Here is a 57,162-nt window from a genome sequence, read left to right as displayed (position 1 = left end):
CGCGAGTACCACGTTCGTCGGTGTTGCCTTCCAGAACAACGCGAGCGCCGTTAGCTTTCAGGTCTTTTGCGTGCACGTCCAGGGAGCGCATGGCTTCTGGCTTCAGGTCCGAACTGTCGTATTCGAAGTAGAAGGTAGTGATTGCGCGCAGAGCAGCTTCTTCGCTCAGGGAGCCGTCAACTGCACCAGTGTTGGCGCCGTAACCAGCGTTAGGGTCAACAGCACCGCCTGCACCGGCATTGTCGCCGCCTTTGGAAGAGCAACCTACAGCTACAGCCATGGCCAGAGCCAGCGCAGCAAATTTACCAAACTTCAGCATTTCCATCTTGAAACTCCTAATGAACCCCAGTGTGTTAAGCAAATCGTGTAGCGCCGCGTCAGTTCAGGTAAGGGGACCAGGAAGGTTCTCTGACTTCGCCTTGAGCGGTAGGAAGCGGGAGCCTTACGCGTCCATTAATGGACACGAGCATCAAGACTCCCCGGCCCTGCTGGCGGGTGGCGTAGATTACCATGGTGCCGTTGGGCGCAACAGTAGGCGACTCATCAAGGTTGCTATCTGTGAGAATTTTTACGCTACCGCGGGCCAAATCCTGCACTGCCACCTTGAAATTAGTGAAGCCGTCCTGCCGGTGAATCATTACCAGCGTCTTTTCATCCGCTGACAATTTCGGGTTGGCGTTGTAGTTACCCACGAACGTTACACGTTCGGCACCGCCGCCATTAATGTTTGTCTTGTAGATCTGTGGCTTGCCGCCACGGTCCGACGTGAAGTATAGCGTAGACCCGTCCTTTCCGAAGAAAGGTTCAGTATCAATCGAAGAATCATTGGTAACGCGGCTCAATTGGCGCGAAGCCAGATTGATTACGTAGATCTCCGGGTTACCGTCCTTGGACAGAACGAATGCCAGCTTGCTGCCATCCGGCGACCATGCAGGCGCGCCATTCAGGCCTTCAAAATTGGTGATCTGCTCACGGCGACCGGTATCGATGTGCTGAACAAAAATGCGCGGGCGCTTCTGTTCGAACGATACATAGGCAATACGCTTGCCGTCCGGCGCGAAACGTGGCGACAGGATTGGCTCACGCGATTGCAGCAGGGTTACTGCCCGAGCACCGTCGTAATCCGAACGCTGCAAGGTGTAACGCGTGTTGTTCTCGGAGAAACGCTCGGCCGTCACGTAAAGCATGCGGGTAGAAAACGCGCCCTTGATGCCGGTGAGCTTCTCGAACGACTGGTCGGCAATGTAATGCGCCATGTCCCGCAGCTGGTCATTGGTGCCTGACACGTTACCGGTCAAAACCTGCTGCTCGGTGGCTACGTTGAACAGCGCGTACTGGATCTGCAGACGTCCGCCGGCAGGCGTGATGTTGCCGACCATGACGTACTGGGCACCCAGCGCTTTCCAGTCACGGAAAATGACTTCGCTGGCCTGGGTCGGCAAGCTGATCATGTTCTGCTTCGGGATCGGCGCGTAGTAGCCGGAATTGCGCAGATCGTTGCTGACGATTTCCGCCATGTCTTCCGGCAGTACGTTACCGCCCTGCCATCCGAATGGCACAACAGCAATCGGTGCCGCACGGTCACTGCCGCTGGTGACCAGAATGTTCTTTTCTTCTGCCGACACCATTGCGGATGCGAAACAGAGAACGACCAGCAGTCCTCGAAAAAGGTTGATCACAAGGCTAGATCTCCAGGTGTGAATGTCATCTTGAATGAACGATAGGGAGCGAAGTCAGCCGGCTTCAGACCCTGCATTTCTGTCAAACGTCCAATGTTCTTCACCGCAGCAACCGCAGAGCTGTCGAACGGCCCGTCACCACTGGACTTGGCAATCGATACTGAAGCAATCGTACCGTCCGGCAACATGCCGATCTGCAACGTTACCGACATGTTGTTACGTGCCGATGGTGGACGACTCCAGCCTTCGGAAGCCCTGACACGAATCAGGTCATCGAAACTGCCAGCCGTTTCATCGCCCCGCTCGTCAGCCAAAGCCTGTTGCCGTTCCGGTTTATCGGACAGCAAATCGGCCAGTGCCTGCGCCTTCTTGTCTTCAGCGGATTTGCGAGCTGCTTCCTGCGCCTTCTTGGCGGAATCTGCAGCAGCTTTTTTCTTCGCGTCCTCGGCAGCCTTTTTCTTGGCGTCTTCTGCGGCCTTTTTCTTGGCCTCATCAGCAGCCTGTTTCTTGGCTTCCTCGGCAGCAGCTTTCTTGGCGTCTTCTTCGGCTTTTTTCTTCGCCTCTTCTTCGGCCTTTTTCTTGGCTATATCAGCCTGCTGCTTCTCTTCAAGCTTTTTGGCGTCGGCAACCTTCTTGGCTTCATCGGCTTTCTTGGCATCGTCAGCCTTTTTGGCCTCCTCTGCTTTCTGTTCGGCCTTTTTGGCTTCGTCGGCAGCTTTCTGCTCTTCGGCTTTTTGAGCAGCCTCTTCTTTCTTTTGTTCCGCAGCTTTTACAGCTTCCTGTTTGAGCTGCTCGATCTTTTTCTGCTCCAGCTGTTCGACTTCAGTTTGTCGCGCAGCGGTTTTCTTCGCCTCACCGGCAATCTTCTGGTTGGTCTGGGTAGTGGCCTGGCTCTTGGACTTGAGCTGATAGAGCGTTGCCTGAACGATAGGCTTGGCTTCGGGCAGATCCGGAGTCATGGCAAAGCTGACGAACAGCATGCCAAAGATCAGAATATGCAATGCCACAGCCCAGACACTGGGCCAGAAGTAGCTTTCCGAGGCGGACGGCTCTCGAATCGGCTGCATCAGGGTGCCTCGGTAATCAAGCCAACATTCCCGACCCCAGCCTTCTGCAGCCCGCCCATCGTGCCCATGACCGAGCCGTAATCGACGGTCTTGTCACCACGAATGAAAACCTGCGTCTGCTTGCCTGCGTCACGACCGGCAGCGACGATCTTGGTCACTGCGGCAGTCAGTTGCGGCAGGGTCATTGCCTTGTCCATCTGTTTGTCGGTATCGACTTCGCTGCCAAGGTTCCAGTAATAGGTCTTGTCAGCCTTGATCGAAATGGTCAGGACCTGATTGTTGTTGTCTTGCGGCAAAGCCTCGCTGGAGACCTTGGGCAAGTCGACTTTCACGCCCTGGTTGATCATGGGAGCCGTCACCATGAAAATCACGAGCAACACCAGCATCACGTCGATGTAGGGCACTACGTTCATTTCGGCGACCGGCTTGCGTTTTCTGCGACGATCTCGAGCGATTAAAGCCATGGGGAATTACCTGCTCACTCTTCGCTGGTGTGCACTTTACGGTGCAGGATGGCCTGGAACTCGTCAGCGAACGTGTAGTAACGGCTGATCAAGGTCTCACTGCGCGCGGCGAAACGGTTGTAGGCAATAACGGCCGGGATGGCTGCGAACAGACCGATGGCCGTTGCAATCAGTGCCTCGGCAATACCCGGTGCCACGGTGGCCAGCGTTGCCTGCTGGGCAGTCGCCAGACCGCGGAAGGAGTTCATGATCCCCCAGACAGTACCGAACAGACCGACATACGGGCTGGTGGAGCCCACGGTCGCCAGATACGGCAGACCTGCTTCGAGCTTTTCTTCCTCACGGGAAATAGCTACACGCATGGCGCGCGCCACACCTTCCATGACCGCATCGGGATCGACACCGGACTGCTGACGCAGGCGGGAGAATTCCTTGAAACCAGCACGAAAGATCTGCTCTACGCCAGAGTCCGGATCGGGATTGCTGCCCGCCTGACGGTACAGTTTGGACAGATCGATACCCGACCAGAAACGCTCTTCAAAGCTATCCAGTGCGCGCCGACCTGCGCGCAGCATATTGCTGCGCTGAAAAATCACGATCCACGAAGTGACCGAAGCAGCCACCAGAATCAGCATTACCAACTGAACAACAATGCTGGCATTGCTGACCAAACTCCACATGGAGGAATGGTCGACGACGTTAGCTTCCACGCTTTATCTCCTGCTCTGAATGTATGCCCGCGCCGCCCTGGTCGGCAAAGGCCGCTCGCAGAGCTTCGGGAATGGCCCGGGGTTTAAAACTATCGGCGCGTACACACGCCACCAGGAACTGCCCTTCACAGAGCAGCGTTGCATCCGACGCCCGCCTGATCTGCTGTTGAAAGCGCAGGCTGACACGGTTCAATTCGGTTACTTCTGCACTGACAAGCAACTCGTCATCCAGCCGCGCGGGCTTGTGATAACGCGCGTCACTGGAGTGCACGACAAATAAAAGGTTTTCCTGCGCCAGTTCGGATTGGGCAAAGCCCAATTCCCGCAGCCGCTCGGTACGAGCCCGCTCCATGAATTTCAGATAATTGACGTAGTAGACGATGCCGCCGGCATCGGTGTCCTCGTAATAAACGCGACAGCGATGTGCGAACGACTGAACCCCGTTTTGCGCGCGCATACTCTAGAGCTTACTCCTCAGGTTGCCAATCGGGTCAGGCAACTGTTTTTCAACGTTTTGCCACTTATTACCGGTATCGGCGGCAGGACTGGCAATGTGACCACGCCGACCGCAAATAAATTGCAAAGCATTGCTATAAATCCGCCGGATCATCGACCACATCGTCCGCCACTGGCATCTCCCCCATCCTCGAAGGGATATTCAGCCCGAAATGCAGATACGCATGACGGGTGACTACACGTCCACGCGGCGTGCGCATGATATAGCCTTGCTGGATCAAATAGGGCTCGAGCACATCCTCAATTGTGTGACGCTCCTCGCTGATGGCCGCCGCCAGGCTGTCGACACCGACAGGCCCGCCATCGAACTTCTCGATCATGGTCAGCAGCAGACGCCGGTCCTGATGATCGAAGCCATGCTCGTCGACGTCCAGCAGGTTGAGGGCCTTGTCGGCGGTCTGCCGGGTGATCTGCCCATTGCCGCGCACCTCGGCGAAATCCCGTACTCGACGCAACAAACGGTTGGCGATCCGTGGCGTACCACGGGCGCGCCTGGCGATCTCGAAAGCGCCTTGCGGCTCGATGACCAGCCCCAAAATACCCGCCGAGCGCGACACGATCGTCGACAGGTCGGCAATATTATAAAACTCAAGTCGCTGAACGATCCCGAAACGATCACGTAACGGATTGGTCAGCATGCCCGCGCGCGTAGTCGCACCGACCAGCGTGAACGGTGGCAGATCAAGTTTGATAGAGCGCGCGGCGGGACCTTCACCGATCATGATGTCTAGCTGGAAGTCTTCCATTGCCGGATACAGCACTTCTTCGACAATCGGCGACAAACGATGGATCTCATCGATGAACAACACATCGTTGGGCTCAAGGTTGGTCAGGATTGCGGCCAGATCACCGGGCCGCTCGAGCACCGGCCCGGAGGTACTCTTGATCGACACACCCATTTCCTGAGCGATGATATTGGCCAGCGTGGTCTTGCCCAGACCGGGCGGCCCAAAGATCAATGTGTGATCCAGCGCCTCATTGCGTCCACGGGCAGCCTGGATGAACAGTTCCATCTGCTCGCGTACGGTCGGCTGGCCGATGTAGTCCGCAAGACTCAGTGGCCGAATCGCACGGTCCATCTGTTCATCACGATCACGGCCGCCAGCGGCGGTTATCAGACGGTCGGCGTCTATCACTTAACCCATCCCCTTCAACGCACGGCGAATCAGATCCGCACTGCTCAAATCTTTTTCCTTGATGGCGGAGACAGCCTTGCTCGCCTCCTGCGGTTTGTAACCCAGTGAAATCAGCGCGCTGACTGCATCGGATTCGGCCGATGCCACAGGCTCGGCCTGATTCGGACCATTGGAAACCAGCGTAAAGGTGCCTGGCAAGGATTCCCAGGCCTTGAACCGATCCTTGAGTTCGACCAGCAGACGCTCGGCGGTTTTCTTGCCTACACCGGGAATACGAGTCAGCGCCGATGTGTCCTGCGCCTGAACGCAACGCACCAGCTCATCGACTTCCAGGCCGGACATCAACGCCAGCGCCAGCTTGGGGCCAACCCCGTTGAGTCGGATCAATTCACGGAACAGCTCGCGCTCGCGTTTTTCATAGAAGCCATACAACAGATGCGCGTCCTCGCGGACCACCAGATGGGTGTGCAATGTCACTGTTTCGCCGACATGCGGCAACCGATACAGCGTCGTCATCGGCACTTCCAGCTCATAGCCGACACCATTGACATCCAACACCAGATGCGGAGGCTGTTTTTCGGCGAGAGAGCCGCGTAAACGTCCAATCACGTTTCAGATCCTTTCGTGTTGCCTGTCGCTTGCGCGAAGAAGAAATTGAACACAGTCATCATAAAGACACAGGTGCTCATGATGCAGTCACAGGCGCAAACGGCCGCCGCGACTTCGCGCGGTACTCAACCCGTGAGGAATCAGGCTGGAGCGCGTGTGCGCATGACACAGCGCGATAGCCAGGGCATCGGACGCGTCAATCTGAGGCTTCTGGGTCAATTTGAGCAAATGCATGACCATCATCATCACCTGCTCTTTATTGGCACCGCCAGTCCCTGCTACTGCCTGCTTGACCTGAGTGGCAGTGTACTCGGCAATTTCCAGCGCCTCCTCGGCACCCGCCACGATGGCCGCGCCCCTGGCCTGCCCCAGCTTCAGGGCTGAATCGGCGTTGCGCGCCATGAAAACCTTTTCGATGCCCATCGTCACCGGCCCGTAGGTCTTTATGACCTCACGCACCCCGCGATAAACGATCTGCAAACGTTCGTGCAATTCACCACTGCCGGTACGAATGCACCCGGAAGCGACGTAGACACAACCGCGCCCGGTGTCACGTACCACGCCATAGCCGGTAATTCGCGAACCGGGGTCGATACCAAGAATAAGAGTCATAACGCCTGCAGCTTGAGAAGGTGACGCAAAACAATAGGTGCAGCATAAAGGCAGAAGCCGGAGGCCGATAGCTGCGTGATGCTCACAGCTTCGCTCCCCCGGCTTCTGACTCGGTGTTACCTGTCGGCGATCAGCCCAGTTGCTCCATGACGTCGTCCGGAATTTCCGCGTTTGAATAGACGTTCTGCACGTCATCCAGGTCTTCAAGCATGTCGATCAGCTTGAGGACCTTCTCGGCGGTCTCCAGATCAAGCACTGCACTGGTTGTCGGCAACATGACGATTTCTGCGTCGGAAGCCTTGAAACCTGCGGCCTCAAGAGCGTTACGCACGGCATAGAACCCGGAGAACGACGTAAACACATCGATCGAGCCATCGTCGTTGGTCACGACATCATCGGCGTCAGCTTCCATGGCAGCCTCGATCAGGGAATCCTCATCGACGCCGGCAGCAAAGGAAATCTGACCCTTGCGATCGAACAGGTAAGCCACAGAGCCATCAGTACCGAGGTTGCCGCCACACTTGGTGAACGCATGGCGAACGGCAGCGGCGGTACGATTACGGTTGTCAGTCATGGTTTCGACCATGATTGCCACACCGCCCGGGCCGTAGCCCTCGTAACCCAGTTCCTCGACATCGTCTCCGTCGGATGCGCCCACGCCTCGCGCGACCGCACGATCAATGGTGTCACGGGTCATGTTTGCACCAAGCGCCTTGTCCAGCGCCAGACGCAGACGCGGGTTGGAACCAGGATCGCCGCCACCCTGACGCGCAGCAACGGTCAGCTCACGAATCCACTTGGTGAAAATCTTGCCTTTCTTGGCATCCTGACGCTCTTTGCGGTGCTTGATGTTCGCCCACTTAGAATGACCTGCCATTTTTCGCTCCAGATTCTTTTTGAAACACCTTCACCTTTCGCCCTGAACAACCGGGCAAAAAGCTTCACTCAATAAGGGCAGATACAGGGCGTATCGACGATACGCCCTGCCCGGCATCACTCAGCCTTCGGCTGCTCGCGCAGACGGATATGCAGCTCACGCAACGCTTTGGCATCGACAACGCCAGGCGCCTGGGTCATGACGTCGGCGGCGCTCTGGGTTTTCGGGAACGCAATCACTTCACGAATCGATTGCGCGCCGGTCATCAGCATCACCAGACGGTCCAGACCAAACGCCAGACCACCGTGTGGCGGTGCGCCGTATTTCAAAGCATCGAGCAGGAAGCCGAACTTCTCCTGCTGCTCGTCTTCTGCGATACCCAGCAGACGGAAGACCGCCTGTTGCATTTCCTTGCGGTGAATACGAATCGAACCGCCGCCCAGCTCGGTACCGTTGAGCACCATGTCGTAGGCACGCGACAGCGCCGTCGCCGGGTTGGCTTCCAGCTCTTCGGGCGTGCACTTGGGTGCCGTGAAGGGGTGGTGCAACGCGGTGAAGCTGCCGTCGTCGTTTTCTTCGAACATCGGGAAGTCGACGACCCACATCGGTGCCCACTCGCACGTATGCAGCTTGAGGTCGTTACCGATCTTGATGCGCAGCGCACCAAGGGCTTCGCTGACGATCTTGAACTTGTCCGCACCAAAGAACACGATATCGCCGTCGACCGCACCCACGCGATCAAGGATGACGTTCAGGTTGTCTTCCGGGATGAACTTGACGATCGGCGACTGCAAGCCTTCCGGCCCCTTCGCGCGTTCGTTGACCTTGATGTAGGCAAGGCCTTTAGCACCATAGATGCTGACGAATTTTGTGTAGTCGTCGATCTGGCTGCGCGCCATGCTGGCAGCGCCCGGCACACGCAGTGCGGCAACACGCCCTTTGGGGTCGTTTGCCGGACCGCTGAACACCTTGAACTCGACACCGGTGAGCTGATCGGCAACATCCACCAGTTCCAGCGGGTTACGCAGGTCCGGCTTGTCGGAGCCGTAGCGGCGCATGGCCTCTTCGAAGGTCATGTGCGGGAAATCACCGAACTCCAGGTCCAGAACTTCCTTGAACAGCTGACGAACCATCTTCTCGGTCAGACCGATGATGTCCTCTTCATTGAGGAAACTGGTCTCGATGTCGATCTGGGTGAATTCCGGCTGACGGTCGGCACGCAGGTCTTCGTCGCGGAAGCACTTGGCGATCTGATAGTAGCGGTCAAAGCCAGCCACCATCAGCAATTGCTTGAACAACTGAGGCGATTGCGGCAGGGCGAAAAAGCTGCCCGGGTGTGTGCGACTTGGGACCAGATAGTCGCGAGCACCTTCCGGCGTGGCGCGGGTCAGGATCGGCGTCTCGACGTCGAGAAAGCCGTTGTCATCCAGATAGCGGCGGATGCTGGTGGTGATGCGCGAACGCAGACGCAGCTTCTCGGCCATTTCCGGACGGCGCAGGTCGATAAAGCGATAACGCAGGCGTGTTTCCTCGCCGACGTCGGAATATTCATTCAGTGGGAATGGCGGAGTCTCGGACTCGTTCAGCACTTCGAGTTCGTAACCCAGAACCTCGATGGCACCCGACGCCATATTCGCGTTCACGGCACCTGCCGGACGAGCACGAACCTTGCCCACGACCTTGACCACGTACTCGCTGCGCACGCGGTCAGCGGCGGCGAAGCTGTCGGCACGATCAGGGTCGAACACGACTTGAGCCATGCCTTCACGGTCGCGGATATCGAGGAAGATAACGCCTCCGTGGTCACGACGACGGTGGACCCATCCGCAAAGGGTAATTTCCTGGCCTTCCAGACTCTCGTTCAGTTGGCCGCAATAATGGCTGCGCATCATGATGGTGTTTTCACTTCTCGTAATTCGAATTCGGTGGCGCTTTCGCTCCTGGCTTGCGCTCAGTGGTACACGGCACCGGCACAAGACTAAAGCCAGCCCTGGCCCACGCAGAGTCACGCCCGCTAGCAAGACGGAGGATTATATAGAGTTAATTGGCACCGTGCAGCCGAACGAACCTATCACGGCCGGATAAGTTCGTGACCGCCCCCAGCTCGGTCGCGCTACGAGGGAAACGCAGGCACGCCGAAGCGGGCCTGCAGGAATGAGGGTGAAGACCACTCTAAACGTGGGTATTTTCCACGTGAGCATCCTTCAACAGATGCGCAACACAGACAACGCGAATCAGACCGCTGAAGTTTTTTACACCTCCATGACGTAAGTGAACCTCTCGATCAATGTAGGACAATACCGCATTAACAGAACACTCATTGGAACTTGCAATGCCTGACAGAATGTTCCAATACACGTTCTCCAGGCGCAGGCAGGTGGCCAGACCATTTAGCCGAACGGATTTGGAATGAGGCTGCGCCAGGGTCATGTTGAAATCTTCGACAAAGGGGTCATGGCGTATTTCCACCTCCCGATGTAAAAACTTAAGCTCTCGCTCAGCACTTCGTAACATCATAACGATCACCTTCGAATCATAAACTTTAAACATTAAAAGAAATATTCAAAAACAAATAAATACCCTGATGTATAAAACATGATTCGAGATTTTATATCCAGCCGCTCTGATACTTTATCACTGTAGGAGATGGCTACAGGAATCAGCGGAATATCGTTTAACCCTGAAGGCATAATGAAGAGGAGCAAGGAATATGGCTGGATGATATGCGTGACAACGAGCGACGACCAGGCCTTCATGTGCCTGAGCGCTCAAGCAGCGGAGGCCAAAAAGGCGAAGATCAGGCGCTGCCTGCAAGGCAACATATGAAGAACAGGCGAGTGGCGCTTAGCGCCACTCACCCCGGTCGTTATTTCGACTCAAGCATCGAGCGCAACATCCAGGCAGTTTTTTCATGAACCTGCATACGCTGCGTCAACAGATCAGCCGTCGGCTCGTCGCTGACCTTGTCGAGAAGAGGAAAGATACTACGCGCAGTACGGACAACGGCCTCTTGACCCTGAACCAGACTTTTGATCATATCTTCGGCACTTGGCACGCCCTCTTCTTCCTTGATGGAAGACAGGCGAGCATACGTCGAATAAGTGCCAGGAGCAGGGAAGCCCAACGCACGAATACGCTCAGCGATAGAGTCAACCGCCAGTGCCAGTTCGTTATATTGTTCTTCAAACATTAAATGCAGCGTGCGAAACATCGGCCCGCTGACATTCCAGTGAAAGTTGTGAGTCTTGAGGTAAAGCACATAAGTATCCGACAGCAGATGCGACAGACCGTCCACGATCGACTTGCGATCCTCTTCACTGATACCAATATCGATTGCCATGTTTCATGCCCTTTTAGTGAGGATTGAAAAGCAGTAAAGACCACTACTCTATCAAGAGAACCCGAATGGCGCAGCTTTCCGTTGGGTCGATGCCACAAGCCGGCAACGATTCATGGACATACCTGGGTGCTTTGTGACGCATCACAACAGGCGCCACGGACAGAAAATCCCTGCGCACCCTCAATGCTCATTAGCAAAACCAGCCTGAACGCTCTGCTTCAACCCCTGTAGCGGCACAGGCTATCCAGGCAGCGCAAGCAGGAGAGCCGTTATTGATTGCTGATTTGAGTAGCATCAGGCTTTGCTGTTAAATACACGTCGTGTCGCCAACGAGTTGCCATTCAGCGTTGGCGCATAGGCTGGCCCTGCGCCCGTGCATCACGCCTCATCTTGTTCAGAAGCGTACCGGGCGTTACCAGCTATTTCTTGTAATCCTTCTTGCATGTGAGCTTTTTAAAATGTTGAAAATCGTCCATCTGGTAACGGGAGCAGCAGCCCTGTTGCTCTCTTTCATACCTAGCCTGCGTAGTGAAGCGGTCTCTCTCTACCTGCAAAACCCTGACGCCATCTGCCTGGCATTCCTCGGGCTGCTTAACCTGATACTCGCTCCGGTAATCCCTTACTGGAATCGAGGCCCACGTCATAATCTGCAAAATCTGGTCAGTGCCCTGCTTGTCATTGCAGTAATCGTACAAACGCTGACCTTGCTTGTTCCTCTGCCCGGCATCGCAGGCCAACCGGCAATTCTGGTTAGCCTGAGCATTGCCATCGTGGCCGTCGCCTTGCACCTGGGCGTCAGCTTTTACAGGTCTTACACTCCATCCTCCGCACCTCAAAACCACGACATGGGAAATCGTGATACTGGCACCGTAAAGTGGTTCAACACCTCCAAGGGCTTCGGCTTTATCTCCCGGGATTCCGGCGACGATATTTTTGTGCATTTTCGTGCCATTCGCGGTGAAGGCCATCGCGTACTGGTCGAAGGCCAACGCGTCGAGTTTTCCGTGATGAACCGTGACAAAGGCCTGCAGGCAGAAGACGTCATTGCAGCCCTGCCCCGCCGCTGACTTTTTTCGGGCAATAAAAAACCGCGACCTCCCAACGGAAGTCGCGGTTTTTTTATGGCAACAGATCAATAGTGAGGTGGCGGCGCTTCTTCCTCGAAGGTATCGAACTGACTGCCCATCTCCTCCTGACGCTTGATCATTGCAGCCATCTGCTGCTGTAGATGATCAAACTCGCGCCGCTGCTTTACCAGCACATCATTGAGTGCCTGAATCGTATCGTCCTGAAAGGCCATACGGCTTTCCAGCTCCATGACTCGCTCTTCAAGGCTCATGACTGCTCCTCCTCAAATCGAAAATCATTCGTCAATACCGGCCTGAGCTGCCGGCAGATTGCCGAGAACTGCTCGTCGGTGTAAGCAACTGCAGCATGCTTGCCCCACACGGGCGCAGGCCAGGCCGCATCGTCACGATTGCGCACAATTACGTGCATGTGCAACTGACTGACCACATTGCCCAAGGCAGCAATGTTGATTTTATCCGCATCGAACAGCTCTTTCAGCACCTTGGCCAGAACACTGGTTTCCTGCCATAGCTGCAACTGATCTGCAGCGCTCAACTGAAACACCTCGGTGATATCAGCCCGACGCGGGACCAGAATGAACCACGGGTAATGACTGTCATTGGAGAGCAGCAACCGGCACAGCGGAAAGTCGCCAATGGGCAAGGTGTCTTGTTGAAGACGAGAATCCAGAACGAACACGATAAAAAGCTCCTGACTGCCAGGTGAATGTACCTGCCCTGTCGGTAACAGGGTGCTGCGAGGTCCGCAGGATACTAGGGTTCGCAAGACGCTTCACCTGCCCGCCGCCATGCGCACCAGAATGAGTCCGGCATAACTGTGACCGCACCGATTTGACGCTCGCTAATGCCACACAACCGCCAACCATGAATTCATGCATTGAAACGCCGCCTGACAATTGCCTGCTTCAGGTACATGAAAATGAAACAGCCCTGGCCTCACCATGGTGACCAACCAGAGCATTGCTCCAGGTTCAGGCGAACCGGGCACGCACTGCACCAAAATCACACACTGCTGTTGCGACAACAACACAACGCATTCGTTTTCTACTCAAAGGGAGCTGATTCGGGTAACGCTTTTGCGAGAAAGAACCGCCCCCAACCCTGACACGTAAAATCCATCGACATTTTTACAAAATTGAAATATTCATAAAAATCATATGGATAAATCAAAAAAGCGATGCTGATTCTGATTTTTCACAAAATTTTTTCATTTTCGGAAATTTTGTGCACGCTTGTTGCTTTATGACCCATATGATCACGCCACCCCCGGCGGAAAACGAGGGTGACAGCATCAAGGGAAACAAGGCTCGCGACCTTGGGGGACGTGTTTGGCAGACTGCGTATTGATCCATTCGATCAAGCACAGATGCCACTACGGGCTAGCCTGGCGCCATGTCGTAAAGAATCTGAAAGGATAGAGCTGTACCTATAGCAACCAGCGTCAGCGTGATATAGATTCCGCCGACCAAAAATAGAAAGAGCCGCCCAGATAAAAAAACAGGTGGACGGCAAAAATCTTCTAAAAACCAAAGGAGCAATCACGATGAGAGTGATGAAGTGGAGCGCAATCGCACTGGCCGTTACGGCAGCCAGCACCCAACTGGCAACAGCGGCACCTTTCGTCAGCGATCAGGCTGATGCCAAGGGCTTTGTGGAAGGCAGCACGCTTGACCTGAAGTTGCGCAATTACTATTACAACCGCGACAAGAAAGATCGCGCTCAGGATGATCGCGACTGGACCCAGGGTATTTGGGCCAACTTCAGCACCGGCTACACTCAAGGCACCATCGGCGTCGGCGTTGAGGCATTTGGCTACGCTGGCCTCAAGCTTTGGGGTCCGGATAAGTACTCAGGTTCCGGCAACCTTGCGACCAGCGCTGACGGGGCTGATCGAGACAACAAAGACACATTTGGCAAGATAGGCGGCGCTGTCAAATTCCGCATCTCCAAAACCGAGCTGAAAGTCGGTGACATGCAACCTACCAGCCCGGTATTTGCTGTAGGTGGTTCGCGTCTTCTGCCTCAAACTGCGAGCGGTCTGAGCCTGCAGAGCAGCGAAATTGCAGGCCTCGATCTGGAAGCAGGTCACTTTTACTCCGGCACAGCTCAAGACACTACAAGCCATGACGGCACGATCTGGGCGACTTATGCAAATAACTTTGACGGTTTGCCTGCAAAAAGTGCTGATTTCCTTGGTGGCAAGTATGCGATCACCGACGGACTGGGCGTAGCGTTTTACGCATCCAAGCTTGAAGACATCTGGGATCAGTACTACGGTAATGTGAACTACGCCCTGCCTTTGGGGAACGATCAGTCGCTGGCGTTTGACGTCAATCTGTACCGTACACTTGACGAAGGCAGCGCCAAAGCGGGCTCGATCAACAACACCACCTACTCCGCATCGGCAGCCTATTCTTTCCTGGCAGCACATACAGTTACTGTCGCCTTCCAAAAAGTCGACGGTGACACTCCATTTGACTACATTGGTATCGGCAGCAGAAACCGCGGCGGCGACTCGATTTTCCTGGCTAACTCTGTTCAGTACTCTGACTTCAACGGCCCAGGCGAGAAATCGTGGCAAGTGCGTTACGACCTGAACATGACTCCTTACGGCGTTCCTGGCCTGAGCTTCATGACCCGCTACCTTAACGGTGACAACATTGATGGCACCAAGGTGGACGCTTCCAGCGCCTATGTAGGTATGTATGGCGCGGATGGCAAGCATCACGAAACCAACCTTGAAGCTAAATACGTTGTACAGACTGGCCCAGCCAAAGACCTGTCCTTCCGTATGCGTCAGGCATGGCACCGTGGTAACGATGCCCAGGCAGATGGCGACGTCAACGAGTTCCGCCTGATTGTCGACTACCCGATCTCGATCCTGTAATCGCAGCTCAGCACTCGTTAATAGAAGAAGCCCGGCTCATGCCGGGCTTTTTCATTTGGCTCTGAAAGAACTCCCCTACCCTCTGCAAGCCTGCCCCGCCCTGTACGCGACCGGAACACCGCCGTACAATGCCAGGTCATATCCAGTCTCAGCAACCGACAACGGCCAACCATGCGCACCAGTCAATTTTTGCTCGCCACACAGAAAGAAACCCCTTCCGATGCGGTCGTGGTCAGCCATCAGCTGATGCTGCGCGCTGGCATGATCCGCAAGCTGGCATCCGGTCTTTACACCTGGCTGCCCATGGGCCTGCGCGTGCTGCGCAAGGTCGAAGCGATTGTTCGTGAAGAAATGGACGCCGCTGGCGCACTCGAAATTCTGATGCCCGGCATTCAGCCTGCAGAACTCTGGCAGGAATCCGGTCGCTGGGAACAATACGGCCCGGAGCTGATGCGCCTGGTCGACCGCCACAACCGTGAGTTCTGCCTGGGCCCGACCCACGAAGAAGTCATCACCGATCTGGCACGCAATGAGCTCAACAGCTATAAACAGCTGCCGATCAACATGTACCAGATCCAGACCAAATTCCGTGATGAGATTCGTCCACGCTTCGGCCTGATGCGCGGACGCGAATTCGTCATGAAAGACGCCTACTCGTTCCACGCTGACCACGCCTCGCTGCAGGTCACCTACGACCGCATGCACCTGGCATACAGCAACATCTTCACCCGCCTGGGCCTCAAATTCCGCCCGGTCGAAGCTGACAACGGCTCGATTGGCGGCGCAGGCTCGCACGAGTTCCATGTGCTGGCCGAATCCGGCGAAGACGATATCGTGTTCAGCGATGGCTCCGATTACGCAGCCAACATCGAAAAAGCCGAAGCAGTACCTCGTGAGAAAGCTCGTCCGGCCGCTACTGAAGAATTGCGTCTGATCGATACTCCAAACGCCAAGACCATCGCCCAACTGGTCGAAGGTTTTGATTTGCCGATCGAGAAAACCGTCAAGACGCTGGTGGTGCATGCTGCCGAAGAAGGCAAGCTGATTGCCCTGATCATCCGTGGCGATCACGAGCTCAACGAAATCAAGGCCAGCCAGCTTGAACAGGTTGCCAGCCCGTTGGTGATGGCATCCGAAGCCGAACTGCGTGATGCCATCGGTGCAGGCGCAGGCTCGCTGGGTCCGTTGAATCTGCCGCTGCCGTGCATCATCGACCGCTCGGTCGAGCTGATGAGCGACTTCAGCGTCGGCGCCAATATCGATGACAAGCACTATTTCGGCGTCAACTGGGAACGCGACCTGCCGGTTCCGACCGTCGCAGACCTGCGTAATGTTGTTGCGGGCGACCCAAGCCCGGACGGCAAGGGCACGCTGGAAATCAAGCGCGGCATCGAAGTGGGCCACATCTTCCAGCTCGGCACCAAGTACAGCGAAGCGATGAAGTGCCAGGTGCTGGGGGAAAACGGCAAGCCGGTCAATCTGGCGATGGGTTGCTACGGCATCGGCGTTTCCCGCGTGGTTGCCGCCGCCATCGAACAGAACAGCGACGAAAACGGCATTATCTGGAACGACACTTTGGCGCCTTTCCAGATCGCCTTGATCCCTCTGCGCTACGAAACAGACGCGGTTCGTGAAGCGACAGACAAACTGTACGCCGAGCTGACTGCCGCCGGCTTCGAGGTATTGCTCGATGACCGCGACAAGAAAACCAGCCCCGGCATCAAGTTCGCTGACATGGAACTGATCGGTATTCCGCATCGCATCGTAGTCAGCGACCGTGGTCTGGCCGAAGGCAATCTGGAATACAAGAGCCGTACCGAGTCGCAACCGCAAGCCATTGCAGTCGCGGATGTGCTGTCGTTCATCCAGGGCAAAGTGAACCGCTGAGTCAAAAGGCGCACCTGTTTTCTCAACAGGTGCGCCGCTCGTCACTCGCCCAATCCGCATCAGAGATCCCATGCTCAAACGAAGCACCTTAAGCCTCGGCAGCGCCGTCCTTTGCGGCTCGTTTCTCGTCGGCGGCTGTGCCAATCAGCTATCACAACGCAGTGAGCACGAGGAGCGCGTCGAACGCAAACTGCTCGAACACACACTGCAAGTCGATATCGGTGAGCCCAAAACGCTGGAGTTACCGCAACGCCGCGTGCGGATTCACGAGCACAAATCGTTCGAAGTCACCGATTTTGAAGTCACCCGCCACTATGACCGCTATACGCCTTACCAGCCCTGGCGGGAGATCTACGAGATCCCGCTCGGCGCGGTCGCTGTTGTAGCAGGCGTCGGGGCGAATGTGGTCAACGTGTTTGCACTGGGCAATTTGCCGGAAAGCATGACCCGGGACTGGATTCACTACGGTGTGGCAGGTCTGAACCCGTTCATGAACGCCCCCTCTCACGGGCGCGCCCAGCAGAATCTGGCGAGCATTGACGAAGTCCAGAAAGACAAACGGATCGAGAACTCCACGCTGCCGTGGAATGAACGCCCGGTGATGGTCAAGGCCGGTAACGAAACTCATGAAATGAGCACCGACCGCAACGGCATTCTGCGCCTGAACCTGCTGGACAGTCCTTTTGCCGAACAGGACCTGAGCCGTATCACGCGCATTTATATCAACGTCGAAGACGACCAGGACACCGCTCACGCGAACGCCAGCTTGCCGATCAGCCACTCTCTGCGCGGCAAGCTGCTGGAAGCCCACGCACTGATATACGACGATCTGGAAGATGACGAGGTCAGCCAATGGGTGCATCGCGTCAAACGCCTTTCTGACCTGGGGCTGGAAGAAGAAGCCAGCGAGCTCGAACAGAGCCTGATTGAACTGACACGCAACGATCCGCAGTTGCAGGGTGAATTTCTCAAATCACTCGCCAGAGATGCTGGCCGTCTGGTCGCCGTTCCCGCCCAGAGCCAGTAATGTGAAAGGCTGCGGCTGTAACCGCAGCCGATCATTTCATTATTGCGAGAACAACTCCAATTGTTCATGAGCTGCGCGCAGGTCGTGCAGACGCACACCTATACCCAGAAGCCGAACCGGCTTGGCACCCCGGGCAAACGCCTGCGCCAGCAACTGCTCGTAACTGCCCAGATCCCTTCCGGCTCCGGACTGCTCCAGAGTCGTCTGGGTGAAGTCGTGAAACTTCACTTTGACGAAGGGCTTGCCGGGCCGGTACTGCCCTTCCATTCTCGCCATCCGGTTACCGAGGGTTTCCAGCAGCGCGGGCAGCTTTTCCAGGCAGGCAGCCAGATCAGGCAGATCAGTGTCGTAGGTATTTTCTACGCTGACTGACTGACGCCGACTGTCGTTCTGCACCGGACGGTCATCTATTCCGTGCGCCAGACTCCAGAGACGCTCACCGAAGCTGCCAAACTCACGGACCAGCGCAAGCTTGCTGCGGCCTCGCAGGTCGGCACAGTCGACAATGCCCAGCCGCCCCAGCTTGTCTGCAGTGACTTTCCCGACGCCGTGGAGTTTGGTAACGGGCAAAGAGGCGACGAAATCCTCGACCTGATCCGGAGTAATGACGAACAAACCGTTGGGCTTTTTCCAGTCGCTGGCGATCTTGGCCAGAAATTTGTTCGGCGCGACGCCAGCCGAAACGGTGATATGCAGCTGATTCGAGACCCGGCGCCGGATGTCCTGGGCGATGCGCGTGGCGCTGCCGGAAAAGTGCCCGGCATCCGATACGTCGAGGAACGCCTCATCCAGAGACAAAGGCTCTATAAGGTCGGTGTAATCCCGGAATATCGTATGGATTTCCCGTGACGCCTCCTTATAAGCCTCCATGCGCGGCTTGACGATGGTCAGGTCCGGGCAGAGCTTGAGTGCATGCCGGGATGACATGGCTGAACGCACCCCATACGCGCGCGCCTCATAATTACAGGTCGCAATCACCCCGCGCCGCTCTGCAGAGCCCCCCACCGCCAGCGGCTTGCCAGCGAGTTCGGGCTCGTCACGCATTTCAATGGCTGCATAAAAGCAGTCACAGTCGATATGGATGATTTTGCGCTGCGTCATGACCTGATGGGATTTTGCAATCAATGGCTTAGCAGTATCTCATTCGTACCGGCAAGTAACATCCAGTGATGCGAAAGGTCGCCGTGAAAAGCAGTGAAAAGTCCCTGACGCGTGGTCGAAAAAACTGCGGAGCCCCGCCATACAGGCGTCAGAGCCGAAAAAACTCATAAGCGGCGGCGCTAACCAATTGAAGAAAAAGCACTTTTTTAAAACTAACCATTGACACCCCGCCATCTCTCTGTAGAATGCCGCCACACAGACGCGGGATGGAGCAGTCTGGTAGCTCGTCGGGCTCATAACCCGAAGGTCGTCGGTTCAAATCCGGCTCCCGCAACCAAACATCAAAAAAGGCTACTCGAAAGAGTGGCCTTTTTTGTGCCTGCGTTAAAAGTACCTTCTCATGCCCTGCCACTGACACCCCTTCATTGCAGCCTGATCAGCGCTTTCACATTGAGGCGCAAAAAAGGCAGCATCATTGGCAAAGGTGCACAATCTGCTACTCATTTGCCTGCTTTCAAGATTAAGGGTTGACACTTCAGCGTTCGGCTGTAGAATGCCGCCACACAGACGCGGGATGGAGCAGTCTGGTAGCTCGTCGGGCTCATAACCCGAAGGTCGTCGGTTCAAATCCGGCTCCCGCAACCAAACATCAAGAAAGGCTACTCGAAAGAGTGGCCTTTTTTGTTTCCGGTGAAAAAACATTTCAGGCGACCGCTAACTGCCTGAGAAAAAAGACTATTTTCCAAGCCCTTTGAAACCCTATCATCACATCTGTAACGTAATGCTTTCATTGACGACAGTTTTTGCATGCGCTGCCGATAGGTGTTACTAAGCTGAATCACGACTGAACCTCGGCTGAACAGCATCGCCTGGCCGGATTCGCTATTCGCTCGTTAGACGTTGACGCGCTAACATCCTGAAATATTTTCTGCGTAGGGATTGGTAACTTGGCTGCATACCTCCATCCTGTCGCGCACGATCCAAGGAGTGATTGATGCGCGACAACATGTCCGATTCCAATGAAACCGTTGATGCAGAACAACCCGGCAGCCCGCCACGCCAGAACTGGCGTGAACTGCTAAGCAAATACCGGCAGCCTATCGGGCTGGCGGTGATGCTGCTGTTGTTCAGCCTGGCCCTTATTGCCTGCCGCCACATGCTGGTCGAAATGGACTGGTATGCGCTGCACGACTCACTGTTCGCAGTGCCCCTGCCCGCTCTGGGCGGTGCGCTGCTCGCGGCAATCGTCGGCTATATCATCCTGATGGGCTATGAACTGTCCGCCAGTCGCTATGCCAATGTCGATCTGCCCATCAAGACGCTGCTTCTCGGCGGCTTCACCTCGTTTGCCATCGGCAATGCGGTCGGCCTGTCGATGCTGTCCGGCGGATCGGTACGCTATCGCCTGTACTCACGCTATGGCGTGGGGGCAATCGAAATCGCCCGCATGACCGTATTCGCCAGCCTTTCGCTAGGCTGTGCGTTGCCGCCACTGGCGGCACTGGCCACGCTGAGCAACCTGTCAGGCGCGTCACTGGCACTCAAGCTTCCCGTCGACGTGCTGGCTGTAGTCGCCACAGCAGTGTTGATTGGCAGCCTGCTGCTTGCGGTGTTCGTCTACCGTCGCCGCCTGCCGGAACAGGACATTCCGCACAATATTCTGGTTCGCCTCGGTCGTCGTACCTTGCGCCTTCCAGACTTGAAGCTGACGCTGATCCAGCTGGTGATTACCGCGCTGGACGTCGCTGCTGCGGCGATGGTGTTGTACCTGCTGCTGCCGCACGCGCCGCCTCTCGGTGCGTTCATCCTTATTTATCTGCTGGCGCTCGCTGCTGGCGTACTTAGCCATGTGCCTGGCGGCGTCGGCGTGTTCGAGGCCATTCTGCTCGCAGCCTTTGCCAACGAACTGGGTGCCGCCCCGCTAGCCGCCGCGCTGCTACTTTACCGCTTGATCTACGTGATCCTGCCGCTGCTGCTGGCCTGCCTTACCCTGCTGTTTACCGAAGCCCAGCGCCTGCTGCCGACCAAGCAAGCCATGCGCGTTGCCTCGGGGCTGGCGGCACCGATTCTGGCCCTACTGGTTTTCTTGTCGGGGGTGGTGCTGCTCTTCTCTGGTGCCACCCCTGAAATCGATACCCGACTGGAAAACGTCGGCTTCATGATCCCGCATCGGCTGATCGACGCGTCGCACTTCGGAGCAAGTCTTGTGGGCGTGCTGTGCCTGCTGCTTGCCCAGGGCCTGCGTCGTCGGCTGTCTGCGGCCTGGATGCTGACCTCTATTTTGCTGCTGGTCGGTGCAGTGCTGTCGATACTCAAGGGCTTCGACTGGGAAGAGGCCAGCATGCTGCTGCTGACCGCCTGCCTGCTGCTCACGTTCCGCCGTTCGTTCTACCGCCCAAGCCGCCTGCTGGAACTGCCGTTTTCACCGGTCTACCTGATTGCCAGTATTTGCGTCGTCGGTGCCTCGATCTGGCTGCTGCTGTTCGCCTATCAGGACGTGCCCTACAGTCACCAGTTGTGGTGGCAGTTCACACTGGATGCAGATGCCCCACGCGGCCTGCGTTCGGCACTGGGCAGCGCAGTGCTGCTGGTGGTGGTTTCGCTGACCTGGTTGCTGCGTACTGCCAGACCAGTCATCAAACTGCCCGACGCGGCAGATCTGGACAAGGCAGCCGAGATCCTCAAGGCATCCAAACAGCCGGACGGCGGTCTGGTGCTGACCGGCGATAAGGCGATCCTGTTCCATCCGGCTGGCAATGCGTTCCTGATGTACTCGCATCGCGGCCGCAGTCTGGTAGCGCTTTACGACCCGATTGGCCCGACCCAGCAGCGTGCCGAGCTGATCTGGCAGTTCCGCGACCTGTGCGACGTGCACCATGCTCGCCCGGTGTTCTACCAGGTGCGCGCGGAAAACCTGCCGTTCTACATGGACATCGGCCTGACCGCCATCAAGCTGGGCGAGGAAGCGCGCGTTGATCTGCGACGCTTCGATATCGACGCCAAAGGCAAGGAAATGAAAGACCTGCGTTACACCTGGAACCGAGGTGGCCGCGATGGGCTTTCGCTGGAAATCTACGAGCCGGGCCAAGCGCCTATCGATGAGCTGAAAGTGATTTCCGATGCCTGGCTAACCGGCAAGAATGTCCGCGAAAAAGGCTTCTCGCTGGGCCGCTTCAGCACTGAGTACCTCAAGTATTTCCGTATTGCCATCGTGCACTTCCAGGGCAAACCGGTCGCGTTTTCCAACCTGCTGGAAACCACCAGCCCGGAACTGGCCAGTCTGGACCTGATGCGCTCTCACCCGGACGCCCCCAAGCTGACCATGGAATTCATGATGGTCGGCCTGATTCTGCATTATAAAGCCCAGGGTTATGCGCGATTCAGCCTGGGAATGGTGCCTTTGTCGGGGCTGCAGCCACGACGTGGCGCGCCGATCACTCAGCGCCTGGGTTCGATGATCTTTCGTCGTGGCGAGCAACTGTACAACTTCCAGGGGCTGCGTCGCTTCAAGGACAAGTTCCAGCCCGACTGGGAACCTCGTTATATGGCCGTGCCTGCCGGACTTGATCCGCTCGTGGCACTGGCTGACACCGCCGCCCTGATTGCGGGCGGCCTGACTGGATTGGTGAAACGCTGATGATTCGACGCTCCTGGCGCCTTTTGCTTGCAGCTCTGGTAATTGTTCTTTTAGTCGTAGCACTGGGAATATGGATCTGGAACCGCCCTGCCCCGCCCGCATCGCTGGAACACTTGAACCTTGACGGTGGCGCGCCACTGACCAGCGTGACACCGGCCACCAGCATCAAGACCCGCATTGCGCTGGCCGTCACCGCTGAAGAAATGCTCACCGACAAGCAGTTGCTGGCGATCAGCAAGGACGCTTCGGCACGCATCATTCAGGTGGTATTGCCCAAGGACGACTGCGTCCTGCAACAGAAAACCTTTCAGGAAGCCCTGGCGAAGCTTGACGGCCCCGCGAAGGTTGTCGGTGGCATAGGCCCTGGCGCGACTCTGGCGTGGCGCTGGCTGGCCGAGCAGACCGACGACAAGGCGCAGGCCATTTCCGTCGGGTTTGCGCTGGAGCATGTTTCGAATCCGCCGCCTGTTCTGGAGGAAGACGAGAAACCGCCGCAGATCTGCGACGTGCCGCTGCCGCAAAAAGCTCCGCACGGACACTGGCTGGCCGCCTGGAACGACGCCCCGGATGATCCGAGTGCAGCGTTCGTGCGTGACCAGACCAATGCCGACACCAGCATCAGCGACTACGACATTCCGCTGCCTCAGGTGCTCAACACCGAGCTGCGCCACCTGTTACTCGGTGAAAACGACAGTGGCGGCCTGGGCATCCCGGTCGTCGAAGTTCCGGCCAGCCAGCCTTCCGATACCGTGACGCTGTTCATGTCCGGTGACGGCGGCTGGCGCGATCTGGACAAGGTCGTGGCAGGCGACATGGCCAAGATGGGCTATCCGGTGGTGGGCATCGACGTGTTGCGCTACTACTGGGAGCACAAGACACCAGAGCAGACCGCTGTCGACCTTACCGACCTGATGAACCACTACCGTCAGAAATGGGGCACCAAGCGCTTCATCCTGGCTGGCTACTCGTTCGGCGCGGACGTGATGCCCGCGATCTACAACCGCCTGGCTGCGGATGATCAGAATCGGGTCGACGCGATCATTCTGCTGGCCTTCGCCCGTACTGGCAGCTTCGAGATTCACGTCGACGGCTGGCTCGGCAACGCAGGCAAGGAAGCCACCACCGGACAGGAGATGGCCAAGCTGCCAGCCGCCAAGGTGTTCTGTGTTTATGGTGTCGAAGAGAAGAAAGACAGCGGTTGCACCGACACTACCGCAGTCGGCGAGGCCGTTCAGTTGCCTGGCGGTCACCACTTCGATGAAGACTATCCGGCACTGGCCAAGCGCCTGATCGACGCCATCAACAAGCGTCAGGGCAAGGCTACCGCTCAGTAAGCGCCGCCAGATAGAAATCTGAACGGCATAAAAAATCCCGGCACCGTGAGGCCGCCGGGATTTTTTTATCCACGCTGCCAGCCTTGCCAGCGAACGCTTACATCTCTACTTGCGTACCCAGCTCGATCACCCGATTGAACGGCAGCTTGAAGAAGCGCAGGTTGCCGTTGGCATTCTTGAGCATGAACGCGAACAGCGCCTCACGCCAGCGCGCCATGCCATCCATCTTGGACGGGATCACCGTTTCGCGGCTAAGGAAGTAAGTGGTGCGCATCGGGCTGAAATCCAGCTCCGGCAGATCACACAAGGCCAGCGCAGCAGGCACATCGGGCTCATCGATGAAACCGAAGTGCAGGATCACCCGGTAAAAGCCTTCGCCATAGGACTCCACTTCAACACGCTGAGCGGCAGGCACACGCGGTGAGTCCTCGTACACCACAGTCAGCAACACCACTTGCTCGTGCAGTACCTGGTTGTGCAGCATGTTATGCAGTAGCGCATGAGGTACGGCATCCGAACGTGCGGTCAGGAACACCGCCGTGCCCTGCACGCGATGCGGCGGCTGAACGCGAATACTGCCGATGAAGATCGGCAACGGCAGCCCGCCCTCGTCAATCCGCTCCGCCAATAGTTGCTTACCGCGCTTCCAGGTGGTCATGAGGATGAACAGCACTGCACCTGCCAGAACCGGGAAGGCACCGCCCTGGAAGATCTTCGGTACGTTGGCCGCAAAGAACAGGCCATCCACCAGCAGCAGGCAGATCAGCAACGGAACAGCCAGCAACGGCGGCCATTTCCAGAGCATCAGCATCACCGTCGACACCAGAATGGTGGTGCAGAGCATGGTCCCGGTCACTGCCACGCCGTACGCAGATGCGAGCGCGCCAGACGATTCGAAGCCGATCACCAGCAGAATGACACCCGCCATCAGCGCCCAGTTGACGGCACCGATGTAGATCTGGCCCTGCGCATCACTGGAGGTGTGCTGGATATGCATGCGCGGAATGTAGCCCAGCTGGATCGCCTGCAGCGTCATCGAGAACGCGCCGGAGATCACCGCTTGCGAGGCAATGATGGTCGCCATCGTCGACAGGCCGATCAGTGGCAGCAGCGCCCAGCCCGGCGCCAGCAGGTAGAACGGGTTACGAACCGTTTCAGGATTGCCCAGCACCAGCGCACCCTGACCGAAATAGTTGAGCAGCAACGCAGGCAGCACGAGGATGAACCAGGCACGTGAAATCGGCTTGCGGCCAAAGTGACCCATGTCGGCATACAGCGCCTCGGCCCCCGTCAGGGCGAGCACCACAGCACCCAGAATGGCCACACCAATGCCCGGATGAATGATGAAGAAATTCACACCCCAGGCCGGATTGACCGCTTTGAGCACTTCCGGCGACTGCATGATGCCGTAAACGCCCAGCGCGCCGAGCACCAGAAACCAGGTCACCATCACCGGGCCGAACAGCACGCCGATGCGTGCCGTGCCGTGGCGCTGAATCAGAAACAGCCCCACCAGCACGATCAGCGCCATGGGCACGATCCAGTGATCGAGGCCATCGAAGGCCAGTTCCAGCCCTTCCATCGCCGACAATACCGAGACTGCCGGGGTAATCATGCTGTCACCGTAGAACAGCGCAGCACCGAACAACCCGAACACCACCATCATCATTTGCAGTTTGGGGTGTTTGGCCGATGCTCGACGCGCCAGCGCCATCAACGCCATGATGCCGCCCTCGCCCTGGTTGTCAGCACGCAGAACAAACGCCATGTACTTGAACGAAACAACCCAGATCAGCGACCAGAAGATCAGTGACAACACTCCGAGTATCGCGTCATGCGTGACTTCCACGCCGTAACCACCCTGAAACACTTCCTTGAGGGTGTACAGCGGGCTTGTTCCGATATCGCCATAAACCACCCCCACTGCCGCGATCAGCAACCCGATAGGCTTGGCAGTGCCTGCGGCCTCCCCATGACTGTTTGTTTGACTCATCCACTACTCCCGGAAACCAGACATGAGGTTCAACACTGAGAACATCACAACGCGTAACAATTCAGATTCAGCCAGACATTGACATGCCTCGGCGCGATGGCGCGAAGCATAACGCAGCACTCGTTGTAATTCTTGGTGAAACGCAAACGGCGAAAATGATCAGGCCAGCGCGCCCCGTCTTTCAGGCAGTTTACGGGGGAGATATTTATCATTGAACGACGCAAATACCGGCCGGTCATTACTTAAGCCTGCCGCCTGAAAGGTCATCAAGAACCGCATCGACGCCCGGGCACCCTGATTCCTCTGACCGAGATGCCCTGATGACAACAAGAAATCTGACTGTTCAGCCATTACGCTTCCAGCCCTCATTTGAAGTCGTCCCCGACGATGAGCCGCAAACCAGCAAAGAGCTGGTGGAAGCCATGCATTCCATTCTTGAAACCACGTTGCAAGACACCGGGCACGCCATTCGCAGTGTGCATGCCAAGGCACACGGGTTACTTCGCGGGCAGATTCAGGTCTATGACGAGCTGCCCGAGCCGCTGGCTCAAGGCGCGTTTGCGAAACCTGGAAATTTCCCGCTGTTCATGCGGTTCTCGACCAACCCGGGGGATATTCTTGACGACAAGGTCTCAACGCCCAGGGGGCTGGCGATCAAACTTGTGGGTATCGAAGACACGCGCTTGCCCGGCAGCGCCGACGCATCGACCCAGGATTTCGTCATGCAGAACGCCAAGGCCTTTACTGCCAGGGACCCCAAGGCTTTTTTGAAAACCTTGAAGTTATTGGCCAAAACAACTGACAAAGCACCGGGCATGAAGAAGGCACTGTCTGCAGTCCTTCGCGGTATCGAGTCCGCTATCGAGTCTGCCGGGGGCGAGAGTGGCACACTGAGAAGTCTCGGCGGGCACCCGATGACTCATATTCTCGGCGAGACGTTCTACACCGTCGTACCTTTTCTGTACGGGCCCTACTACGCCAAGCTGAGCGTAGTCCCCATTTCCGCAGAGTTGATGGCGCTGACCGACAAGGCTGTGGACCTGAAAGACAAGCCGGATGGCCTGCGTGAGGCAGTCAAAGCGTTTTTCCTCGAAAACGATGCCAGCTGGGAGGTTCGTATCCAGCTGGCCACGGACCTGGAGAAGATGCCGGTAGAGGATGCGTCGGCGATCTGGCCGGAAGACCTGAGCCCCTACGTGGCAGTCGCTCGAATCGATGTCCCCCGCCAATCCTCGTGGTCAGAGCAAAGCATTCAGGAAATCGATGAAGGCATGTCATTCAGCCCATGGCATGGTCTTGAGGCGCACCGTCCGCTGGGCGGAGTGATGCGAGTGCGCAAACCTGCCTACGAACACTCGGCGGGCTTTCGCAGTCACCACAATGGGTGCCCGATGCACGAGCCGCGGGGTTGACAGGTCAATCGGCCCGAGGCTAGATCCTTATGGCGATGGCTCCCGTTTCATCAGTGCGCATCTGATGAAACGGAACAGCCTTCAGGCAAATACGACTTCCACTCGCGGCCGAGAGCATAGCCAGATACGTCCTGCATATCCTGAAGGTCTCAACCAATGCGCCTCCCCCCCCCCCCCCCCCCCCCCCCCCCCCCCCGGACCTGACAATTGCGCAGACAAAGTATGCAGGCTCGCGCAACAGCCAAGCGCTCTTTGAGCATAAATCCTCCCCTCGCCTGACATACGTCGCAATTCTCATCCAAACGCTGGTCATCGCGCCCGCTCACCGCTAGAATTGCGCACTTTTTGATCAGAGGCGCAGCAAGCGCCCAGTCAGCGCCTGCGCTTCGCGTTCGGGTGCCCTTCACGCCGAGGTTTGCCATGTCCACCGTCACCACGCCGTCCGCCCCAAAGGTCGGATTCGTTTCACTGGGTTGCCCGAAGGCACTCGTTGATTCCGAACGCATCCTGACCCAGCTGCGCATGGAAGGTTACGAAGTCGTTGCGACCTACGAGGATGCCGACGTGGTCGTGGTCAATACCTGCGGCTTCATCGACACCGCCAAGGCCGAGTCGCTGGAAGTGATCGGCGAAGCAATCAAGGAAAACGGCAAGGTCATCGTGACCGGCTGCATGGGCGTTGACGCAAATGTCATTCGCGATGTGCACCCCAGCGTGCTGTCGGTGACCGGCCCGCAGCAGTACGAACAAGTGGTCAACGCAGTGCACGATGTCGTGCCGCCCCGCAAGGACCACAATCCGCTGATCGACCTGGTGCCACCGCAAGGCGTCAAGCTGACCCCGCGCCACTACGCGTATCTGAAAATTTCCGAAGGCTGCAACCATAGCTGCAGCTTCTGCATCATCCCGTCGATGCGCGGCAAGCTGGTCAGCCGTCCGGTTGGCGATGTACTGGATGAGGCCAAGCGTTTGGTCAAATCCGGCGTGAAGGAGCTGCTGGTTATTTCCCAGGACACCAGCGCCTATGGCGTTGACGTCAAATACCGCACCGGGTTCTGGGACGGCCAGCCGGTCAAGACCCGCATGACAGAGCTGTGTCAGGCGCTGGGTTCGATGGGCGTCTGGGTTCGCCTGCATTACGTTTACCCGTACCCGCACGTCGACGAACTGATTCCGCTGATGGCGGCCGGCAAGATCCTGCCGTACCTGGACATCCCGTTCCAGCACGCCAGCCCGAAAATCCTCAAGCTGATGAAGCGGCCAGCCTTTGAAGACAAGACACTGGCACGCATCAAGAACTGGCGCGAGCAGTGTCCTGATCTGATTATCCGCTCGACATTCATCGTCGGCTTTCCCGGTGAGACCGAAGAAGACTTCCAGTACCTGCTGGACTGGCTGACGGAAGCCCAACTGGACCGCGTCGGCTGCTTCCAGTATTCGCCGGTTGAAGGTGCTCCTGCCAATCTGCTGGATGCGGCCATCGTGCCGGATGACGTCAAGCAGGACCGCTGGGATCGCTTCATGGCTCATCAACAGGCAATCAGCGCTGCGCGCCTGCAAATGAAGATCGGCAAGGAAATCGAAGTACTGATCGACGAAGTCGATGATCGTGGCGCCGTAGGCCGCTGCTTTTTCGATGCTCCGGAAATCGACGGCAACGTGTTCATCGGTCTGGAAGAGGGCAGCACCGTTCAGCCCGGCGACAAGATCATGTGCCGCGTTACCGATGCTGACGAATACGACCTGTGGGCCGAGATGCTGTAAGCACAGCCCCTTGCCGTAACCGAAAGCCCTGCCCTTGAACCGGCAGGGCTTTTTCGTCTCTGGCCGTTGTCTATGCAAGACTGGCCGAAAGGAGAACGCGAGATGCGGTTATATACCCCGGACACCAACGATTACCCGGAGATGAGCGAGGTGTGGGAGCGCTCGGTGCGCGCCACCCATGACTTTCTACCGGACGCCTACATCATCAGGCTCAAGGGGTTGCTGACACAGTATCTGGACAGCGTGACGCTGTTCTGCACCCGGGACGAGCAGCTCAACATCACGGGCTTCGCGGGCGTGAACAAAAACCGACTGGATATTCTGTTCATCGACCCGAACCATCGCGGGAAAAAGCTGGGCACGCAGCTGCTGACCCACGCAATCGAGCACTTCGACATCCGTGAACTGGACGTCAACGAGCAGAACACTCAGGCACTGGGGTTTTACCTCCGGCATGGTTTCGACGTTGTCAGCCGTTCTGAAGTCGACGGCTTGGGTCAGCCTTATCCGATGCTCAGAATGCGCCTGACCCGTCGTAACTGACATCGATTACAGCGCAAATGCAATGTTGCCGCGATTAACCAGCGTGAGGCGGTTACAATGGCGCCTTTCTCATCAGTAAACGGCTTTTCTTCATGACAGACCCCATTCGCCTTTCCAAACGCCTTATCGAGCTGGTCGGTTGCTCCCGCCGGGAGGCCGAACTGTTTATCGAGGGTGGCTGGGTTACTGTGGACGGCGTGGTCATCGAAGAGCCGCACTTCAAGGTCAGCACCCAGAAAATCGAGCTCAGCCCGGATGCCAAGGCCGACTCCCCTGAACCAGTCACGATAATCCTGCACAAACCTGCCTCGGCAAGCGCCGAAGAGGCTTTGCAGATGATCACGCCGGGCACGCTCTCGGTCGAGCACAGCTACAGCAAGCGTCCGCTCAAGGGCCACTTCATGCGCCTTGAGGCGATTTCAAGCCTGCAAGCCAATGCCAGCGGCTTGATGGTGTTCAGCCAGGACTGGAAAATCCTGCGCAAGCTCACCGATGACCGCAGCAAGATCGAGCAGGAATACGTGGTGGAAATCTCGGGCGAAATGGTTGCTCATGGCCTGAACCGGCTGAATCACGGCCTGACCTACAAAGGCAAGGAACTGCCCGCCGTAAAGGCCAGCTGGCAGAACGAGAACCGCCTGCGCTTTGCAATGAAAAACCCGCAGCCCGGCATCATTGCCCTGTTGTGTGAAGCCGTTGGCCTGAAGATCGTCGCCATTCGTCGCATCCGCATCGGCGGCGTGTCCATGGGCAAACTGCCCGAAGGCCAGTGGCGCTACATGACGACCAAGGAAAAGTTTTAACTCCCTCGGCACCCGACCTTATTACCGCGCGCATGATCACCGTCATGCGCCGCCATACGACTTATCAGGAAACACGCCTCATGATGAACAACGACGTACTGCGCAGCGTGCGCTACATGCTCGATATCAGCGACAGCAAGGTTGTCGAAATCATCGGTCTGACCGGTTTTGAAGTGTCCAAAAGCGATGTCATCGCTTTCATGAAGAAAGAGGAAGAAGAGGGCTATCTGGATTGCAGCGATGAAATCATGGCGCATTTTCTCGATGGCCTGGTCTACTTCAAACGTGGCAAGGACGAAAGCCGTCCGCCGCAGCCGATTGATCTGCCGATTACCAACAACATTGTTCTGAAGAAACTGCGCGTGGCCTTCGAACTGAAAGAAGACGACATGCATGCCATCCTGAAATCCGCAGAATTTCCGGTTTCCAAGCCAGAGCTGAGCGCACTGTTCCGCAAGGTCGGACACACCAACTACCGCGCCTGTGGCGATCAACTGCTACGCAATTTCCTCAAGGGTCTGACCCTGCGCGTGCGTGGCTGAACCGGTCGGCACCATGAGTTACAACGTCTCCCCTGTCGGCTTCGTACGCTCCTGTTTCAAGGAGAAATTCGCCATCCCCCGCCAGCCACAGCTGGCCCCGGCAGCACGTGGAGTGCTGGAGCTGGTGGCGCCTTTCGATCAGGGTGAGGCTGTTCAAGGGCTGGAAGAGGTCAGTCATGTCTGGCTGCTGTTTCTATTCCATATGGCGCTGGAAGACAAGCCGCGCCTGAAGGTTCGCCCTCCGCGTCTGGGCGGCAACCAGTCGATGGGAGTATTTGCCACGCGCGCGACGCATCGCCCCAATGGCATCGGCCAGTCGGTGGTCAGGCTGGACAAAGTCGAAGCCGGTCGCCTGTGGCTGTCCGGCATCGACCTGCTGGATGGCACACCAGTGCTGGACATCAAGCCCTACGTACCCTACGCCGATGCAATCGCCGAGGCGACCAACCACATCGCCAGCGCTGCGCCGGCCCTGATACCGGTGCAGTGGCAGGACGCCGCCCTGCGGCAGGCTCGCGAACACGCACTACGCCTGAGTGAGCCGCTGGTCGAGCTGATCGAGCAATGCCTGGCCCAAGACCCGCGCCCGGCCTATCAGCTACCGACGCCGGAACGCCGCTACGGCGCTCAATTCTGGGATCTGGACGTACGCTGGCACTACCCGCAGGCCGGTGTGATTTGCGTGCTTGAAGTCCTGCTGGCCTGAAGGGATGCCAGCGACAAATCCCGAGCAATAAAAACCCGCCTGATCCCTTCAGGGACGAGGCGGGTTTTGTAAGGCCAACTTACTTCTCGACGAATGCACGCTCGATCAGATAGTCGCCGGGCTCACGCATGCGTGGCGAAACGGTCAGACCAAAGCTGTTGAGCACTTCGCTGGTCTCGTCGAGCATGCTCGGGCTACCGCACAACATGGCGCGGTCGTCCTGTGGGTTGATCGGTGGCAAGCCGATATCGCTGAACAGTTTGCCACTGCGCATCAGATCGGTCAGGCGACCTTCGTTCTCGAACGGCTCGCGGGTGACAGTCGGGTAGTAGATCAGCTTGTCACGCAGCGCTTCACCGAAAAACTCGTTCTGCGGCAGATGCTCGGTGATGAATTCACGATAGGCGACTTCGTTCACGTAACGCACGCCGTGGCACAGGATGACTTTCTCGAAACGCTCGTAGGTTTCAGGGTCCTGAATCACGCTCATGAACGGCGCCAGGCCAGTACCCGTGCTCAACAGGTAAAGATGTTTGCCCGGTTTGAGGTCGTCCAGCACCAGCGTACCCGTAGGCTTTTTGCTGATGATGATTTCATCGCCTTCCTTGAGGTGCTGCAACTGCGAGGTCAGCGGACCGTCCGGCACCTTGATGCTGAAAAATTCCAGATGCTCTTCCCAGTTCGGGCTGGCAATCGAGTAGGCGCGCATGAGCGGACGACCGTTTGGCTGCTGCAGACCGATCATGACGAACTGACCGTTCTCGAAACGCAAACCAGGGTCGCGGGTGCACTTGAAACTGAAGAGGGTGTCGTTCCAATGGTGGACGCTGAGGACACGCTCGTGGTTCATGTTGCTCATGTACGTGAAGACTCCTGAAAAAATAGTGCGCGCAGAAGCACTGCGCTATTGCGCGACATTCTAGTGGCAGACACAATATCTGTTAAATGAATTATCAAGATATAGGTTATCGGTTATATAGATATGCGATTTACTCTTCGTCAGCTCCAAGTGTTCGTTGCCGTCGCCCGACAGGAAAGCGTCTCCAAAGCAGCCGTACTGCTTTCGCTTTCGCAGTCGGCTGCCAGCACCTCCATCACCGAGCTGGAGCGCCAATCGAGCTGCCAGCTGTTTGACCGCGCCGGCAAGCGGCTAAGCCTTAACGCCACGGGCAGGCAATTACTGCCGCAGGCCGTCGCTCTGCTGGATCAGGCAAAGGAAATCGAAGACCTGCTGAACGGTAAATCAGGCTTTGGCTCGCTGGCAGTCGGGGCCACACTGACGATTGGCAATTATCTGGCGACCTTGCTGATCGGCGGCTACATGCAGCGTCACCCGGAAAGCCAGGTCAAACTGCACGTCCAGAACACCGCGCATATCGTGCAACAGGTTGCCCACTACGAGATTGATCTGGGCTTGATCGAAGGCGATTGCAGCCACCCGGACATCGAAGTGCAGTCCTGGGTCGAAGACGAACTTGTGGTGTTCTGTGCTCCACAGCATCCACTGGCCAAACGCGCCCATGTAACGCTGGAAGAACTGACCCATGAAGCCTGGATCCTGCGAGAACAAGGTTCAGGCACGCGTTTGACGTTCGATCAGGCCATGCGTCACCACCGCAACGGGCTGAATGTCCGACTGGAGCTGGAACACACCGAAGCCATCAAGCGGGCAGTGGAATCCGGACTGGGCATTGGCTGCATTTCCAGACTGGCGCTACGCGACTCGTTTCGTCGCGGCAATCTGGTGGAACTGGCCACACCTGAGCTGGATCTGGCGCGTCAGTTCTATTTCATCTGGCACAAACAGAAATATCAGACGTCAGCCATGCGCGAATTCCTCGAACTGTGCCGCGCGTTCACCGCCGGAGTGAAGCGCAGCGACGAGATCGTGCTGCCAAGCCTGTATTGAACAAGCCCTAACCCAGCAGCACAATGCCCCACACCAGAGCGATCATGCTCAAGGCGATGAACTGGGCAGCGCTGCCCATGTCCTTGGCGTTCTTGGACAACGGGTGCAGGTCCAGAGAGATTCGGTCGATGGCAGCCTCTACAGCTGAGTTGAGCAATTCTACAATCAGGGCCAGCAGGCAAACGGCGACCAGCAAGGCATGCTCGGCCTTGCTGACGTGCAGGAAAAACGATAGCGGGACCAACACCACGTTAAGCAGTACCAGCTGGCGGAAAGCGGCTTCGCCTTTGAAAGCAGCTGACAGACCGTCCAGAGAATAGCCTGCGGCATTGAGGATACGTTTTAGACCGGTTTGGCCTTTGAAGGGCGACATAGAGAGGCTGCTGTGTAAAAAAGATGAGGAAAGCTAAGGCACTAAAGGTCAAAAAAGCGTGAATGCTCGCAACCTGAACACCGTTAACTGGACGAGATGGACTCAAGCTGCTGTAACAACAACGCTGCCTGAGTTCGCGTGCGTACGCCAAGCTTGCGGAAAATCGCCGTGACGTGCGCCTTGATAGTGGCTTCGGAGACGCTGAGTTCTGAGGCAATCTGCTTGTTCAGCAGCCCCTCACAGACCATTGTCAATACTCGAAACTGCTGGGGCGTGAGGCTGGCAAGGCCAGCGCTTGCAGCCTTCGCTTCATCCGAAACACTGATCACTTCATTGACCTGCGGCGGCCACCAGACGTCGCCATCGAGCACGGTGCGCACCGCCTGCTGAATGACTTCAAGGGGGCTGGATTTAGGAATGAACCCGCTGGCACCAAACTCTCTGGAACGCACCACTATCGACGCCTCTTCCTGAGCCGAAACCATCACCACCGGTATCTGCGGATATTGGCCGCGCAACAGGACCAGCCCGGAGAAGCCATAAGCCCCTGGCATGTTCAGGTCCAGCAGAACCAGATCCCAATCAGCCTTCTCTCCCAGACGGGATTCAAGCTGGGCAATGCTTTCTGCCTCGACGAGCCGCGCTTCAGGCCCCAGGCCAATGCTCAGCGCCTGATGCAGCGCACTGCGAAACAGGGGATGATCATCAGCGATCAGGATGTCGTAGGTCATGTAGTGATCCTGTTTTTATAGTGAGGGCCGACAGAATCGGCCACCCAGCAAGACTGGCGAATGCGCATCGCGACAACCCGAAAAGAGCGTCGGAGCCACACCAGACAAGATGAATCGGCTTCCAGGCGGCGCCAAGCATGCCCAGCAAGACCATGACGGTCAAGCGCGAAGCGTCATTGCCCGAGAACATGGATGGCAATTAGCCCATACAGGGCAGATCCGCAACACTGCGTGATAGAAAGCCTTCAAATAAAAGCCTTCAAATGAGTGTGGGCCGCGTCGTCGGGGTCTATCGGCTTGAGGTACTTGGCACCCAGATAATGAGCGCTGAACACATCCAGATAAGCATCCAGTACACCACTGGCGCAGGTATCCCCGGCCAGCTCCAGACAAAGCGCGGCGACTTCGGCAGTACAGAAGTGATCGTCTCGCCTTGATCGGCGCAAACGGTAACGCGAGATCTGCTCGGGCTCCAGCGTCAACACCGGAAACCTTTCCAGATACGGGCTTTTGCGGAACATCTTGCGCGCCTCGGTCCAGGTGGCATCCAGCAGAATGAACAGTGGGCGCTTGCCATCCATGCGCGACACCTTATTGACCACACGCTCCTCGGCAACGAATTCACCGGGAAAAACGATATACGGCTGCCACTGCGGATCGTCCAGCAAGGCGAGCAATTGCTCGTCGACATCTATTCGCGACCAGCCGAAGGCGTGGGTGTCCTTGATGACATCGGCGATCAGCCAGCCGGTGTTGGTCGGCTTCAAAGGCTCGGTGTCGTACATCAGCAGGCACATGCCTGACTCGGCAGTCACGGCAGGTCGCCACGCGCACAGGCAATAACTGGAGATAACCCGGCAATCCGGACAGCGCGGCGCGCGCGAGCCGCGAGCAATAAAGGGCTTGGTACTGCGGGCCAGACGCTCGTCGCGCAGACGGGAAACGGCATGACTCATTACAGGACACGCCTGCGGGGGGAATACATCGACACCACAAAGACTCGGCAGGATTAAAGTCCGCGCAGTTTATCAGAGCACCGGCACTTCAACCCGCTTTCGGTCCTCGGGCTGTTCCCGTGTCAGAGAGACCGTGTTGAAACGGGTACAGCCCCTAGGCCCGATGAAGACTCCTGCTCTATACTGCTGCGCCATTGCAACCCGCGTTATCGGCGGGCTGCCCGGAACGCACTTTGAAGTCGCTGGTCCAACGGCCAGCCACTTAACCAGGAGAGTTTAATGCTGCGCCTTATCGTACCCACCCTTACGCTTTTGCTCGTTGCTCCGCTATGCGCCCAGGCGGCGTCGAAACAGGAGTTCGAACTCAGCAAGATGCTGGAAAAAGTCGCTAAGGAAAGCAGTGTCGGCACGCCAAGAGCGATCAACGAAGACATCCTCGATCAGGGCTATACCGTCAGTGGCAACGAATTGATCAACCATTTGAGCGTACGCGAAGGTCAGGCCCAGCAAATGCGCGCCAACCCGGACGTGATGCGCAACCAGTTGGGCAACAGCGTTTGCCACAACAACGGTTTCCGCCAGTTGATGACCAAGGGAGCCGTCCTCAAGTATCAGTTCACCGAGTACAAGACCAACCGCCCGGTTGCGACCCAGACCTTTCAGGCGTCGGATTGCACTGTAAAGCCGAAAAAGTAAGCCACCCCGGCACGTAGCCCCCTGCCCGCGCGCCTGTCCCTCAGGCGCGTCAGTTCAGCAACGCTCAAGACATCCTGCAACGAATCCGCCCTGGCAATGAACAGGGAATGGGTAGCCTTTCTCTGCAAACCGGGACATCATCGATTCAACACGCCCCACCGGGCCATTGATTCTGCAGGAGGATAAACCCCGAATGCCGTATGTACCTGACGATCTTCTATCCCGACACTTTCAAAGCAACGGGCTCGACCTGACCAGCAAAATTGAAGAGCACATCAACGAGGTTGCTCCTGGTACCAGAAACCTGCCGCTGTATCGCGACATGATGCTCACGGTGCTACGCATGGCCCAGGACGACCGCAATCGCTGGGACGTCAAGATAACGCTGCAAACCCTGCGCGAACTGGACAAAGCCTTTCGGGTGCTCGAGCGCTTCAAGGGCCGCCGCAAAGTCACCGTATTCGGCTCTGCTCGCACCCCTCAAGAGCACCCCCTTTACGCACAGGCCAGAGAGCTGGGCGAAAAGCTTGCCCGCTCGGACATGATGGTCATCACCGGCGCAGGTGGCGGCATCATGGCGGCAGCCCACGCAGGTGCAGGTCTGAAACACAGCCTGGGGTTCAACATTACCCTGCCCTTCGAGCAGCACGCCAACCCTACGGTGGAGGGCACGGAAAACCTGCTGCCTTTCCACTTCTTCTTCACACGCAAGCTGTTCTTCGTCAAGGAAGCCGACGCACTGGTGCTGTGTCCAGGCGGGTTTGGAACCCTGGACGAAGCGCTGGAAGTGCTTACATTGATACAGACCGGCAAAAGCCCTCTGGTGCCCGTCGTGTTACTGGACACCCCTGGCGGCAGCTTCTGGCAAGGTGCACTGGACTTCATCAAAAACCAGTTGCAGGACAACCACTACATTCTGCCAGCCGATATGAAACTGATGAGACTGGTCTACAGCGCCGATGACGCCGTGGAAGAGATCAACCAGTTTTATGGCAACTTCCACTCCAGCCGCTGGCTGAAGAACAAGTTTGTGATCCGCATGCGCCACGCGCTCAGCGCGAAGGCTCTGGAGCACATGCAGGAAGCTTTCGCCGATCTGTGTATCAATGAAAACTTTCATCAGCACAGCTATCAGGGCGAGGAGCACGATGAAGTTCAATTCAGTCACCTGACACGACTTGCGTTTACCTTCACAGGACGCAATCAGGGCAGGCTTCGTGAACTGGTGGACTACATCAATCAACAGGAAAACTGGGAGGACGCCTCAGCGACAAGAGATGGCGCGCAGGATCAAGCGCCACAGAAAACGCTCTGATACCTCAGTCATCCCCGCCACGGCCGCTTAACAAGCGGCCGATCATATCCAGCGGATAGCCGCGATAACTCAGAAACCTTCCCTGCCTGGCTCGCTCACGAGCATCAACAGGCAAAGCACCGGCAAACTTGCGCTGCCAGAGCTCGTGAAGCTTCTCCTGCCAGTCCACACCACATTCCCTGAGCGCCTGCTCAATGTCGGCCCGCTGCAAGCCACGCTGATTCAGCTCTTCTCGAATACGAACAGGGCCGTAGCCCGAACGTGCCCGGTAAGAAACGAAGCTTTCAAGGTAACGGGATTCAGAGAGCAGGCCTTCCTCGACCAGACGGTCGAGTGCTGCATCGATAAGCTCGGGGGGAGCGCCGCGCTGACGCAATTTACGCGTCAGCTCGACTCGACCGTGCTCGCGACGTGCGAGCAGGTCCATTGCAGTGCGCCTTACGGCGACAGGTGTATCAAGTACGACAGGCATGACTATCAGATATCAGCGTCTGCTTCGGCCATATCATCAGCAACGGCAGCTTCGCGGGAACCAACAGCCTTGGTATCGACGCCAGGGGTCAGCAACTTGTCGCGGATCTGCTTCTCGAGCGCTTTGCAGATTTCCGGGTTATCTGCCAGGAACTTGGCCGAGTTGGCTTTACCCTGACCGATCTTGCTGCCCTGGTAGCTGTACCAGGCACCGGACTTCTCGACAAAGCCATGCAGCACGGCCAGATCAACGATTTCGCCGTTCAGGTAGATACCCTTGCCGTAAAGAATCTGGAACTCGGCCTGACGGAATGGCGGAGCCACCTTGTTCTTCACGACCTTGACGCGGGTTTCGCTGCCGACAACCTCGTCGCCTTCTTTCACTGCGCCTGTACGGCGGATATCCAGACGTACCGAAGCATAGAACTTCAGAGCGTTACCACCGGTAGTGGTTTCCGGGCTACCGAACATCACGCCGATTTTCATGCGGATCTGGTTGATGAAGATCACCAGACAGTTGGCGTTCTTGATGTTGCCGGTGATCTTGCGCAGCGCCTGAGACATCAGACGCGCCTGCAGACCCACGTGCATGTCGCCCATTTCGCCTTCGATCTCTGCCTTTGGTACCAGCGCAGCAACGGAGTCGACAACGATGACGTCGATGGCGTTGGAACGTACCAGCATGTCGGTGATTTCAAGCGCCTGCTCACCGGTGTCCGGCTGCGAAACCAGCAGGTCGTCGACATTGACGCCCAGTTTGCCGGCGTATTCCGGATCAAGCGCGTGCTCGGCGTCAACAAACGCACAGGTAGCACCCATTTTCTGGGCTTGCGCGATGACCGACAACGTCAGCGTGGTTTTACCGGAAGACTCTGGACCGTAGATTTCCACGATCCGGCCTTTCGGCAGACCGCCGATGCCCAGTGCGATATCCAGACCCAGCGAACCGGTGGAGATGGCAGGAATAGCCTGGCGATCATGGTCGCCCATGCGCATCACGGCACCTTTACCGAACTGACGCTCGATCTGACCCAAGGCCGCAGCCAAGGCTTTCTTCTTGTTGTCGTCCATTGAAGTCCTCACGTAATCAAATTCAATTAGGGCCTTGATGGCCACAACACCTGTATAAGTAGACAGTATTATTCCACAGCGATGAGCGCGCGCCTACCCCTGTTTTGGCATTTCTCCACGCGCAAGCTGTATAAGCCCTTGCAGCGCGGCTTCGACCGTCTGTCGACGGACCTGATCCCGGTCGCCATCGAACTGGCGACGCTGTGCGACAAGCGCATCATCCTTGCCCCAACACAGCCATACGGTACCGACCGGTTTATCCGGCGAACCACCGCCAGGCCCTGCAACACCGCTGACTGCGACGGCGAATCGCGCGCCGCTTTCACGCTGCGCACCTCGCACCATGGCTTCGACAACAGGCTGGCTGACCGCCCCGGCCTCTACGAACAGTGCCTCGGGCACGCCCAATTGCCGGGTCTTCTGGGCATTCGAATAAGTCACATAGCCAGCCTCGAACCATGCCGAGCTACCGGCGATGCGCGTGATCGCTTCGGCGATTCCGCCTCCTGTGCAGGATTCGGCGGTGGTCACTTGAGCGTTCATTGCGCCGAGAAGCCTGCCAAGCGTATTGGCCAGCCCGGTTATCTCGTCCACGGTGTCCTCATTCATGCTGGAAGCCTGTAAAAGTGATTCCTGAGACAAGGCAGCCGCCTTGAAGCGGGTCTGCCATTGCCGGTTTATCGCGCATCTTTCCTGCGTTCCGGCTTTTTGACCGTTTCGACCGTCGTTTCTCTCGGCCTTTTTCTGGCTTCTTCCAGCGGGATGAAGCGACCGTTGACGGAATCCCTTGCTCGTTTGTTTTTCATATAAAAGTCCTTTTTTATAGCGTGCCGCCCGGTTATCGAGTAGCAGCGATGAAAGTCTATACGCCAAATCGAGGTTGATGGCTGTCAGGAAACGCCCGGTCACCAATAAGCGGAAGGTACGCTCTAACTGCACCGCATGATTGAGCGTGATAACCTTGCGACCATCGCACATACCCGGCAGACGCCCCTCGATTCAAGGAGGGACCACCCGTCATGCCTCAAGGTTGCCTCACTCCTCTCAAGAACTTGCCTAAGCCACTGATGAATAAAGCAATTTCCGAACTGTCCTCACATACTCCGATGATGCAGCAGTACTGGAAACTCAAAAACCAGCACCTGGATCAACTGATGTTTTATCGCATGGGCGATTTCTACGAGATCTTCTACGAAGATGCGAAGAAAGCCGCCAAGTTGCTGGACATCACCCTGACCGCGCGCGGTCAGTCGGCAGGCCAGAGCGTCCCCATGTGCGGGATTCCTTATCACGCCGCCGAAGGCTATCTGGCCAAACTGGTTAAGCTGGGCGAATCGGTCGTGATCTGCGAGCAGATCGGCGACCCGGCCACCAGCAAGGGCCCGGTGGATCGTCAGGTGGTCCGCATCATTACGCCCGGAACCATCAGCGACGAGGCCTTGCTCGATGAGCGCAGGGATAACCTGATTGCCGCCGTACTGGGTGACGAACGCCTGTTCGGCCTCGCCGTGCTGGACATCACCAGCGGCAACTTCAGTGTGTTGGAGATCAAGGGTTGGGAGAACCTGCTGGCCGAGCTTGAACGCATCAACCCGGTCGAGCTGTTGATTCCGGACGACTGGCCGCAAGGTCTGCCTGCCGAAAAACGCCGTGGTGCGCGACGTCGTGCACCGTGGGATTTCGAGCGCGACTCAGCCCATAAAAGTCTGTGTCAGCAGTTTTCAACCCAGGACCTGAAGGGTTTTGGTTGCGAAAACCTGACACTCGCCATCGGTGCTGCGGGCTGCCTGCTCAGCTACGCCAAGGAAACCCAGCGTACCGCCCTGCCCCACTTGCGCAGCCTGCGCCACGAACGCCTCGACGATACGGTAATCCTCGACGCAGCCAGTCGGCGCAACCTTGAGCTGGACACCAACCTTTCCGGTGGCCGCGACAATACGCTGCAATCGGTCATGGACCGTTGCCAGACGGCGATGGGAACGCGGCTGCTGACCCGCTGGCTGAACCGGCCGTTGCGCGACCTGACGATTCTTCAGGCACGCCAGACGTCCATTACCTGCTTTCTGGAGCGCTACCGCTTCGAGAACCTGCAGCCGCAGCTCAAGGAAATCGGCGACATCGAGCGGATTCTGGCGCGTATCGGCCTGCGTAATGCGCGACCACGAGACCTTGCCCGTCTGCGCGATGCCCTGAGCGCTCTGCCCGAACTGCAACAGGCGATGACCGATCTTGAAGCACCGCACCTGCAACAACTTGCGCAGACCGCCAGCATCTATCCGGAACTCGCTGATCTGCTGCAGCGCGCGATCATCGACAATCCGCCTGCCGTGATACGCGACGGCGGTGTTCTGAAGACTGGTTACGACGCTGAGCTGGATGATCTGCAATCGCTGAGTGAAAACGCCGGTCAGTTCCTGATCGATCTGGAAGCCCGCGAAAAGGCCCGTACCGGTCTTGCCAACCTGAAAGTCGGTTACAACCGCGTGCACGGCTACTTCATCGAGTTGCCGAGCAAACAGGCCGAGCAGGCCCCGGCTGATTACATACGCCGCCAGACCCTCAAGGGGGCCGAGCGCTTTATCACGCCCGAGCTCAAGGAATTCGAAGACAAGGCGTTGTCGGCCAAAAGCCGCGCACTGGCACGTGAAAAGATGCTCTACGAAGCGCTGCTTGAAGACCTGATCGGCCATCTAGCGCCGCTGCAGGACACGGCAGCGGCGCTGGCTGAGCTGGACGTGCTGAGCAACCTTGCGGAGCGCGCGCTGAATCTGGACCTCAACTGCCCACGGTTCGTTGCCGAGCCCTGCATGCGTATCGAGCAGGGCCGTCACCCGGTCGTAGAACAGGTACTAAGCACTCCGTTTGTCGCCAACGACCTGGCGCTGGACGACAGCACGCGCATGCTGGTCATAACCGGCCCGAACATGGGCGGTAAATCGACCTATATGCGTCAGACGGCGCTGATCGTACTGCTGGCGCATATCGGCAGTTTCGTGCCCGCTGCCAGCTGCGAACTGTCGTTGGTCGACCGGATCTTCACCCGTATCGGCTCCAGCGACGACCTGGCCGGTGGACGCTCGACGTTCATGGTCGAAATGAGCGAAACGGCAAACATCCTGCACAATGCCACTGACAAAAGCCTGGTGCTGATGGACGAAGTCGGACGTGGCACCAGTACCTTCGACGGCCTTTCGCTGGCTTGGGCAGCGGCGGAATGTCTGGCGCAACTGCGTGCTTATACACTGTTCGCGACGCACTATTTCGAGCTGACAGTGCTGCCGGAAAGCGAACCGCTGGTGAGCAATGTGCACCTGAACGCCACTGAGCATAACGAGCGGATCGTGTTCCTGCACCGCGTACTGCCAGGGCCTGCGAGCCAGAGCTACGGTCTGGCCGTGGCACAGCTCGCCGGCGTTCCGGGTAAGGTCATCAGCCGCGCCAAGGAACACTTGCAGCGTCTGGAAACCACAAGCCTGCCGCACGAGCAGCCGCGCGCCAAACCCGGCAAGCCCGCAGTCCCGCAGCAGAGCGATATGTTCGCAAGTCTGCCGCACCCGGTGCTCGACGAGCTGTCGAAGGTCAAGGTCGACGATATGACCCCGCGGCAGGCGCTGGATTTGCTATACACATTGCAAACTCGCCTGTGACGCGAAGCGTTACATACTGTTAGAATCCCGCGCGGTTTGGGACGCTCTCGGCTTTTAGCCTGGTCGAGGCGTTTCTCGAGCCGCGTGAAAATGCAGCGAACCATCGGTAGGTGGCAGGGACAGGTAGCAGACGACGCAGTCTTACCGCTTCAAGGCCACCCACCAAAAGCACGTGTTTTCATAGGGCCGGGAAACCTCCCGAACCTGGCACCCCTGTCTGGAAGGGCTCTGCCGCAGCCGCCTGAGGAGAAAATTAGAAATGACCTTCGTCGTCACCGACAACTGCATCAAGTGCAAGTACACCGACTGCGTAGAAGTCTGTCCGGTGGACTGCTTTTACGAAGGCCCGAATTTCCTGGTGATCCACCCGGACGAGTGCATCGACTGCGCGCTCTGCGAGCCTGAGTGCCCTGCCGTGGCCATTTACTCGGAAGACGAGATTCCCGCTGGCATGGAAAACTTCATCGAGCTCAACGCTGAGCTTGCCGAAGTCTGGCCCAATATCACCGAAAAGAAAGACGCTATGCCGGATGCGGCAGAGTGGGACGGCAAACCCGGCAAGATCGCTGATCTGGAACGCTAGATTCCATACAGACAAAAGGCCCTCTAGAGGGCCTTTTTTGTTGGACAGTCCGGTTTTCTGCAGACAAAAAAAGGGGCGGTATGACCCGCCCACATTTTATCCCTGATCCCTGTATTCCCTGGTCATCATCCTGATGAATCGCATCCCGCGATGTCCTTGACCGTCGTCCTTGATGGCCTGTGCCTGTCCGTTGGCACAGCTTCGATATTAGAGATTTACCCCGGCAGAGCAACACCTCAAACGCTCCAGGATATTTCCATGGCAATCGCTTTCGAAAATATAATTTCCATTTAAAACAAGGTGTTAAATCCTAAAACGCAGCTGTTTGGCGACAAGCCTCACTCTTGTTATCTGAATGACTTACAGTAACCGTACGCAATGACTTACAGGCTTTGAAAGCTGAAAGGCCGAGCAGACGCATTGACCTACGACATTCAAATGACGAAAGACATATAAAAAGGCCGATATACACAGTCTGTGTTATATCGGCCCTGGATTGACGTTACGAAGAGATGGTTACTGGAAGAGAGACTCGCTGGACAGCCCGTTCTTTTCAAGGATCTCACGCAGGCGCTTGAGCCCTTCAACCTGGATCTGCCTGACCCGCTCACGCGTCAGACCGATCTCAAGCCCTACATCTTCAAGTGTGCTGCTTTCATGCCCGCGCAAGCCAAAGCGGCGGATGACAACCTCGCGCTGCTTCTCGGTCAACTCAGACAACCATTGATCGATGCTCTGGGACAGGTCATCGTCCTGCAGTAACTCACAGGGGTCGGTCGGACGATCGTCGGTCAAGGTGTCGAGCAGGGTCTTGTCCGAATCAGGCCCCAGCGAGACGTCCACCGAAGAGACACGCTCGTTGAGGCCGAGCATGCGCTTGACTTCACCTACCGGTTTTTCCAGCAGATTGGCAATTTCTTCGGGAGAAGGTTCGTGATCCAGCTTCTGGGTGAGCTCTCGGGCCGCGCGTAGATAAACGTTCAGCTCCTTGACGACGTGAATCGGCAGCCGGATGGTCCGGGTCTGATTCATGATCGCGCGTTCGATGGTCTGACGAATCCACCAGGTGGCGTAGGTAGAAAAACGAAAGCCTCGTTCAGGGTCGAATTTTTCAACCGCCCGAATCAACCCCAGGTTGCCCTCCTCGATCAGGTCAAGCAATGACAGCCCACGATTGACATAGCGTCTGGCAATTTTCACTACCAGACGCAGATTGCTTTCAATCATGCGCTTGCGCCCGGCCGGGTCTCCACTTTGCGACAGACGCGCAAAATGAACTTCTTCTTCCGGGGACAGCAGAGGAGAAAAACCGATTTCATTGAGGTACAGCTGGGTAGCATCAAGCGCCCGCGTGTAGTCAATGTACTTGTGTTGTTTGAGCGATGTTGAATGCTTGACCTTGGTGCGTCCGGAGGCAGCGGGTGGCTGCTTCTCGTTTGACGCTTCCTTCAGGACAATGCCGGCTTCCATAAGGAGCACTTCATCATCGATGTCAAACTCCGGCGCTTCGTTGCCAAGAGCCATTGTTTTAGTCCTTTGGTGAGTTCGACCTCAAGCTCCAGTATCGCCTGATTCCATGGCAACACTTGAGCCTGTTCCTAATACGCCCGGAACAGGCTGGCAACTATCAACGACGTGGCAAAAATCCCAATGGATCTACAGGTTTCCCTTGGCGGCGAATCTCAAAATGAAGTTTCACCCGGTCAGTTCCTGTTGACCCCATCTCGGCAATCGTTTGCCCTGCCTTGACCTGTTGACCTTCCCGTACCAAAAGCCTGCGATTATGACCGTAGGCACTGACGTAGGTATCGCTGTGTTTGATGATGATCAATTCGCCGTAGCCCCGTAATCCACTTCCGGCGTAAACAACTGAACCATCAGACGCTGCCAAAACAGGCTGTCCCAAATCACCAGCGATATCAATTCCTTTATTCAAACTGCCGTTTGAGGAAAATTTTCCTATCAAAATGCCACTTGAAGGCCAGGTCCAACCCGTCGGAGACTTGCCCGCTGGGCCTGTACCGGTGGTCGCAGAAGGAGGTATTACCACAGGTACAACCGCAACAGGCTTGGAAATAACCGTAGTTTTGACGGACCCGGAACTGCTGGTGCTGGTTGATGTAGAGGTCACCGGACGTCCTGCGCCAGAAGTCGACGCTACGTCCTGCGTTGAAGAGGAGCGCCCGTCAAAGCGAATTGTCTGACCTGGCTTGATGGTAAACGGCTCGGGGATCTGATTACGGGCAGCCAGCGCTTTCCAGTCCCAGCCGTAACGGAATGCAATAGAAAAAAGCGTGTCGCCGCGCCTGACCACGTATTGGCCGGTGGTTACCGTCGGGCGCTGGGCAACGGCATTACCGTTACGATCAACGACACGAACACCGCCTGAAGGCGTGCTGGAGCAGCCGACCAAAAGGACACTGAGAGCAATGCCAATCACCAGACGCTGATAACTTCTTGAAGACCTGAGCTGCTGAATGACTGTGAGACTCACCCGCCACTCCCTTTACTGGTGACTGAATTCAAAAAAGATGCCTATTGTGCCGTAATAGCGACGGGCAGCCAGTGATTAACCGTTGAAAAAACGTTGTTATGTATCAATCAGCTACATGGAATGATGCCATCAGGCCATTCAACATTCCGGGCCGCGCGCTGTAGACCAATGACTGAAGCCAGAATTCACTGTTTACCGCAGACAATCTTCACGCGATTGGCCCGTTGAGCAGTGGCACGAAGCGCACAGCCCCCAGTACGTGCCGGGAAAAACCGTTTTCTTCACGGATGATCAGCATCAATTGCTGAACCTCTCCCGAACCCACCGGTATGACCAGCCGACCTCCAGGTGCCAGTTGATCAAGCAGCGCCTGCGGTACGTCGGTTGCCACTGCCGTGACGATGATGCCGTTATAAGGTGCCAGAGCAGGCCAGCCTTCCCAGCCGTCGCCCCAGCGGAAAACCACATTACGCAGATTGAGCTCGACCAGACGCTCCTTGGCGCGGTCCTGAAGGACTTTGATACGCTCGACCGAAAATACACGCTCCACCAGCTGCGCCAGCACCGCGGTTTGGTAGCCCGACCCTGTACCGATCTCCATGACCTTGTCCAGCGGACCTGCTGCCAATAGCAGCTCGCTCATCCGCGCGACCATGTAAGGCTGGGAAATCGTCTGGTTGTGGCCGATGGGCAGCGCTGTGTCTTCATAAGCGCGATGCGCCAGCGCTTCATCGACAAACAGATGCCGGGGCGTCTTGCGAATGACGTCCAGCACCCGCTGGTTGGAAATACCCTCTTCGCAGAGGCGCTGGATCAGACGTTCACGGGTGCGCTGCGAGGTCATCCCGATCCCGCGACGCAATAGATCATCCTGCTCGCGCGACATCAACGAAGACCCTCCAGCCAGGTATTCAGGCTGCTGAATCCGTCCTGATAAGTTCGATCCAGCTGCAACGGCGTAATCGATACATAACCCTGTATGACCGCATGGAAGTCGGTGCCAGCACCGCCGTCCTCGACATCGCCGGCAGCGGCAATCCAGTAGCCGGCACGACCACGCGGGTCGACAACCTTTACCGGCGCCGCAGCACGGGCACGGTGCCCCAGTCGGGTCAGTTGAATGCCGCGGATATGCTCAAGCGGCAGGTTCGGAATATTCACGTTCAGTACCGTGCGGGGTGGCAGGTCGAGTTGCTCATGGGCCTCAACCAGCAAACGCGCATAATGCGCCGCCGTCGCCAGATTATCCGGCTGACGTGACAAAAACGAAAAGGCAAACGACGGACGCTGCAGAAAACGCCCTTCGAGCGCTGCAGCGACCGTTCCGGAATACAGTACATCGTCGCCCAGATTGGCACCCAGGTTGATACCTGAAACCACCATGTCCGGTTGATGCTCCAATAACCCATGAATCCCCAGATGCACGCAGTCGGTCGGCGTACCATTGAGACTGATGAAGCCGTTGGCCAGTGCATGTGGGTGTAAGGGCCGGTCGAGTGTCAGGGAACTGCTGGCACCGCTTTTGTCCTGATCAGGGGCGATCACCACGCACTCGGCATAGTCCGCCAGCGCCGCATGGAGCGCGACAAGACCGGGCGCGTTCACCCCGTCATCATTTGATATCAGAATACGCATGGGCTGTCCGTCTGCCCAACCGGCACCAGATCAATGAGTTCGCGCACTAAAACGGTGGCGAAGCATCCGGGCGGAAGGACGAATTCCAGTTGCAGAATGTCAGACTCGGGATAATGCCACGTCAGCCGCCCAATGGGCAGTCGCAGGATGCGTCGTTCGTGCTCCATGCCCGCTCTGACCAGCCAGTCACGCAACGCAGACTCATCATTGGCGATGGCATTTTCCAGTTCTGCCGTCGCGCCTCCGGCTGGCGAAGGGCCTTCACCCCACTGCGGCCCGGTAGGGTGCAGATCGAGAATCGCCAGCCGAGGATCGCTGCACTCATCAACACCCGCCGGAAAAAAGCTGCGGCTGTCGGTGAAAGCGAGCAAATCCCCTACCTGAGCCTTTTCCCAGCTGCCATCGGCAACGCGGGCTGCCAGAACCCGATTGAACAGGTAGCTGCGCGCCGTTGATAACAGTCGCGAACGCACCGCACGTTGCTCAGGCAGCGCTTTGCGGGCAGCGTAATCGCGTGCCTCGCCAAGATTTCCGCCCTGATAACCGAAACGCTGCGTACCAAAGTAGTTGGGGATGCCCTGCCGGGCAATTATTTCAAGGCGCTGGTTCAAAGCGTCCGTATCAGCGTCCAGTTGCGTCAGCCGCAGCGTAAAGCCATTCGCTGCGTGAGCACCGCGTTGTAGCTTGCGCTTGTGTCGAGTGCTTTTGAGAATTTGCAGCGTATCGTCCTGCGCGGCCGACAGATCAGGATCGGCCTTGCCCGGCAGTTGAATGCTGAACCACTGGCGGGTCAGTGCCTGGCGGTCCTTGAGACCGGCATAGCTGACCGTACGCAACTGCACCCCCGCGGCCCGGGCCAGCCGACGTGCCGCCTCTTCGGTATTCAGGCCGCGTTTTTCGACCCACAGCCATAAATGCTCGCCATCGCCTGAAAGCGGAATGTCCAGCACCTCGTCGACCTGAAAGTCTTCGGCAGTCGCCTTGAGGGCTGCACGACCCAGTGCATCGCCGTAGGCCCTGGGGCCAAGCAGTTCAAGTTCATTCATGCGCGCAGCAACAACGCAACGGCATGCACCGCGATGCCTTCTTCACGTCCGGTAAAGCCGAGTTTTTCTGTCGTTGTCGCTTTCACGTTCACCTGGTCCAGCTCAACCTGTAGATCTTCAGCGATCAAGGCACGCATGGCATCGATATGCGGTGCCATTTTCGGTGCCTGGGCAACAATGGTGGCGTCGACATTACCGACTTTCCAGCCTTTGCCGTGGATCTGCTTGAGGACATGACGCAGCAGCACGCGGCTGTCGGCACCTTTGAACTGCGGATCGGTGTCAGGAAAGTGCTTGCCGATATCACCCAGTGCCGCGGCCCCCAGGAGCGCATCGCTCAGGGCATGCAGCAGGACATCGCCATCGGAATGGGCCAGCAGGCCGAACCCGTGTGCAATCCGCACGCCGCCCAAGGTAATGAAGTCGCCTTCAGCGAAACGGTGCACATCATAGCCATGGCCAATACGCATAAAAAACGCCCTGAAAAAAGTCAGGGCGTGATTCTACCTGCTTTGGCGCTCGTTAGCTGTTCAAGGCTTCAGCGTGATGCCTTAGATGGTCTTCGATGAAGCTGGCGATGAAGAAATAGCTGTGGTCATAACCTGGCTGCATCCGCAAGGTCAGCGGATAGTTCGCAGCCTTGGCGGCCTGAACCAGAACTTCAGGCTTGAGCTGATTGACCAGAAAGTCATCACGATCACCCTGATCCACCAGCGTCGGCAGTTTTTCCGACGCTTGCCCAATCAACACACTGGCATCCCACTCGCGCCAACGCGAACGGTCTTCACCCAGATAACGGGAGAACGCCTTTTGCCCCCACGGGCAGTCAATCGGATTGCTGATCGGCGAGAACGCCGATACCGACCTGTAGCGACCGGGATTGCGCAGTGCGCAGACCAGCGCCCCATGCCCGCCCATCGAGTGCCCGCTGATACTGCGCGCCTCTGACGCCGGGAAGTGCTCTTCGATAAGGGCTGGCAGCTCCCTGACGACGTAATCATGCATCTGGTAATGCCGCGCATATGGCTGTTCGGTGGCATTGAGATAGAAGCCCGCCCCTTGACCGAAGTCCCAGGCACCTTCAGGGTCGTCTGCTACGTCGGCACCGCGCGGGCTGGTGTCAGGTGCCACGATAATAATGCCCAGCTCGGCCGCAAGCCGGTGAGCTGCGGCTTTCTGCATGAAGTTCTCGTCGGTGCAGGTCAGACCGGACAACCAGTACAGCACCGGGAGCTTGCTGCCCTGCTCTGCCTGGGGCGGCAGATAGACCGCAAACACCATGTCACAACCCAGTACTTGAGAGTGGTGTTTGTAACGCTTGTGCCAGCCGCCGAAGCTTTTCTGGCAGGAAATATTTTCCAAAGGCATGTCGCTTCCTCCAGTTGCAAGCGGCAAGCTACAAGCATGTAACAAATCTTCGTGCTTGCCGCTTGCCGCTGCTCCTCAAAAATGAATGACGGTGCGGATGCTTTTGCCTTCATGCATCAGGTCGAACGCCTTGTTGATGTCTTCCAGGCCCATGGTATGGGTGATGAACGTGTCCAGTGGGATTTCACCGGTCTGCGCCATGTCGACATAGCTTGGCAGTTCGGTGCGGCCACGCACGCCACCAAATGCCGAACCGCGCCATACGCGTCCTGTCACCAGCTGGAACGGACGGGTAGAGATTTCCTGACCGGCACCGGCCACGCCGATGATGACCGACTCGCCCCAGCCCTTGTGGCAGGATTCCAGTGCTGCACGCATCAGTTGCACATTACCGATGCACTCAAACGAGAAGTCGACGCCGCCATCGGTCATGTCAACAATGACTTCCTGAATAGGACGGTCGAAATCTTTCGGATTGACGCAGTCAGTCGCGCCCAACTGTTTGGCGATCTCGAACTTGGCCGGGTTGATATCGATGGCGATGATTCGAGACGCTTTGGCTTTGACCGCGCCGATCAACGCTGAGAGACCGATACCGCCCAGACCGAAGATCGCTACTGTATCGCCAGGCTTGACCTTGGCAGTGTTGAGCACCGCACCGATACCGGTGGTGACACCACAACCCAGCAGGCAGACTTTTTCCAGCGGTGCCTGCTTGTCGATTTTGGCCACCGAGATTTCCGGCAGTACGGTGTATTCGGAGAAGGTCGAAGTGCCCATGTAGTGGAAAATCGGCTCGCCCTTGTAGGAAAAACGCGTGGTGCCATCCGGCATCAGGCCTTTACCCTGCGTGGCACGAATCGCCTGACACAGGTTGGTCTTGCCCGAACGGCAGAATTTGCACTGGCGGCATTCCGGGGTGTACAGCGGAATAACGTGATCACCGACCGCGACAGAGGTGACACCTTCGCCAATGGCTTCGACAATCGCACCGCCTTCATGACCGAGAATCGACGGGAAAATCCCCTCGGGATCGGCACCTGAAAGTGTGTAGGCATCGGTATGGCAGACGCCGGAGGCCACTACTCTGAGCAGCACTTCTCCCGCCTTGGGCATGGCGACATCGACTTCAACGATCTCCAATGGCTTTTTGGCTTCAAAAGCGACAGCAGCGCGCGACTTGATCATCAAACTTCTCCGACGGGTAAAAACAAGGTATGCAGTGTAGTACAGTGCCAATTGGCGAGTAATACGGCCAAAAGCAAAACATTAATGCTGTACAGGGATAATCCATGCACATCAATCGCTGGGAAGGTCTGGACGAATTCGTTGCGGTCGCTGAATGCGGCCAGTTCACAGCGGCTGCACAAAGGCTTGGGGTTTCCTCGTCACATATCAGCCGTCAGATCGTGCGCCTTGAAGAACGACTGCAAACCCGTTTGCTTTATCGCAGCACGCGCAAGGTCGCGCTGACCGAGGCTGGTCAAACTTTTTTGCATCACTGCCAACGTTTGCAGGACGGCCGCGAAGAAGCACTGCGCGCTGTAGGCGATCTGGCCAGCGAGCCGAAAGGGTTGCTGCGCATGACCTGCGCTGTGGCTTATGGCGAGCGCTTCATCACGCCCCTGGTGACACGCTTCATGGACCTGTATCCGCACTTGCGGGTCGACATCGAGCTGAGCAATGAGACGCTCGATCTGGTGCATGAAGGGATGGATCTGGCGATTCGCCTTGGCCGGCTACAGGATTCGCGCATGGTTGCAACTCGCCTCGCGCCACGGCAAATGTATCTGTGTGCTTCGCCTTCCTACATTGAACGCTATGGACGACCTCACAGCCTGTCGGAGCTGAATCGCCACAACTGTCTGGTCGGGGGCAGCGATACCTGGCAGCTTCAGCAGAATGGCCGCGAGTTCTCTCAGAGAGTGCAAGGCAACTGGCGCTGCAACAGCGGCCAGGCGGTGCTGGATGCCGCGTTGCATGGGGTCGGCCTGTGTCAGTTGCCGGACTATTACGTGCAGAAACACCTCAACGATGGAACGCTGGTTTCATTGCTGGAAGCCCATCAACCGCCCAATACTGCCGTCTGGGCGCTTTATCCTCAGCAAAGGCACCTGTCGCCCAAGGTGCGCAAGCTGGTGGACTATCTTAAAGAAGGCTTGGCGATGCGCGATGAGTACCGCCAGTAGTCAGCGACCGAACTCAGTGCGGCGTTGACGCAACCATTCAAGATCCTCGGGGCGAGTGACCTTGATGTTATCGGACCGCCCTTCGACCAGTCGCGGCGACTGCCCTGCCCACTCGATCGCCGATGCTTCATCGGTGATGCTCACATTCGACACCAGACTGTCCGCCAAGGCGCGATGCAGGGCCCCAAGACGAAACATCTGCGGCGTGAATGCTTGCCAGATCAGGCTCCGGTCCACGGTTTCAAGCACGCGACCACTGCTGTCGGCACGTTTGAGGGTATCCCGGGCCGGTACGGCCAGCAGGCCGCCAACCGGGTCGTCAGCCAGCTCGCCGAGCAGATTATCCAGATCACTACGCGCCAGATTAGGGCGCGCAGCGTCATGCACAAGCACCCAGTCATTGTCGCTCGCGCCCTGAGCATGCAGATGCAGAAGCGCATTGAGCACCGAGCCTGAACGCTCGCTGCCGCCATCCACTCGCTGAATGCGGGCATCTTTAGCGCAGGGCAATGCAGCCCAGTAAGGGTCGTCCACAGCCAGACTGATCACCAGGCCCTTGAGCCGAGGGTGATCGAGAAAGCAAAGCAGGCTGTGTTCAAGAATTGTCAGGCCGCCCAGTTGCAAATATTGCTTGGGACGGTCAGCTGCCATGCGAGCACCAATGCCCGCTGCAGGTATCACTGCCCAGAAGGCAGGAAGAAAGTCTTTCATGGCACCAACTTGATTATTGCGCGAGCTGGTAAAGGGTTTCGCCGTCCTTGACCATGCCGAGTTCATGTCGGGCACGTTCTTCGACGGTTTCCAGACCCTTTTTCAACTCCATGACCTCGGCATCAAGCACGCGGTTGCGCTCCAGCAGCACCTCATTCTCAGCGTGCTGGTCGGCAATCTGCTGAGTCAGGCTGGCCACTTGCGCAAGGCTTCCGTTACCGACCCAAAGGCGGTACTGCAAGCCAGCCAGCAACAGGAGCAGGACGAGGAACAACCAGTTAGGACTGCGCATTGAAATATCAGGTACCCAGTAAAAAAGACAGCAGAGCCAACGTGAACAACAAACGACTGAGGGCATTGAGCCTGACATAAGCCAGGCTCAATCACTCCAGATTACCGCGGAGCGTCAGCATCAGAGCTGCACAGGCAAGTCAGGTGACTCGAGTCTGTGCAGCACTCTGCGTCTTTTTACCATCTATGGCTCAACCGCGAAACTCGGCACGACCACGATACGCGGCCTTGGAGCCCAATTGCTCCTCGATGCGCAGCAGTTGGTTGTACTTGGAAACGCGGTCGGAGCGGCACAGCGAACCGGTTTTGATCTGACCGGCAGACGTGCCCACAGCCAGGTCGGCAATGGTCGAGTCTTCGGTTTCGCCGGAACGGTGAGAGATGATCGCAGTGTAACCGGCAGCCTTGGCCATCTGAATGGCTTCCAGCGTTTCGGTCAGGGAGCCGATCTGGTTGAACTTGATCAGAATCGAGTTGGCGATCTTCTTGTCGATGCCTTCTTTCAGGATCTTGGTGTTGGTTACGAACAGGTCGTCACCGACCAGTTGGACTTTCTCGCCGATCTTGTCGGTGAGAACTTTCCAGCCATCCCAGTCGGACTCGTCCAGACCGTCTTCAATGGAAATGATCGGGTGCTTGCGCGTCAGCTCGGCAAGGTATTCGGCAAACTCGGCGGAGCTGTACTCGCCCTCTTCGCTGAGTTTGTACTTGCCGTTCTTGTAGAACTCGCTCGCCGCGCAGTCCAGCGCCAGGGTCACGTCGGTGCCCAGCGTGTAACCCGCATTGGCGACGGCTTCGGCAATAGCGTCGAGCGCTTCCTTGTTGGACGCCAGGTTAGGCGCGAAACCGCCTTCGTCGCCAACCGCGGTGTTCAGGCCACGCGCCTTGAGCACTGCCTTGAGGTGATGGAAAATCTCGGTTCCCCAGCGCAGGCCTTCAGCGAAGGTTTTGGCGCCGACAGGCTGGATCATGAATTCCTGGATGTCGATGTTGTTATCAGCATGCTCGCCACCGTTGATGATGTTCATCATCGGCACCGGCATGGAGTACACGCCCGGTGTGCCATTGAGGTTGGCGATGTGCGCGTACAACGGCAGATCCTGATCCTGAGCCGCCGCCTTGGCAGCTGCCAGGGAGACCGCAAGAATTGCGTTTGCACCCAGGCTTGCCTTGTTCTCGGTGCCGTCCAGCTTGATCATCGCGTGATCCAGAGCCTTCTGGTCAACCGGGTCCTTGCCCAGAAGCAGGTCACGGATAGGGCCGTTGATGTTGGCTACAGCCTTCAGAACGCCCTTGCCCATGTAACGGCTCTTGTCGCCATCACGCAGCTCCAGCGCTTCGCGCGAGCCGGTTGAAGCACCAGACGGCGCGCAGGCGCTGCCAACGATGCCGTTATCGAGGACCACATCTGCTTCTACAGTGGGATTGCCACGGGAGTCGAGAACTTCACGACCTTTGATGTCGACGATTTTTGCCATTGTTGTAAACACTCCAAGATTGACGAAAACGACGCAGCTGGGAAAACAATGCTCGCAGTCAGACGCAAAAAAAGGCAGGTCTGAATGCGACAACCCCGTCACGAATGACGGGGAACGGCACTTTACCGGAGAACCCTGTTCAAGCGGTCTCTACGATCGGAAAACTTTTGACAAGTTCATCCAGTGACTTGAGCTGGGCCAGGAACGGCTCCAGCTTGTCCAGACGCAGGGCACACGGGCCGTCGCATTTGGCGTTGTCAGGGTCCGGATGCGCTTCAAGGAACAGGCCGGCCAGATTCTGGCTGATGCCTGCCTTGGCCAGATCCAGGACCTGAGCGCGGCGGCCACCGGCAGAATCGGAGCGACCACCCGGCATTTGCAGGGCGTGTGTCACATCGAACAGGATCGGGTATTCGAACTGCTTCATGACGCCGAAGCCGAGCATGTCCACCACCAGATTGTTGTAACCGAAGCTGGAACCCCGCTCGCAGAGAATCAACTGATCATTACCCGCCTCTTCGCACTTGGTCAGGATGTGTTTCATTTCCTGAGGTGCGAGAAACTGGGCTTTCTTGATGTTGATGACTGCGCCGGTCTTCGCCATCGCAACGACCAGATCTGTCTGACGCGACAGGAAGGCTGGCAACTGGATGATGTCGCACACTTCGGCAACCACGGCCGCCTGATGAGGCTCGTGCACGTCGGTGATCAACGGCACGTTGAAGGTGCGCTTGATCTCTTCGAAAATGCGCATGCCCTCTTCAAGGCCCGGCCCGCGGTAGGAATTCACCGAAGAGCGGTTGGCCTTGTCGAAGCTGGCCTTGAACACATAAGGGATACCGAGCTTTTCGGTCACCCTTACGTACTCTTCACAGACCTGCATGGCCATATCCCGGGATTCGAGTACGTTCATGCCGCCGAACAGCACCATTGGCTTATCGTTGGCGATCTCGATCGAACCTACGCGAATTGTTTTCTGAGCCATGTGTGAAGTCCTTGTCAGGAGTTTTTCTGATGTTGAGCCAGTGCCGCCTTGACGAAACCGCTGAACAGCGGATGACCGTCACGGGGCGTGGAAGTGAATTCCGGGTGGAACTGGCAAGCGACGAACCATGGATGATCCGGTGCTTCGACCACTTCAACCAGCGCACCGTCGCCGGAGCGACCGGAGATCTTCAGGCCAGCCTCGATCAGTTGTGGCAGCAGATTGTTGTTCACTTCATAGCGATGACGATGACGCTCGACAATTACGTCCTTGCGGTAGCAGTCGTGTACCAGCGAACCGGCTTCAAGCTGGCAATCCTGCGCCCCAAGACGCATGGTGCCGCCCAGATCGGAACTTTCGGTACGGGTTTCGACTGCACCAGTGGCATCTTCCCACTCAGTGATGAGACCCACCACGGCGTGCGCGCTGGTACGGTTGAACTCGGTGGAGTTGGCGTCTTTCCAGCCCAGCACGTTACGTGCGAACTCGATGACCGCCACTTGCATGCCCAGGCAGATGCCCAGATACGGAACCTTGTTTTCCCGTGCAAACTGGACGGCAGTGATCTTGCCCTCGACCCCACGCAGGCCAAAGCCGCCTGGAACCAGAATCGCATCCACGCCTTCAAGCAGGCCGGTGCCCTGGTTTTCGATGTCTTCGGAATCGATATAACGCAGGTTCACCTTGGTACGGTTGGTGATGCCGGCGTGGCTCATGGCTTCGATCAACGACTTGTAGGCGTCGAGCAGTTCCATGTATTTGCCGACCATCGCGATGGTGACTTCGTGCTCGGGGTTGAGCTTGGCGTCGACGACCTTGTCCCACTCGGACAGATCGGCACCCTCACATTGCAGGCCGAAGCGCTCGACCACAAAATCGTCCAGGCCTTGCGAATGCAGGATGCCCGGGATCTTGTAAATGGTGTCCGCGTCTTCAAGGGCGATAACCGCACGCTCTTCAACGTTGGTGAACTGAGCGATCTTGCGACGCGACGACACGTCGATCGGGTGGTCGGAGCGGCAGACCAGCACATCAGGCTGCAGACCGATGGAGCGTAATTCCTTCACCGAATGCTGAGTCGGCTTGGTCTTGGTCTCGCCGGCAGTAGCGATGTACGGCACCAGCGTCAGGTGCATCAGCATCGCGCGGCGTGCGCCCACTTCGAAACGCAACTGGCGGATGGCCTCGAGGAACGGCTGCGACTCGATGTCACCCACCGTGCCGCCGATTTCGACCAGCGCCACATCGGCATCGCCTGCACCCTTGATGATGCGGCGCTTGATTTCGTCGGTGATATGCGGAATGACCTGAATGGTCGCCCCCAGATAATCACCACGGCGCTCTTTGCGCAGGACGTGTTCGTACACACGGCCGGTGGTGAAGTTGTTGTTCTGGGTCATGGTGGTGCGGATGAACCGCTCGTAGTGACCAAGGTCCAGGTCGGTCTCGGCGCCGTCGTGAGTAACGAACACCTCACCG

At 57.3% G+C, this 57,162-nt stretch carries 55 protein-coding genes and 2 tRNA genes (2 of these 57 running past the window's edge); 20 read left to right on the top strand and 37 right to left on the bottom strand.

Translation table 11 applies throughout. From position 1 onward, the window contains the following. The 13 genes from pal to RYA97_RS21945 all read right to left on the bottom strand — a co-directional run. Positions 1-325, bottom strand: partial view of a peptidoglycan-associated lipoprotein Pal gene (gene pal, locus RYA97_RS22005; RefSeq protein WP_002554651.1) — the 5' portion only. Its footprint begins 176 nt before the window's first position; only the first 325 of its 501 coding nucleotides appear in the window; its start codon is at positions 323-325; its stop codon lies beyond the left edge, outside the window. 52 nt (positions 326-377) lie between these two features. Next, complete coding sequence (gene tolB, locus RYA97_RS22000) at positions 378-1,628, bottom strand: Tol-Pal system beta propeller repeat protein TolB (RefSeq protein WP_216597196.1); 1,251 nt, start codon at positions 1,626-1,628, stop codon at positions 378-380. A gap of 47 nt (positions 1,629-1,675) precedes the next feature. After that, positions 1,676-2,746 carry a cell envelope integrity protein TolA gene (gene tolA, locus RYA97_RS21995; protein WP_005759624.1) on the bottom strand — a complete coding sequence of 357 codons (1,071 nt, stop codon included), beginning with the start codon at positions 2,744-2,746 and terminating at the stop codon, positions 1,676-1,678. Continuing rightward, entirely contained in the window at positions 2,746-3,210 is a 465-nt protein-coding gene (tolR, locus tag RYA97_RS21990; protein ID WP_002554654.1) for a protein TolR, read from the bottom strand. The genes tolA and tolR overlap by 1 nt, the downstream gene beginning before the upstream one ends. A 14-nt stretch (positions 3,211-3,224) precedes the next feature. Continuing rightward, complete coding sequence (gene tolQ, locus RYA97_RS21985; protein WP_002554655.1) at positions 3,225-3,920, bottom strand: protein TolQ; 696 nt, start codon at positions 3,918-3,920, stop codon at positions 3,225-3,227. Beyond that, entirely contained in the window at positions 3,910-4,377 is a 468-nt protein-coding gene (gene ybgC / locus RYA97_RS21980) for a tol-pal system-associated acyl-CoA thioesterase (protein WP_005733346.1), read from the bottom strand. Before ybgC ends, tolQ begins: the two co-directional genes overlap by 11 nt. A gap of 133 nt (positions 4,378-4,510) precedes the next feature. Then, positions 4,511-5,572: a Holliday junction branch migration DNA helicase RuvB gene (ruvB, locus tag RYA97_RS21975; RefSeq protein WP_002554657.1), complete on the bottom strand. Its 1,062-nt coding sequence runs from the start codon at positions 5,570-5,572 to the stop codon at positions 4,511-4,513. Then, a complete protein-coding gene (ruvA, locus tag RYA97_RS21970) occupies positions 5,573-6,181 on the bottom strand; it encodes a Holliday junction branch migration protein RuvA (RefSeq protein ID WP_004657901.1) in 609 nt (202 codons plus the stop codon). Between the two features lie 87 nt (positions 6,182-6,268). Continuing rightward, a complete protein-coding gene (ruvC, locus tag RYA97_RS21965) occupies positions 6,269-6,793 on the bottom strand; it encodes a crossover junction endodeoxyribonuclease RuvC (RefSeq protein ID WP_004657902.1) in 525 nt (174 codons plus the stop codon). A 130-nt stretch (positions 6,794-6,923) separates the two neighbouring features. Further along, the gene (locus tag RYA97_RS21960; RefSeq protein WP_005733344.1) at positions 6,924-7,670 is read right to left on the bottom strand and encodes a YebC/PmpR family DNA-binding transcriptional regulator; all 747 of its coding nucleotides are present in this window, start codon (positions 7,668-7,670) and stop codon (positions 6,924-6,926) included. Between the two features lie 116 nt (positions 7,671-7,786). Then, a complete protein-coding gene (gene aspS, locus RYA97_RS21955; RefSeq protein ID WP_002554661.1) occupies positions 7,787-9,562 on the bottom strand; it encodes an aspartate--tRNA ligase in 1,776 nt (591 codons plus the stop codon). A gap of 280 nt (positions 9,563-9,842) precedes the next feature. Continuing rightward, on the bottom strand, positions 9,843-10,187 hold the full coding sequence (locus RYA97_RS21950) for a ribbon-helix-helix domain-containing protein (protein WP_005746541.1): 345 nt from the start codon (positions 10,185-10,187) through the stop codon (positions 9,843-9,845). A gap of 349 nt (positions 10,188-10,536) precedes the next feature. Beyond that, entirely contained in the window at positions 10,537-11,010 is a 474-nt protein-coding gene (locus RYA97_RS21945; protein WP_003314356.1) for a Dps family protein, read from the bottom strand. A 458-nt stretch (positions 11,011-11,468) separates the two neighbouring features. On the opposite strand from RYA97_RS21945, the gene RYA97_RS21940 reads away from it, so the two are divergent. After that, on the top strand, positions 11,469-12,077 hold the full coding sequence (locus RYA97_RS21940) for a cold-shock protein (protein WP_002554664.1): 609 nt from the start codon (positions 11,469-11,471) through the stop codon (positions 12,075-12,077). Between the two features lie 65 nt (positions 12,078-12,142). Here RYA97_RS21940 and RYA97_RS21935 read toward each other — a convergent pair whose 3' ends face one another. Continuing rightward, positions 12,143-12,349, bottom strand: coding sequence for a SlyX family protein (locus RYA97_RS21935; protein WP_002554665.1), 207 nt, complete (start codon positions 12,347-12,349; stop codon positions 12,143-12,145). Then, complete coding sequence (locus tag RYA97_RS21930; protein ID WP_004657909.1) at positions 12,346-12,777, bottom strand: HIT family protein; 432 nt, start codon at positions 12,775-12,777, stop codon at positions 12,346-12,348. Before RYA97_RS21930 ends, RYA97_RS21935 begins: the two co-directional genes overlap by 4 nt. 864 nt (positions 12,778-13,641) lie before the next feature. Between RYA97_RS21930 and RYA97_RS21925 the strand changes: the two genes are divergently transcribed. The 3 genes from RYA97_RS21925 (at position 13,642) to RYA97_RS21915 (ending at position 17,899) form a co-directional block, all read left to right on the top strand. Beyond that, positions 13,642-14,985 (top strand): OprD family porin, encoded by a 1,344-nt coding sequence (locus RYA97_RS21925; protein WP_016980965.1) that lies wholly within the window; start codon positions 13,642-13,644, stop codon positions 14,983-14,985. Positions 14,986-15,156: 171 nt separating this feature from the next. Beyond that, positions 15,157-16,872, top strand: coding sequence for a proline--tRNA ligase (locus RYA97_RS21920; RefSeq protein ID WP_002554668.1), 1,716 nt, complete (start codon positions 15,157-15,159; stop codon positions 16,870-16,872). Positions 16,873-16,942: 70 nt separating this feature from the next. Then, on the top strand, positions 16,943-17,899 hold the full coding sequence (locus RYA97_RS21915) for a hypothetical protein (protein WP_230017872.1): 957 nt from the start codon (positions 16,943-16,945) through the stop codon (positions 17,897-17,899). 39 nt (positions 17,900-17,938) lie between these two features. On the opposite strand, the gene dinB is transcribed toward RYA97_RS21915, so the two are convergent. Then, positions 17,939-19,000 carry a DNA polymerase IV gene (gene dinB / locus RYA97_RS21910; protein ID WP_002554670.1) on the bottom strand — a complete coding sequence of 354 codons (1,062 nt, stop codon included), beginning with the start codon at positions 18,998-19,000 and terminating at the stop codon, positions 17,939-17,941. A 260-nt stretch (positions 19,001-19,260) separates the two neighbouring features. Between dinB and RYA97_RS21905 the strand changes: the two genes are divergently transcribed. From RYA97_RS21905 to RYA97_RS21890, 4 genes are all read left to right on the top strand, one after another. Next, a tRNA-Met gene (locus RYA97_RS21905) sits at positions 19,261-19,337 on the top strand. Between the two features lie 231 nt (positions 19,338-19,568). After that, positions 19,569-19,645 (top strand) — tRNA-Met (locus RYA97_RS21900). A gap of 349 nt (positions 19,646-19,994) precedes the next feature. Next, positions 19,995-22,637 carry a bifunctional lysylphosphatidylglycerol flippase/synthetase MprF gene (mprF, locus tag RYA97_RS21895; protein WP_016981263.1) on the top strand — a complete coding sequence of 881 codons (2,643 nt, stop codon included), beginning with the start codon at positions 19,995-19,997 and terminating at the stop codon, positions 22,635-22,637. Further along, complete coding sequence (locus RYA97_RS21890; protein ID WP_002554672.1) at positions 22,637-23,971, top strand: virulence factor family protein; 1,335 nt, start codon at positions 22,637-22,639, stop codon at positions 23,969-23,971. The genes mprF and RYA97_RS21890 overlap by 1 nt, the downstream gene beginning before the upstream one ends. A 97-nt stretch (positions 23,972-24,068) precedes the next feature. Here the strand turns inward: RYA97_RS21890 and RYA97_RS21885 are convergent, their stop codons facing one another. Then, positions 24,069-25,964 carry a potassium transporter Kup gene (locus RYA97_RS21885; RefSeq protein WP_005733333.1) on the bottom strand — a complete coding sequence of 632 codons (1,896 nt, stop codon included), beginning with the start codon at positions 25,962-25,964 and terminating at the stop codon, positions 24,069-24,071. A gap of 320 nt (positions 25,965-26,284) precedes the next feature. Here RYA97_RS21885 and RYA97_RS21880 point away from each other — a divergent pair, with 320 nt between their 5' ends. The 6 genes from RYA97_RS21880 to tsaA all read left to right on the top strand — a co-directional run bounded on the left by RYA97_RS21880 (position 26,285) and on the right by tsaA (position 31,734). Further along, positions 26,285-27,376, top strand: a complete 1,092-nt coding sequence (locus RYA97_RS21880; protein ID WP_316893063.1) for a catalase family protein — start codon at positions 26,285-26,287, stop codon at positions 27,374-27,376. Positions 27,377-27,796: 420 nt separating this feature from the next. Further along, entirely contained in the window at positions 27,797-29,140 is a 1,344-nt protein-coding gene (rimO, locus tag RYA97_RS21875; RefSeq protein ID WP_002554675.1) for a 30S ribosomal protein S12 methylthiotransferase RimO, read from the top strand. Positions 29,141-29,242: 102 nt separating this feature from the next. Further along, entirely contained in the window at positions 29,243-29,683 is a 441-nt protein-coding gene (locus RYA97_RS21870; protein WP_002554676.1) for a GNAT family N-acetyltransferase, read from the top strand. Positions 29,684-29,775: 92 nt separating this feature from the next. Next, positions 29,776-30,486, top strand: coding sequence for an rRNA pseudouridine synthase (locus tag RYA97_RS21865; protein ID WP_002554677.1), 711 nt, complete (start codon positions 29,776-29,778; stop codon positions 30,484-30,486). 80 nt (positions 30,487-30,566) lie between these two features. Continuing rightward, a complete protein-coding gene (locus RYA97_RS21860; RefSeq protein ID WP_002554678.1) occupies positions 30,567-31,028 on the top strand; it encodes a DUF1456 family protein in 462 nt (153 codons plus the stop codon). Positions 31,029-31,041: 13 nt separating this feature from the next. Further along, positions 31,042-31,734: a tRNA (N6-threonylcarbamoyladenosine(37)-N6)-methyltransferase TrmO gene (gene tsaA / locus RYA97_RS21855; protein WP_044324680.1), complete on the top strand. Its 693-nt coding sequence runs from the start codon at positions 31,042-31,044 to the stop codon at positions 31,732-31,734. 79 nt (positions 31,735-31,813) lie between these two features. Here the strand turns inward: tsaA and fpr are convergent, their stop codons facing one another. Beyond that, entirely contained in the window at positions 31,814-32,593 is a 780-nt protein-coding gene (gene fpr / locus RYA97_RS21850) for a ferredoxin-NADP reductase (protein ID WP_002554680.1), read from the bottom strand. Positions 32,594-32,716: 123 nt separating this feature from the next. On the opposite strand from fpr, the gene RYA97_RS21845 reads away from it, so the two are divergent. Continuing rightward, the gene (locus RYA97_RS21845) at positions 32,717-33,643 is read left to right on the top strand and encodes a LysR family transcriptional regulator (protein WP_002554681.1); all 927 of its coding nucleotides are present in this window, start codon (positions 32,717-32,719) and stop codon (positions 33,641-33,643) included. Positions 33,644-33,650: 7 nt separating this feature from the next. Here the strand turns inward: RYA97_RS21845 and RYA97_RS21840 are convergent, their stop codons facing one another. The 3 genes from RYA97_RS21840 to RYA97_RS21830 all read right to left on the bottom strand — a co-directional run bounded on the left by RYA97_RS21840 (position 33,651) and on the right by RYA97_RS21830 (position 35,703). Then, positions 33,651-34,016, bottom strand: coding sequence for a diacylglycerol kinase (locus RYA97_RS21840; protein WP_002554682.1), 366 nt, complete (start codon positions 34,014-34,016; stop codon positions 33,651-33,653). 83 nt (positions 34,017-34,099) lie between these two features. Then, complete coding sequence (gene erdR, locus RYA97_RS21835; protein ID WP_002554683.1) at positions 34,100-34,747, bottom strand: response regulator transcription factor ErdR; 648 nt, start codon at positions 34,745-34,747, stop codon at positions 34,100-34,102. Between the two features lie 245 nt (positions 34,748-34,992). Next, the gene (locus RYA97_RS21830) at positions 34,993-35,703 is read right to left on the bottom strand and encodes a tRNA-uridine aminocarboxypropyltransferase (protein WP_002554684.1); all 711 of its coding nucleotides are present in this window, start codon (positions 35,701-35,703) and stop codon (positions 34,993-34,995) included. Between the two features lie 279 nt (positions 35,704-35,982). Here RYA97_RS21830 and RYA97_RS21825 point away from each other — a divergent pair, with 279 nt between their 5' ends. Both RYA97_RS21825 and RYA97_RS21820 read left to right on the top strand, forming a co-directional pair. Then, entirely contained in the window at positions 35,983-36,399 is a 417-nt protein-coding gene (locus RYA97_RS21825; protein ID WP_002554685.1) for a quorum-sensing-regulated virulence factor family protein, read from the top strand. A 193-nt stretch (positions 36,400-36,592) separates the two neighbouring features. Then, positions 36,593-37,714 (top strand): LOG family protein, encoded by a 1,122-nt coding sequence (locus RYA97_RS21820; RefSeq protein WP_002554686.1) that lies wholly within the window; start codon positions 36,593-36,595, stop codon positions 37,712-37,714. 4 nt (positions 37,715-37,718) lie between these two features. Here the strand turns inward: RYA97_RS21820 and recX are convergent, their stop codons facing one another. The 3 genes from recX to RYA97_RS21805 form a co-directional block, all read right to left on the bottom strand. After that, positions 37,719-38,186: a recombination regulator RecX gene (gene recX / locus RYA97_RS21815; protein ID WP_005743450.1), complete on the bottom strand. Its 468-nt coding sequence runs from the start codon at positions 38,184-38,186 to the stop codon at positions 37,719-37,721. A 5-nt stretch (positions 38,187-38,191) separates the two neighbouring features. Then, positions 38,192-39,256 carry a recombinase RecA gene (gene recA, locus RYA97_RS21810; RefSeq protein WP_004657925.1) on the bottom strand — a complete coding sequence of 355 codons (1,065 nt, stop codon included), beginning with the start codon at positions 39,254-39,256 and terminating at the stop codon, positions 38,192-38,194. Positions 39,257-39,349: 93 nt separating this feature from the next. Beyond that, on the bottom strand, positions 39,350-39,865 hold the full coding sequence (locus RYA97_RS21805) for a CinA family protein (RefSeq protein ID WP_005743449.1): 516 nt from the start codon (positions 39,863-39,865) through the stop codon (positions 39,350-39,352). 470 nt (positions 39,866-40,335) lie between these two features. Between RYA97_RS21805 and mutS the strand changes: the two genes are divergently transcribed. Then, complete coding sequence (gene mutS, locus RYA97_RS21800) at positions 40,336-42,903, top strand: DNA mismatch repair protein MutS (protein WP_316893166.1); 2,568 nt, start codon at positions 40,336-40,338, stop codon at positions 42,901-42,903. A gap of 259 nt (positions 42,904-43,162) precedes the next feature. Further along, a complete protein-coding gene (fdxA, locus tag RYA97_RS21795) occupies positions 43,163-43,486 on the top strand; it encodes a ferredoxin FdxA (protein ID WP_004657930.1) in 324 nt (107 codons plus the stop codon). Between the two features lie 516 nt (positions 43,487-44,002). Here fdxA and rpoS read toward each other — a convergent pair. The 8 genes from rpoS to RYA97_RS21755 all read right to left on the bottom strand — a co-directional run bounded on the left by rpoS (position 44,003) and on the right by RYA97_RS21755 (position 51,217). Beyond that, on the bottom strand, positions 44,003-45,010 hold the full coding sequence (rpoS, locus tag RYA97_RS21790) for an RNA polymerase sigma factor RpoS (protein WP_004657931.1): 1,008 nt from the start codon (positions 45,008-45,010) through the stop codon (positions 44,003-44,005). A gap of 103 nt (positions 45,011-45,113) precedes the next feature. After that, positions 45,114-45,980: a peptidoglycan DD-metalloendopeptidase family protein gene (locus tag RYA97_RS21785; protein WP_002554701.1), complete on the bottom strand. Its 867-nt coding sequence runs from the start codon at positions 45,978-45,980 to the stop codon at positions 45,114-45,116. A gap of 208 nt (positions 45,981-46,188) precedes the next feature. Beyond that, positions 46,189-46,824 carry a protein-L-isoaspartate(D-aspartate) O-methyltransferase gene (locus RYA97_RS21780; RefSeq protein WP_002554702.1) on the bottom strand — a complete coding sequence of 212 codons (636 nt, stop codon included), beginning with the start codon at positions 46,822-46,824 and terminating at the stop codon, positions 46,189-46,191. Positions 46,825-46,865: 41 nt separating this feature from the next. Continuing rightward, positions 46,866-47,615 (bottom strand): 5'/3'-nucleotidase SurE, encoded by a 750-nt coding sequence (gene surE, locus RYA97_RS21775; protein WP_005743445.1) that lies wholly within the window; start codon positions 47,613-47,615, stop codon positions 46,866-46,868. After that, a complete protein-coding gene (gene truD / locus RYA97_RS21770; RefSeq protein ID WP_010201444.1) occupies positions 47,603-48,661 on the bottom strand; it encodes a tRNA pseudouridine(13) synthase TruD in 1,059 nt (352 codons plus the stop codon). Before truD ends, surE begins: the two co-directional genes overlap by 13 nt. Further along, a complete protein-coding gene (ispF, locus tag RYA97_RS21765) occupies positions 48,658-49,131 on the bottom strand; it encodes a 2-C-methyl-D-erythritol 2,4-cyclodiphosphate synthase (protein WP_002554705.1) in 474 nt (157 codons plus the stop codon). Before ispF ends, truD begins: the two co-directional genes overlap by 4 nt. A 52-nt stretch (positions 49,132-49,183) precedes the next feature. After that, a complete protein-coding gene (fghA, locus tag RYA97_RS21760; protein WP_005733317.1) occupies positions 49,184-50,029 on the bottom strand; it encodes an S-formylglutathione hydrolase in 846 nt (281 codons plus the stop codon). 75 nt (positions 50,030-50,104) lie between these two features. After that, positions 50,105-51,217, bottom strand: a complete 1,113-nt coding sequence (locus tag RYA97_RS21755; protein ID WP_004666019.1) for an S-(hydroxymethyl)glutathione dehydrogenase/class III alcohol dehydrogenase — start codon at positions 51,215-51,217, stop codon at positions 50,105-50,107. 110 nt (positions 51,218-51,327) lie between these two features. Between RYA97_RS21755 and RYA97_RS21750 the strand changes: the two genes are divergently transcribed. Beyond that, a complete protein-coding gene (locus tag RYA97_RS21750; RefSeq protein WP_183132721.1) occupies positions 51,328-52,218 on the top strand; it encodes a LysR family transcriptional regulator in 891 nt (296 codons plus the stop codon). On the opposite strand, the gene ispD is transcribed toward RYA97_RS21750, so the two are convergent. From ispD to RYA97_RS21725, 5 genes are all read right to left on the bottom strand, one after another. Continuing rightward, the gene (gene ispD / locus RYA97_RS21745; RefSeq protein ID WP_004657939.1) at positions 52,219-52,929 is read right to left on the bottom strand and encodes a 2-C-methyl-D-erythritol 4-phosphate cytidylyltransferase; all 711 of its coding nucleotides are present in this window, start codon (positions 52,927-52,929) and stop codon (positions 52,219-52,221) included. A gap of 13 nt (positions 52,930-52,942) precedes the next feature. Then, positions 52,943-53,221, bottom strand: a complete 279-nt coding sequence (gene ftsB, locus RYA97_RS21740; protein WP_002554710.1) for a cell division protein FtsB — start codon at positions 53,219-53,221, stop codon at positions 52,943-52,945. A gap of 190 nt (positions 53,222-53,411) precedes the next feature. Then, complete coding sequence (eno, locus tag RYA97_RS21735; RefSeq protein WP_004666020.1) at positions 53,412-54,698, bottom strand: phosphopyruvate hydratase; 1,287 nt, start codon at positions 54,696-54,698, stop codon at positions 53,412-53,414. 139 nt (positions 54,699-54,837) lie between these two features. Further along, positions 54,838-55,683 carry a 3-deoxy-8-phosphooctulonate synthase gene (gene kdsA, locus RYA97_RS21730; RefSeq protein WP_004666021.1) on the bottom strand — a complete coding sequence of 282 codons (846 nt, stop codon included), beginning with the start codon at positions 55,681-55,683 and terminating at the stop codon, positions 54,838-54,840. Between the two features lie 14 nt (positions 55,684-55,697). Further along, positions 55,698-57,162 carry the 3' portion of a CTP synthase gene (locus RYA97_RS21725; protein WP_002554712.1) on the bottom strand. It continues 167 nt past the right edge of the window, so only the last 1,465 of its 1,632 coding nucleotides appear in the window; its start codon lies beyond the right edge, outside the window; its stop codon occupies positions 55,698-55,700.

It is taken from the genome of Pseudomonas syringae group sp. 26L6 (genome assembly GCF_032587815.1).
GTDB lineage: Bacteria > Pseudomonadota > Gammaproteobacteria > Pseudomonadales > Pseudomonadaceae > Aquipseudomonas > Aquipseudomonas amygdali.
This window is presented reverse-complemented; position numbering and strand designations above follow the sequence as displayed.

What these genes read in the sequence shown, in the direction of transcription:
- tolB (WP_216597196.1), bottom strand. Translation starts at nt 1,628, where the DNA reads ATGGTGTCGGCAGAAGAAAAGAACATTCTGGTCACCAGCGGCAGTGAC.
- tolA (WP_005759624.1), bottom strand. Translation starts at nt 2,746, where the DNA reads ATGCAGCCGATTCGAGAGCCGTCCGCCTCGGAAAGCTACTTCTGGCCC.
- tolR (WP_002554654.1), bottom strand. Translation starts at nt 3,210, where the DNA reads ATGGCTTTAATCGCTCGAGATCGTCGCAGAAAACGCAAGCCGGTCGCC.
- ybgC (WP_005733346.1), bottom strand. Translation starts at nt 4,377, where the DNA reads ATGCGCGCGCAAAACGGGGTTCAGTCGTTCGCACATCGCTGTCGCGTT.
- ruvC (WP_004657902.1), bottom strand. Translation starts at nt 6,793, where the DNA reads ATGACTCTTATTCTTGGTATCGACCCCGGTTCGCGAATTACCGGCTAT.
- RYA97_RS21960 (WP_005733344.1), bottom strand. Translation starts at nt 7,670, where the DNA reads ATGGCAGGTCATTCTAAGTGGGCGAACATCAAGCACCGCAAAGAGCGT.
- aspS (WP_002554661.1), bottom strand. Translation starts at nt 9,562, where the DNA reads ATGATGCGCAGCCATTATTGCGGCCAACTGAACGAGAGTCTGGAAGGC.
- RYA97_RS21950 (WP_005746541.1), bottom strand. Translation starts at nt 10,187, where the DNA reads ATGATGTTACGAAGTGCTGAGCGAGAGCTTAAGTTTTTACATCGGGAG.
- RYA97_RS21945 (WP_003314356.1), bottom strand. Translation starts at nt 11,010, where the DNA reads ATGGCAATCGATATTGGTATCAGTGAAGAGGATCGCAAGTCGATCGTG.
- RYA97_RS21940 (WP_002554664.1), top strand. Translation starts at nt 11,469, where the DNA reads ATGTTGAAAATCGTCCATCTGGTAACGGGAGCAGCAGCCCTGTTGCTC.
- RYA97_RS21935 (WP_002554665.1), bottom strand. Translation starts at nt 12,349, where the DNA reads ATGAGCCTTGAAGAGCGAGTCATGGAGCTGGAAAGCCGTATGGCCTTT.
- RYA97_RS21925 (WP_016980965.1), top strand. Translation starts at nt 13,642, where the DNA reads ATGAGAGTGATGAAGTGGAGCGCAATCGCACTGGCCGTTACGGCAGCC.
- RYA97_RS21920 (WP_002554668.1), top strand. Translation starts at nt 15,157, where the DNA reads ATGCGCACCAGTCAATTTTTGCTCGCCACACAGAAAGAAACCCCTTCC.
- RYA97_RS21915 (WP_230017872.1), top strand. Translation starts at nt 16,943, where the DNA reads ATGCTCAAACGAAGCACCTTAAGCCTCGGCAGCGCCGTCCTTTGCGGC.
- dinB (WP_002554670.1), bottom strand. Translation starts at nt 19,000, where the DNA reads ATGACGCAGCGCAAAATCATCCATATCGACTGTGACTGCTTTTATGCA.
- mprF (WP_016981263.1), top strand. Translation starts at nt 19,995, where the DNA reads ATGCGCGACAACATGTCCGATTCCAATGAAACCGTTGATGCAGAACAA.
- RYA97_RS21890 (WP_002554672.1), top strand. Translation starts at nt 22,637, where the DNA reads ATGATTCGACGCTCCTGGCGCCTTTTGCTTGCAGCTCTGGTAATTGTT.
- RYA97_RS21885 (WP_005733333.1), bottom strand. Translation starts at nt 25,964, where the DNA reads ATGAGTCAAACAAACAGTCATGGGGAGGCCGCAGGCACTGCCAAGCCT.
- RYA97_RS21880 (WP_316893063.1), top strand. Translation starts at nt 26,285, where the DNA reads ATGACAACAAGAAATCTGACTGTTCAGCCATTACGCTTCCAGCCCTCA.
- rimO (WP_002554675.1), top strand. Translation starts at nt 27,797, where the DNA reads ATGTCCACCGTCACCACGCCGTCCGCCCCAAAGGTCGGATTCGTTTCA.
- RYA97_RS21870 (WP_002554676.1), top strand. Translation starts at nt 29,243, where the DNA reads ATGCGGTTATATACCCCGGACACCAACGATTACCCGGAGATGAGCGAG.
- RYA97_RS21865 (WP_002554677.1), top strand. Translation starts at nt 29,776, where the DNA reads ATGACAGACCCCATTCGCCTTTCCAAACGCCTTATCGAGCTGGTCGGT.
- RYA97_RS21860 (WP_002554678.1), top strand. Translation starts at nt 30,567, where the DNA reads ATGATGAACAACGACGTACTGCGCAGCGTGCGCTACATGCTCGATATC.
- tsaA (WP_044324680.1), top strand. Translation starts at nt 31,042, where the DNA reads ATGAGTTACAACGTCTCCCCTGTCGGCTTCGTACGCTCCTGTTTCAAG.
- fpr (WP_002554680.1), bottom strand. Translation starts at nt 32,593, where the DNA reads ATGAGCAACATGAACCACGAGCGTGTCCTCAGCGTCCACCATTGGAAC.
- RYA97_RS21845 (WP_002554681.1), top strand. Translation starts at nt 32,717, where the DNA reads ATGCGATTTACTCTTCGTCAGCTCCAAGTGTTCGTTGCCGTCGCCCGA.
- RYA97_RS21840 (WP_002554682.1), bottom strand. Translation starts at nt 34,016, where the DNA reads ATGTCGCCCTTCAAAGGCCAAACCGGTCTAAAACGTATCCTCAATGCC.
- erdR (WP_002554683.1), bottom strand. Translation starts at nt 34,747, where the DNA reads ATGACCTACGACATCCTGATCGCTGATGATCATCCCCTGTTTCGCAGT.
- RYA97_RS21830 (WP_002554684.1), bottom strand. Translation starts at nt 35,703, where the DNA reads ATGAGTCATGCCGTTTCCCGTCTGCGCGACGAGCGTCTGGCCCGCAGT.
- RYA97_RS21825 (WP_002554685.1), top strand. Translation starts at nt 35,983, where the DNA reads ATGCTGCGCCTTATCGTACCCACCCTTACGCTTTTGCTCGTTGCTCCG.
- RYA97_RS21820 (WP_002554686.1), top strand. Translation starts at nt 36,593, where the DNA reads ATGCCGTATGTACCTGACGATCTTCTATCCCGACACTTTCAAAGCAAC.
- recX (WP_005743450.1), bottom strand. Translation starts at nt 38,186, where the DNA reads ATGCCTGTCGTACTTGATACACCTGTCGCCGTAAGGCGCACTGCAATG.
- recA (WP_004657925.1), bottom strand. Translation starts at nt 39,256, where the DNA reads ATGGACGACAACAAGAAGAAAGCCTTGGCTGCGGCCTTGGGTCAGATC.
- RYA97_RS21805 (WP_005743449.1), bottom strand. Translation starts at nt 39,865, where the DNA reads ATGAATGAGGACACCGTGGACGAGATAACCGGGCTGGCCAATACGCTT.
- fdxA (WP_004657930.1), top strand. Translation starts at nt 43,163, where the DNA reads ATGACCTTCGTCGTCACCGACAACTGCATCAAGTGCAAGTACACCGAC.
- rpoS (WP_004657931.1), bottom strand. Translation starts at nt 45,010, where the DNA reads ATGGCTCTTGGCAACGAAGCGCCGGAGTTTGACATCGATGATGAAGTG.
- RYA97_RS21780 (WP_002554702.1), bottom strand. Translation starts at nt 46,824, where the DNA reads ATGACCTCGCAGCGCACCCGTGAACGTCTGATCCAGCGCCTCTGCGAA.
- surE (WP_005743445.1), bottom strand. Translation starts at nt 47,615, where the DNA reads ATGCGTATTCTGATATCAAATGATGACGGGGTGAACGCGCCCGGTCTT.
- truD (WP_010201444.1), bottom strand. Translation starts at nt 48,661, where the DNA reads ATGAATGAACTTGAACTGCTTGGCCCCAGGGCCTACGGCGATGCACTG.
- ispF (WP_002554705.1), bottom strand. Translation starts at nt 49,131, where the DNA reads ATGCGTATTGGCCATGGCTATGATGTGCACCGTTTCGCTGAAGGCGAC.
- fghA (WP_005733317.1), bottom strand. Translation starts at nt 50,029, where the DNA reads ATGCCTTTGGAAAATATTTCCTGCCAGAAAAGCTTCGGCGGCTGGCAC.
- RYA97_RS21755 (WP_004666019.1), bottom strand. Translation starts at nt 51,217, where the DNA reads ATGATCAAGTCGCGCGCTGCTGTCGCTTTTGAAGCCAAAAAGCCATTG.
- ispD (WP_004657939.1), bottom strand. Translation starts at nt 52,929, where the DNA reads ATGAAAGACTTTCTTCCTGCCTTCTGGGCAGTGATACCTGCAGCGGGC.
- ftsB (WP_002554710.1), bottom strand. Translation starts at nt 53,221, where the DNA reads ATGCGCAGTCCTAACTGGTTGTTCCTCGTCCTGCTCCTGTTGCTGGCT.
- eno (WP_004666020.1), bottom strand. Translation starts at nt 54,698, where the DNA reads ATGGCAAAAATCGTCGACATCAAAGGTCGTGAAGTTCTCGACTCCCGT.
- kdsA (WP_004666021.1), bottom strand. Translation starts at nt 55,683, where the DNA reads ATGGCTCAGAAAACAATTCGCGTAGGTTCGATCGAGATCGCCAACGAT.